The following is a 55,259-nucleotide window of genomic DNA, read 5'->3' as shown; positions in this document are numbered from 1 at the left end:
CGCTCGCGTTCCCGGTTCTGGCCATCGCGGTCGGCATCTGGCTGTATTTCAAGAGCCCGGCGCGCTACGTCGGCTTCATGTGGTGGGTGTGGTTCCTGAGCCCGGAAGTGCGGCGGCTTGCCGACTGGTCGAAGGGCGCGTTCACGCCGACGAGCCTGATCCAGGTCGCGCCGCTCGCGGTGACGATGATCGCCGGCTTCGGGCTGATTCGGCATTACCGCGTGCTCGCGCAGCGGCGCGGGATTCCCGTGCTGCTGATGCTGTTCGGGCTCGCATATGCGTATCTCGTCGGGATCGTGTCGAGCGGCGTGATGGCCGCGACCTATGACCTGGCGAACTGGGTGTACCCGGTGCTGATCGGCTTCCACATCATGGTCAACGCACGCGACTATCCCGAGTACCGCGACGTGCTGCTTTCCACGTTCATGTGGGGCATGCTCGTGATGGGCCTGTACGGCGTCGTGCAGTACTTCGTGATGCCGCAGTGGGACGTGCTGTGGATGATCGGGTCCGACATGGGTTCGCAGGGCGAGCCGGTGCCGTACGGCGTGCGCGTGTTCAGCACGATGAACTCGTCCGGGCCGTTCGCGTTCGCGATCATGGGCGCGCTGGTATTCGTATTCGCCGCGCCGCAGAAGATCCGCTGGTTCGCGGGGGCGGCCGGCTTCGTGTCGTTCGCGCTGTGTCTCGTGCGCTCGACGTGGGGCGGCTGGGTGATCGCGCTCGCGATCCAGCTCGCGCAGTCGAACAACCGCTTGCGGATGCGGATCCTGATCAGCGGCGTCGTGCTGGTCGGGCTCTGCGTGCCGCTCCTGACCGTCGGGCCGGTGGCCGACCGTCTCGGCGCGCGCCTGCAGTCGATCACGAACCTGAAGGACGACCGCAGCTACGACGACCGCAACAAGTTCTACGCCACCTTCGCGCAGACGGCGTTTACCGACGTCGCCGGCGAAGGGATGGGTGCGACGGGCGCGTCCACGAAGCTGTCGAGCGACAGCGGCGAGCTCGGCAAGTACGGCAGCTTCGACAGCGGCGTGATGAACGTGCCGTTCGTGCTCGGCTGGCCCGGCACGCTGCTGTACCTCGCCGGCGTCGTGATGCTGTTCGGCCGCACGCTGCGCGCGGCATTCAAGCTGCGCAAGGACAAGTTCGTCGGCGCGTGCCTGAGCCTGTGCCTGTCGACCTTCGCGATGCTCGTGTTCACGAACTCGCTGATCGGCACGGGCGGCCTGCTGATGTTCACAGCCATTTTTTCGATACTTGCCGCGGCGCACTGGCAAAAGGCACAACGCCTGCTGGCCGCCGCGCGTTCACGGGGAGGCGACCATTGAGAATCGCGATCGTCACGCACGTCGTGCGACATAACGACGGGCAGGGCCGCGTCAATTACGAAATCGCGCGCGCGGCGCTGGCCGAGAACTACGAGGTCACGCTGGTCGCGTCGCATGTCGCGCCCGAGCTGCTGGCCGACCCGCGCGTGCGCTGGGTGCCCGTGAAGGTCGGCGGCTTCTGGCCGTCGAATCTCGTCAAGCAGCAGGTGTTCGCGCTGAAGAGCGCGGCCTGGCTGCGCGCGCACCGCAGCGAATACGACGTGCTGCACGTGAACGGCTTCATCTCGTGGATCAAGGCCGACGTGAATACCGCGCACTTCGTGCACGGCGGCTGGTTCAAGAGTCCGTACTATCCGTTCGGGCCGACGAAGGGCATCTGGTCGGCTTACCAGTACGTTTATACGCGCGTGAACACCACGCTCGAGCGCTGGGCGTACAAGCGCTCGCGCGCGATCACCGCCGTGTCGCAGAAGGTGGCCGACGAGATCGCCGGGCTCGGCATCGACAGCAGCAAGATCAGTGTGATCTACAACGGCGTCGACGGCAGCGCGTTCGCCGGTGCGCAGGCCGACCGTGCGGCGTTCAAGCTGCCGGACGACGCATTCCTGCTGCTGTTCGTCGGCGACCTGCGCACGCCGCGCAAGAACCTCGGCACCGTGCTGAAGGCGCTGACGAAACTGCCGTCGAACGTGCACCTGGCGGTGGCCGGCTATCTGCCGGGCAGCCCGTATCCGGAAGAGGCGCGTGCGCTCGGCATCGATTCGCGCGTGCATTTCCTCGGTCTCGTGAAAAACATGCCGACGCTGATGCGCTCGGTCGACGCCTACGTCTTTCCGTCGCGCTACGAAGCGATGAGCCTGTCGCTGCTGGAAGCGATGGCGGCCGGTTTGCCGGTCGTTACCGCGCGCACGGCGGGCGGCGCGGAAATCATCACGCGCGAATGCGGGATCGTGCTGGAGGACCCGGACGATCCGGTCGCGCTCGCGCAGGCGATCGGCTCGCTCGCGGTGTCGCGCGACACCTGTCGCGCGATGGGCGACGCGGCCCGCGAACTGATGACCCGTTTCGGCTGGGCGCACATGGGTGCCCAGTATGTCGCGCTTTACCGGCGCATCGGCCAACCCACGCAGCCGTCCGCCTTCGAGCGGGTCGAGCATGCAGTCACGCAGGAGCAATCGTGATGTCCCAAACTTCCCGGCCGATCAAATCGTTGCAGATCGGCATGCACTGGTTCCCCGAACGCGCGGGCGGCCTCGACCGGATGTACTACTCGCTCGTCGGCGCGCTGCCGGGCGCGGGCGTCGAGGTGCGCGGGCTCGTCGCCGGCTCGCCGAAGGTCGCCGACGACACGGGCGGCGCGATCCAGGGCTTCGGTCCCGCCACGGAGACGCTCGCGCGCCGGATGCTCGCCGCGCGCCGCGCGCTGCGCGACGAGATCCGCACCGAACGGCCGGACGTGATCTCGTCGCACTTCGCGCTGTACACGTTTCCGGGGCTCGACGTCACGCGCGGGATTCCGCAGGTGTCGCACTTCCAGGGCCCGTGGGCCGACGAAAGCCAGGTCGAGGGCGCTGCGACGCTCGGGCAGCGCGCGAAGCGCTATCTCGAACAGGCCGTCTATACGCGCTCGTCGCGGCTGATCGTGCTGTCGCAGGCATTCGGCCAGATCCTGACGAATCGCTACGGCATCGATCCGTCACGCGTGCGCGTGATTCCCGGTTGCGTCGATACCGCGCAGTTCGATACGCCGCTCACGCCCGCCGAGGCACGGCACAAGCTGCAACTGCCGCAGGACCGGCCGATCGTGCTGGCCGTGCGCCGGCTCGTGCGGCGCATGGGGCTGGAGGACCTGATCGACGCGATCGGCCTCGTCAAGCACCGTCACCCGGACGTGCTGCTGCTGATCGCCGGCAAGGGCAAGATCGGCGAGGAACTGCAGCAGCGCATCGACGATGCCGGGCTGCAGGACAACGTGAAGCTGCTCGGCTTCGTGCCCGACAACCATCTCGCGGCGCTGTACCGCGCGGCGACGGTCAGCGTCGTGCCGACGGTCGCGCTCGAGGGCTTCGGGCTGATCACCGTCGAATCGCTCGCGTCCGGCACGCCCGTGCTGGTGACGCCGGTCGGCGGGCTGCCGGAGGCGGTCGCCGGGCTGTCGAACGATCTCGTGCTGCCGTCGACGGGCGCGGCTGCGATCGCGGAAGGGCTCGGCGGCGCACTGTCGGGTGCGATCGCGCTGCCCGACGAGGTCGCATGCAAGCGCTACGCGCGTGATCATTTCGACAACGCGGTGATCGCGCGACGCGTCGCCGGCGTGTACGAAGAGGCGATCCGGGCGGCAGGCTGAACGCCGCGGCGCGCCACCTGCGCGCCGAACCCGAAACCGGACCGGCGCATGCACATGGCCGGTCCGCGAGCCGGCCGCCCGACGAGGGTGGGCCGGCTTTTTTCGTTCGACTCCGATCGCCGGCGCGCATCACGCGCGCCTGAGCGTCGCGGCCCATACGCCGAGCGCGGCCACGCTGACGACGGCCCCAAGCGCGCAGACGCCCGTCCATCCGGCGCGCGCATACATCATCGTCGACGCGATCGCGCCGAGCCCGCTGCCGGCCGAGTAGAACAGCATGTAGCAGCCGACGAGGCGCGCGTGCGCATCGGGCCGCGCGCCGAGAATCATGCTCTGGTTGACGACGTGGACGGCCTGCCCGCCGACGTCGAGCAGCACGATGCCGACGATCAGCCATGCAATCGACGTGTCGCCGAACGCGAGCGGCAGCCATGAGCATGCGAGCAGCGCGAGCGCGGCGCCGGTCGTCGCTTCGCCGCGCCCGCGATCGGCGAGCCGGCCGGCGCGTGCGGCGGCCGCGGCCCCCAGCGCGCCGACGAGGCCGAATGCGCCGATCTGCGTATGCGACATCGCGTGCGGCGGCGCGCTCAGCGGCAGCACGAGCGCGCTCCAGAAGATGCTGAATGCCGCGAACATCAGCAGCGCGATCGCACCGCGCACGCGCAGCACGCGTTCATCGCGCAACAGCGACACCATCGACCGCAGCAGCGCCACGTAGCCGATGCGCTCGCGCGGCCCGTTCGTGTCGGGCAGCAGCCGCGACAATGCGACGAGCATCGCGATCGCGAGCGCGCCCGACACGAGGTAGACGGCCCGCCAGCCCGCGAAGTCGGTGACGACACCGGCCAGCGAGCGCGCGGCCAGCAGCCCGACCACCACGCCGCCTTGTGCGGCGCCCACCACGCGCCCGCGTTCGCCTGCGACCGAGAGCGCTGCCGAGCATGCGATCAGCCCTTGCGTCATCGCGGTGCCGAGCAGGCCGACCGCGACCATCCCCGCCAGCAGCGCGATGCGTGTCGACGACAAGGCGACGCCGATGCAGGCTGCCGTCAGCAGCAGAAGCTGCACGGCGATCAGGCGCTTGCGGTTGAGCAGGTCGCCGAGCGGCACGACGAACAGCAGCGCGAGCGCACAGCCGAGTTGCGTCGCGGTGATGACGCCGCCGACGGCGGCCTGCGGCACGCCGAAATCGCGCGCGATCGAATCGAGCAGCGGCTGGGCGTAGTAGACGTTCGCGACGCTCGCCGCACAGCAGACGGCCAGCAGCGCGATGCGCGCCGACGACAGGCCGCCGCCCTCGGCCGGATGCGTCGCGGATGTCGGCACGTTCGATGCAACGGTGCCGGAATGACACGAAGACTCCATGGGGTCCCTCACGCAGACTAGTTGCAAATTGAAACTAGTGTGAGTGTAGGAAAAGTAGTTTTAAAATGCAACTTGTTGTGCGGCGGGCGACGGGCTCGCGCACGGATGCGCCGATGCCGCTGCGCGGGCGGCCGGCACGATTGCGGAGAGGAACATGGCCAGGCAGAAAAGTCTTGCGGATTCCCCGTGCCCGGTGGCGCGGGCGACCGATATCGTCGGCGATCGCTGGGCGTTGCTGATCGTGCGCGATGCGTTCGATGGCGTGCGCCGCTTCGGCGATTTCCGCGCGAGCCTCGGCGTCGCGAGCAACATCCTGTCCGACCGGCTGAAGATGCTGGTGGATGCCGGCGTGTTCGACGTCGTGCCGGCGTCGGACGGCACCGCGTATCAGGAGTACGCGCTGACGAAGAAAGGCGAGGGGCTGTTTCCGGTGATCGTGATGCTGCGGCAGTGGGGCGAGGCGAACCTGTTCGCACGCGGCGAGCCGCATTCGGTGCTGGTCGACCGCAGCACGGGGCGCGCGATCCGCAAGCTCGCGCTGCGGCACGACGACGGCCGGCCGGTGAAGGCGGCCGACACGGTCGTGAAGAAGATCGACGACGAGGCGGGTGTGGCGCGGCGGTGAGCGCGATGCGCGGCGGCCGGTCGGCTGGACTGCCGAGATCGTCGTTGACCGGAGCCGCATCGCCATGACCCATCCGCTGGATTCCGCCGATCATCGGCGGCTGCTCGACCTGCGGCGCCGGATCCACGGCCCCGGCGACGCTCAATCGTGCGCCGGCATCGGCTGATGCGAACGCGGTGCGCCGTGATGCGCATCGCCCCGCACGCGGGTCGCGAGCAGCGCGGCCGCGAGCAGCAGCGCGACCGACACGGCCGTTTCGATCCGCAATCCGTTGACGACCTGCGATGCACCGCCGCCGCCGGCAAGTGCGCCGAACGCCGCGACGCCCATCGCGCCGCCGGCCTGTCGCGCGGTATTCAGCACTGCCGACGCGATGCCGGCTCGCTCGGGCGCGACCGACGCGAGCACGGCCGTCGTCATCGCGGGCACCGCGAACCCCATGCCCGTCGGAATCAGCAGGAACGGCACGAGCAGCACGGCGAGCGGCGTCGATGCGTCGACGAAATGCAGCGATCCGTAGCCGAGCGCGGCGACCAGCGCGCCGGCCAGCATCGGCACGCGCGGGCCGTGACGCGCGACGACGCGGCCGCTCGCGAGATTCGACAGCAGGAAGCCGCCCGTCAGCGGCAGGAACGCGAGGCCGGCCTGCCACGCCGATTCGCCGCGTGCACGCTGCAGGTACAGCGCCAGCACGAACACGGTGCCGTAGTACGTGAGGTTCACGCAGATCCCGAACAGTACGGTCGCGCTGAAGGTGCGATGGCGGAACAGCGACAGCCGCAGCATCGGCGTGGCCGTGCGCGATTCGACCGCGACGAAGGCGAGCGCGGCCAGCGCCGCGAACGCGAAGTCGCCGGCCACGACCGGATGCGCGAAGCCGAGCGGCCGCCATTCGATCACGGCGCCGGTCAGCGCGGTCAGCATCGCGATCGCGACGAGCTGGCCGCGCAGGTCGAGCGAGCGGGTGGAGCGGGATGGTGCGCTCTGTTCGCGGCGCGCAGGCACCCACGCGAACGCGGCCGCGAGTCCCGCCGCACACAGTGGCAGGTTCACGAGGAAGATGCCGCGCCAGCCCCACGCGGCGATCAGCAGGCCGCCGACCACCGGGCCGGCCGCGATCGAGATCGACCCGGCCGCCGTCCACCCGCCGACCGCGCGGGCACGCAGGTGCGGGTCGTGGCGGCACGCGCCGTTGAGCAGCGCGAGCGAATTGGGCAGCATCGCCGCGGCGCCGACGCCTTGCAGCGCGCGGGCCGCGATCAGCATCGCGGGCGTGACGGCGCCGCCGCAGGCCAGCGACGCGAGCGCGAACAGCACGAGGCCTGCGATGTACAGGCGGCGCGCGCCGAAGCGGTCGCCGAGCGCGCCGCCCGACAGCATCAGCACCGCGAACGCGAGCGTGTATGCATCGACGACCCATTGCAGGCCGGCGACCGGCAGATGCAGGTCGGCTGCGAGATGCGCGAGCGCGATGTTGACGATCGTCACGTCGAGCTGCGTGACGACGAAACCGATGCTGACGGCCGCGACGACGCGTGCCAGCGCGGGCGGGAAAGCGGGAGGCGGTGTGGTCGTATCCATGCATCCATCGTAGGATGCGACGGACCGGCGATGTTTCAGCGGGAGGTGAAGCGTCGATACACGGCCGGTGCATGGCGATTAACATGGCAATGCGGCTGATCATGCATGCCACGGCACACATCGACTTTCGACAGGCCCATCCGGATGACTCCCTCGAACCTGACGACGCGCGACGCGCAGATTGCCGATCACGCCGACATTGCAAGGCTGATGCAACAGCTCGGCTACGATGCGACACCCGCGATGATCCGCGCCAAGCTGGCGACACTGCTGCCGAGTGCGGTCGACCGTATCCTGGTCGCGACGATCGCGCACAGCGTGGTCGGCTGCATCAGCCTGCATGCGCTTGCGCTGTTTCATGCACCCGGAAATCTCGGGCGCATCACCAGTCTGGTCGTCGACGAGCGCTGTCGCGGGCAGGGTGTCGGCGGTGTGCTGATCGCTGCGGCGCAGGTGTGGTTCGAGACAGCAGGGTGCGTGAAACTGGAAGTGACGAGCGGCGACCATCGGCTCGATGCGCACCGCTTTTACGCGCGGTACGGTTTCACGCGGGACGGACAGCGGCTGTCGAAGCTTGTCCTGTCGTGACGCCACGGCGCGAGCGAGCGCCTCATCCGCTATCGTGGGAAAACCGGTACCGCTTGGCCGCTCAATGCCGTTCGCCGCGCCAGCGTCCGGGCGCGACGCCGAAGCGTTTCGTGAACGCATGCGTGAACGTGCTCTGGTCAGCGAAGCCGACCGTGCCCGCGATGTCGACGAGCGGATGCCGGCCGTCGGCGAGCAGCACGACCGCTGCGTCGAGCCGCAGCCGCTGCAGGTAGCGATGCGGTGTTTCGCCGAATGCATCGACGAACAGTTGATGAAACCGGCGCATCCCGTAGCCGCAGTGCGCGGCGAGATCGGCGATGCGCAGCGGCTCCGCGAGCCGCGCGCGCAGCCAGCGGTCGATGCGCGCGAAATCGAGGCCCGACGCGGGCGCGGCGATGCCGGCGTCGTCGAGCAATGCGTCGCACAGGCGTGCGGCGGCCTGCCACTGGAACCGGTGCGCGGCTGCGTGCCGTGCGTCGCCGGCCGGCGCATCGTGTTGCGCGGCGGCCGCTGCAACCTGCGCGACCAGCGACGTCAGCGCCGGGTCGATCGACACGGCGCGCGCATGGTCGAACAGCCGCTGCGGCACCGCGAGCGATGCCGCGGGCAGGTCGATCACGAGCTGGCGATTGTCGCCGAGGCCCGCGTAGTCATGGCGCGCGCCGGCCGGAATCAGCCAGGCGGCGTGCCGGTCGATGCGCTGGCCGATCCCGTCCACCGCCATCACCATCGCGCCATCGACGCCGAGCACGACCTGGTGGAAGTCGTGCACGTCCGACGCTTCGCACGTGTCGTAGCGGCGCAGCGCGATGGCGGGGGAGGCAATGCGTGCCATCGGAAGGAAGCGGCCGGGTGCGCGATCAGACGTCGAGCAGTTCGACTTCGAACACGAGCGTCGCGTTCGGCGGAATCACGCCGCCTGCGCCGCGCGGGCCGTAGCCGAGTTGCGGCGGGATCGTCAGGCGACGCACGCCGCCGACCTTCATGCCCTGCACGCCTTCGTCCCAGCCCTTGATGACCATGCCGCCGCCGAGCACGAATGCGAACGGGTCGTTGCGGTCCTTGCTCGAATCGAATTTCTGACCGTCGGTCAGCCAGCCCGTGTAGTGGACGCTGACGGTCTTGCCGGCTTGCGCTTCCGCGCCGGTGCCTTCGGTCAGGTCTTCGTATTTGAGGCCCGATTCGGTCGTGATGACAGACATGACTTCTCCTGAAAGAGCGTTACGTAAAACCGCTATTGTAGGCGAGCGCGCAGCGGGTCGGCGCGCGTGGTTCTTGTGCCGCTGCGTGCGGATCGGCAGCGTCGACCGACCGCCTTGCCTGCGGTCGCCCGAAACACGATTGGAACGCGCGTTTGAATTTTTCGCGAGCCATGCGATCGCCGTTGCACCAGGCGAGTGCGCCGCACGTATGAATCGGTGTTGCCGGGGCCGCCGGCCGTATCGCGTCCGGCCGGCGCCGGATACCGCGAAATGCCCGTCCCACGGGGCTTTCAGGTAGCCGACAGGGCATGCGGCCGGGCGTCGTGCATCACGTGCCGCCCAGCCCGCGCGTTCGAATCGCGGCCGGTCCCGGCGCCGTTCGAGCGCCGTTTTTTCCGCCTTTTCGACCGTGCCCCGTTTGGAAGCGCGCATCTACCGCGCGGCTTGCACGCGCTGGCGCGGGCGGCCTATCTTTACATCTGTCGATGTCAGGATTTTGGCGGTGCGCGACGCGCCGCCCGGGCGTGCGCCGGCCGCGTCGGATGATGCGCCGGGCCGCCTCGGAACCAGGAGAACCATGAACATGAAGTCAGCCGCTTCCGCCACCGCAGCCGGGATCATGCCGGTGCGCCGCGACCTGCGCTTCGACCTGCCGGTCGAACGCGCGAAGGACTGGCATGGCCTCGGGTCGCACGTGACCCATTTCTTCAACGCGCTGTCGCTGCTGTTTCCGGCCGGCGAGCGCTTCTTCATGGATTCGGTGCGCAACTACCGCGACCGGATCGACGATCCCGTATTGAAGCAGCAGGTGCTCGGCTTCATCGGCCAGGAGGCGATGCATACGCGCGAGCACATCGAATACAACGAGCTGATGCAGGCGAACCGCCTGCCCGCGCGCAAGCTCGACAAGCGCGTGTGGACGGTGCTCGCCTTCATGAAGCGCAAGCTGCCGCATTCGGTACAGCTCGCGCATACGGTCGCGGCCGAACACTACACGGCGATGCTCGCCGACTGGCTGCTGCGCGACCCGACGCGCCTCGACGGTTCGGTCGAAGGCTACCGCCAGATGTGGATCTGGCACGCGCTCGAGGAAACCGAGCACAAGGCCGTGTCGTTCGACGTGTGGAATGCCGCGATGAAGCCGGGGCTGCGCCGCTACCTGATCCGCATCGGCGTGTATCTGCTGACGACGCTGACCTTCTGGCCGACCGTGTTCCTGATGCACGCGACGCTGCTGTGGCGCGATCGCGGCGCCGGCCATCACGTGCGCGGCATGCTGCGGATGATCGCGTTCCTGTACGGGCCGCGCCGCGGCCTGTTCCCGCGCATCGCGGGCGAATGGCTGAGCTTTTTCCGGCCGGGCTTCCATCCGTGGGATCACGACAACCATCACCATCTTGCGCGCGTCGACGCGCTCGCCGCCACCTACGGCGAAAAGGGCGGCGCACCTGCCGGACGCGGCCGCGCGAATGCGCCGGCATCGCTCGCGTCGGGCCGCTGACACGACGCGCCGCGCGGCGATGCGCGGCGCATGTTGCGTTCCCGCATCAGCGGGCTTCCTGTGACGATTGGCGGAAGTCGACCGGAAACGATTGCACGCCCGCCGGCGTGCGCGGCCGACGGGGCGCGTGCACCCGCGCCGGCGTCCCGATCCTGCGTAGCCGCATCACATGCAAACGCCGCGCGCCAGCACCGGCGCGGGTTTGCGCGCGGTGCGCCGTCCCGCTCCGGGTTCTTGCCGCACGCGCCACAGGGATAACACCCATCTAGTCGCCCGCCGGCCGCATCGATATACCGTTCATGACAGCGTCCCCTTCGCGCGCGATTCGTGCGCAGGGGGATTTTATTCGGACGGAAATGCGGCCAATATGTCGGTTCAATCGTGGTCCGTCGGATATGGCGGCGAGCCGGCGCACGATACCAACGCCAAGCGGGGAACAACGATGGTTGCAAGGTCACCCGACGCAAACGGGCAGGCGGCGCCCGAGATGACGGATGTATCCGTCACCGCTCCCGAGGCTGGACGCAAGCTGTTCGTGATCATGCGGACGCCCGACGAGCCGTTGCTGGCGCAACTGCGCGGGCTCGGCTGGGAGATCGCGGTCGCGAAGACGGCCGGCGCCGCGCAGAACATGACCTCCGGCGTGAGCGTCGCGGCCGGGCTGGTCGATTTCACGGGGTTCACGTCGCGCGACTATCCCGCGCTGAAGGCGTGCCTGAGCCAGCCGGCGATCGGCTGGATTTCCATCGCGCAGGCCGGCATTACGATCAGTCCTGCCGTGCGCGAGTTGATCCGCAGCTATTGTTTCGACTATGTGACGCTGCCGCTGCCCTACGAATGGATTTCGCATGTGCTCGGTCATGCGCGCGGGATGGCCGCGCTCGATCGCGTCGACGGCGCGGCCTACGCGGCGTCGATAGGCGAACACGGGATGATCGGCAACTGCGAAGCGATGCAGCAGTTGTTCAGCACGATCCGCAAGGTCGCGAAGACCGATGCGAGCGTGTTCATCTCGGGCGAGTCGGGTACCGGCAAGGAACTGACCGCGCTCGCGATTCACGAGCGTTCCGGGCGCGGCAAGGGGCCGTTCATCGCGATCAATTGCGGGGCGATTCCGCATCACCTGCTGCAGTCGGAACTGTTCGGCTACGAGCGCGGCGCATTCACCGGCGCGAACCAGCGGCGCGCGGGCCGGATCGAGTCGGCGAACGGCGGCACGCTGTTTCTCGACGAGATCGGCGATATGCCGGTCGAGAGCCAGGCGAGCCTGCTGCGCTTCCTGCAGGAAGGGAAGATCGAGCGGCTCGGCGGGCAGGAATCGATCGCGGTCGACGTGCGGATCATCTCGGCCACGCACGTGGATCTCGACGGCGCGGTCGAGGCCGGGCGCTTCCGCGCGGACCTCTATCACCGGCTGTGCGTGCTGCGCATCCACGAGCCGCCGCTGCGCGCGCGCGGCAAGGACATCGATATCCTCGCGCACTACGTGCTGCAGAAATTCAAGTCCGACAGCGGTCGCAAGATCAGCGGCTTCACGTCGGCCGCGCTCGATGCGATGCGCCGCTACGAATGGCCCGGCAACGTGCGCGAGCTGATCAACCGCGTGCGGCGCGCGATCGTGATGGCCGAGAGCCGGCTGCTGACGCCGCACGATCTCGGGCTCGAGACGCCCGGCGAAACCGAACCCGTGACGCTCGAACAGGCGAGGGCGCTCGCCGAGCGCACCGCAATCGAGAACGCGCTGCTGCGCAACGATCACCGGATCAACAAGGCCGCCGCCGAACTCGGCATCTCGCGCGTGACGCTCTACCGGATGATGATCGAGCACGGGCTGAACGATCACGACAACAACGGCGGAAACGGCGACAACGGCGGGCACGACGGCGCGCCGTCCGGCGACGCCGGGCATCAGCGGGTCGGCTGAGCAGGAACCGGTGCGGCACGACCGTGCCGGTTGCACCGTGCAGCCGGGCGATCGCCCGGCCCGGCACGTGTCGATCCGTCGCGCCGGCGGGCATGTAAAGCGCATGAAACATTTCGCGTCGGCAGCCGGGCGAATTCTCGCGGCAAACCGCGCCGAACGGCCCGGCACCTATCGGTAAAAACGCCGCGCTCCATTGTTCAGCCTTATCCCGCAAGGCTCTGCCGTCGCCCGTCCGGCGCGTGCCGCGTGCCGCATGTTTCAGATTCGCAACTTCCGCCAATCCGCCCCCGTTCCGGCTGCCTGCGGGCACTGCCAACCCCTTGTCTGGACAGGCTTACGCGTGGCTGGCCCGCTCCTTGCGAAGCTTGTCATGCGAAAGTGGACGACGCGAGGTCCGGCCGGTTCCAGCGGCCAGGACGCACTCCGCGGGGATGCGGCGGCGGAGCGCGGCGCAGTTGCCGCGTTCCGGCGGGCAACGGACGTCGTCGCCTGATCGTCGGGGCACCGGCATCGTCCGGTTGCCGGAACAAACATCACACAGCAAACGGGGTAGAAAATGAACGATCGCCACACGCCGCGGCCGGCAGGCCGCGATCGCAGTGACTCGGGGCATCGCCGGTCGAACGTCGCACTCGCAGCCGGCCGGCATGCATCGACAGGCCATCTCTCCGCGCCCGGTGCGAGGCGGATCCGGCTGGTTGCCGGTCATCCGCGCCGGGTCGGCACTTTCCTGCACGCCAACCCGGTTCGCATGGGCATGTGCGCACGGGCGCCGGTACCGCGGCGCCCGATCTTCGCCTATTGACCCCGAGCAGCAGGCCGGCCGTTCGCGTTGCCGGTCGTTCCCTGGGCAATTGATCTGCAATCCGAACGATAGTCGAGGCGCCGTGTCATGCACGCGACGCAAGACAAGAGCATTCGATGCAACGGCGAACCGCGCGGTGCCGTTGCCATCCGGTTGAAGGGGAGGTGCGGTCGGACGCGCGCGACGGGAGTGGCACCCGTACGCGCGCGACGCCGTTTCAGCTGCCGTAGATGTCGAAGTCGAAGTACTTCGACGCGAGCCGCTTGTAGGTGCCGTCCTTGACCATGTCGAGGATCGCGCGATCGATCTTCGCCTTCAGGTCGGCGTCTTCCTTGCGCAGCCCGATGCCGGCGCCGATGCCGAGCATCTTCTCGTCGACGAGTTCGGGCCCGACGAACGTGTAGTTCGCGCCGCGCGGCGATTTCAGGAACCCGATCGCGGCCTGCACTTCATCCTGGAGCGCTGCATCGAGGCGGCCCGACGTCAGGTCCGCGTACACGCCGTCCTGGTTCTGGTACGACACGACGTTCGCGCCTTGCTTGCCCCAGTACGCCTTCGCGTACGTTTCCTGCGTCGTGCCCTGCTCGACGCCGATCGACTTGCCCTTCAGCGATTCGGCCGTCGGCAGCAGCGGCGAGCCCTTCTTCACGACGAGCCGCGTCGGCTGGTTGTAGATCTTCGTCGTGAAGCCGATCTGCTCCGCGCGTTGCGGCGTGATCGACATCGACGACAGCACCGCGTCGAACTTCTTCGCCTTCAGCGCCGGAATCATCCCGTCGAAATCGTTCTCCAGCCACACGCACTTGGCCTTCAGGCGCGCGCAGATCTCGTTGCCGAGGTCGATGTCGAAGCCGACGAGCTTGCCGTCGGGCGCCTTCGACTCGAACGGCGCGTAGCTGGCATCGGTGCCGAAGCGGATCGTGGTCCAGTCCTTCGCGGCGGCGGGGCCTGCGGATACCGCGAGCAGGGCGATCGAAACAGCGGCAATCAGTCTCTTCATGGTGCGTTCCTTGGCGGGTGCTTCCGGGTTCTGTGCGACACGGTTTCACGGATACGAGCCGCGTCTTGGCGCGGTGTCCGCACGGTCATTAACGCAGAAAATAAAATCCGAGTCCAGAATGGACAAAAAATATCGTTCCGTCGGAAGCAATGGCCGATCGACGGGTGTCGACCCTTGCAAAAATACGAAAATGGACTAATCTTGTTAGTAAATTCGTTTCGAGACTAACGATCATGTCACAGCCCGCCTACGATTCGCATTCCGCCCCGCCGCAGGCCTCGGTCGCCCAGATGTCGGCGGCCGGCCTGCGTGCGTTTTTCAACATCGCGCGCGACTGGGAACTGACGATCGACGAGCAGATCGTGCTGCTCGGGTCGCCCGGCCGTTCGACGTTCTTCAAGTGGAAGGCCACGCCGGAATCGGCGCGGCTGCCGCGCGATACGCTCGAGCGGCTGTCGCTGCTGCTCGGCATCTACAAGGCGCTGCAGATCCTGCTGCCGCAGCCGGCCGCGGCCGACGCGTGGGTCAAGCGGCCCAACGACGCGGCGCCGTTCGGCGGCCGGCGCGCACTCGACCGGATGCTCGCCGGCAACGTCGGCGATCTGGTCGCCGTCCGGCAATATCTCGACGCGATGCGGGGTGGCTGGGCGTGACGATGCCGATCGAAACACAACAATGGCCCACGACCACGGTCGACTGGGCACCTGCCTATCGTGTGATTCCCACCCGTTTTCCGGCAATCAACCTGTTCGACCGCGTCGCCTCGGCGGACGATTTCGACGCGCTGTATGCGCTCGAATCGCTGACCAACGACCGCATCCGCAACGAAATCGGCGCGCTTGACCTCGTGCCGCCTGCCGAGCGCCGCTACGGGCTGGGCTGGGGGCCGATCATGGCTGCGTTTACGCACCTGAATCCGCAGGGCAGCCGCTTTTCCGACGGCAGCTACGGCGTGTTCTATTGCACCCGCTCGCGCGATACGGCGATCGCCGAAACGCGCTATCACAGCGCGCTGTTCCTGGCCGCGACGAAGGAGCCGCCGATGCGCCAGCAGATGCGGCTCTACACCGTGTTCGCGCAGGGCAGCGTGGTCGACGTGCGCACCTGGCCGCAGCGCGATCCCGCGTTGCTGCATCCGCTCGACTACGGCGCCGGGCAGGCGCTCGGCCGGGCGGTGCGCAACGCGGGCGGCGCGGGGATCGTCTATCCGTCGGTGCGCGACCCGCGCGGCGAGTGTCTGGCGGCGTTCCGCACCGCGCTGCTGCGCGATTGCCATCACGCGGCCTATCTCGAATACAACTGGAACGGCACCGGTGTCGATGCGGTGTTCGAGCTGAACCAGGTCGGCTAGCACGCACCGGCTCGCGCGCCGTGGCCGGCGACGGTGCAGGGGCGCGAGCGCGTTACGGCAGCGGCCAGTCGCCCGCGTGGCGCTCGCGCGCCTCGGCCTGCGTCATCGACCACGTGCTGCCGGTACGCGGCTCGACGAGCGTGAGCCTCCCGGCCGGCGCGAACGCGCCCGTGTCGATGAACCATTGCGCACCGATCCGCTGCGGCGCGCGCACGGGCGTATGCCCGGTGCAGGTCAGCGACAGCCCGGCCTGCCGCGCCGGATCGGCGAGCCCCTGGACGAGATCGCGACCCCAGATCAGCCGCTCGCGCACGTCGTGCGCATAGCTGCCCGTGTCGAGATCGGCGTCCGAGCCGAAGAATTCCGCATGCAGCACGTTGAAGCGGCCGGGGCCGTCGCCGATCACGCGCACCAGCGGCAGCGCGTCGACGCGCGCCGCATGGGCGTGCAGCCGTTCCGGCGGCAGGTCGGCGCCCCAGTCGCCGCCGATCCCGCGCCACGCGTCGGGCGACAGCTTGCCGCGCGACACGAGGCTCAGCACTTCCTCGTGGTTGCCGCGCACGACGTGGCACCACGGACGGTCGAGCAGGTCGAGCGCGGTTTCGGAGGCAGGGCCGCGGTCGACCAGGTCGCCGACCGAGAACAGGCGGTCGCGGGCCGGATCGAAGCGGATGTCGCGCAGCAGCGCGCGCAGCACGTCCACGCACCCGTGCAGGTCGCCGACGACGAAGTCGCGGCCGGCGGTGTTCGCGGGGTGGCGGCAGAGGGGGGCGGTGGCAGTCATCCCCTTATCTTAGGCGCTCGCGCCCATCGCCACGTCACGATGGAATGGCGATAATCGGGCGCGGTATCCTACGGCGCGGCGCAGCGGGCCGCCCCGTGCGCCGTTCGAACCCTTTCCATCCGCTTTCGGAATCACACGATGACGCTTTATCCGCAGGTATTACGCAACCGGCCGCGCATGGTCGTGGCGTTCGTCGCAGGCTTGCTGTGCGCGGTGCTGCTGCCGTTTCCGCTGCGTCCGGCCGTGCGGGCGCTGATCGGCTGGGATTGCACGGTCTGGCTGTATCTCGTGCTGATGTGGGTGCGCATGGTTACCGCGCATCATCACAAGGTGCGCGAAGTCGCGATCCGTGAAGACGAAAACGCGACGACCGTGCTGACCGTCGTGTGCTTCGCGACCGTCGCGAGCGTCGCTGCGATCGCGATCGAACTCGCAACCGTCAAGAGCGTGGGCTTCAGCGCGGGGCTCAGCCACTACGCGATCACGGCCGCGACGCTGTTCGGTGCGTGGTTCCTGATCCCGACGATCTTCACGCTGAACTATGCGCGGCTCTATTACGGCTCGCCGTCCAGCGACCGCGCGCTGCGCTTCCCCGACCGCAACCCCGAGCCCGATTACTGGGACTTCCTGTATTTCGCGTTCACGATCGCGGTCGCGTCGCAGACGGCCGACGTGTCGCTCGCGAACCGCTCCGCGCGACGCTCGGTGCTCGCGCAGTCGATCCTGTCGTTCTACTTCAACATGGCCGTGCTCGGGCTGTCGATCAACGTCGCGGCCGGCCTGCTGAGCTGACGCCGGTCACGCGAGCAGGCCGTACGGGCCGCCGCGTTCCAGCGCCCGCTGGTACGCGGGCCGCGCATGGATCGCGTCGAGAAAGCGCGCGATCGCCGGATAGCGGCTGCCGCCGCCGCGCGCGGTCGCCGCTTCGAGCGGGAAGCTCATCTGGATGTCGGCCGCGCTGAAGCCGTCGCCGACGAACCAGCCGGTGCGGCCCAGCGCGCCGTCGATATGGCCGAGATGCAGCGCGATCTGCGGATCGACGAAGCCCGACTGCAGCGTGGCGGCGATCTTGCGCGCGATCGGCCGCGCGAAGAACGGCATCGGCGCATGCGCGATCCGCAGCGCGACGAGCTTGAGCAGCAGCGGCGGCATCGCCGATCCTTCCGCGTAGTGCAGCCAGTACGTGTACTCGTGCCGCCCGGGCGTGCCGGGCGGCGGCGCGAGGCGCCCGTTGCCGTAGCGTTCGACCAGGTACTCGATGATCGCGCCCGATTCGGCGAACGTGCGGCCTTCGTCGGTGACGACCGGCGACTTGCCGAGCGGATGGATCGCGCGCAGTTCGGGCGGCGCGAGCATCGTTTTCGGATCGCGTTCGTAGCGGACGATCTCGTACGGCACCTCCAGTTCTTCGAGCAGCCAGAGCACGCGCTGCGAGCGCGAGTTGTTCAGGTGATGGACGGTGAGCATGTCGTGGCCGGAAAGGGGCGGGAACGACATCATACCCAGCGCGCGTGGCATGCACGCGAATCCCGTCCGGCGCAGTGCCGAACCGCTATGCGCGCCGCACCGCGACCCACGCGCCCCAGAACAGGCTCGCGAAAAAGCGCAGCGGCGCATCGAAGCCAGCGTCGCGCAGCAGGTCGAACATGGCGTCCTCGGAGGCGGGCGGATCGGCGCCCTGCAGGATCTTCGCGAGTTGCGCGCGTACGGCGTCGGGCGTGGCGCCCTTCATGCGCCAGCGCTGCTGCCACGCGTCGAGCAGGCGAGGGTGGTCCGCATAGCGGCGATGGTTGCCGGCGAGCACGAGCGGTGCGCCGGGCTTCAGGCGCCGCGCGATCGCATGCAGCAGCGCGGCCTTCGCGTCGTCGCCCGGCACGTGATGCAGCACGCCGATCAGCGTTGCGCCGTCGAACGCGGCGGCATCGGGCAGCGCGTCGACGCCGTCCTCGACGAACGTCGTGCGCGACCCGAAGCCTGCGGCCTCGACGTTCGAGCGCGCGAGCGCAAGCATCGGCGCGGACGGGTCCACCGCCGTGAATTGCCAGCCCGGTTCGAGCGCGGCCGCCACGCAGATTTCCTGCCCCGTGCCGCCTGCGCCCGCGACGAGGATTTGCGCATCGGTCGCGCCGATCGCCGACGCGAGCATGCACGCGGTGAGTTCGTGACATGCATCGTAGCCGGCGAGCGCGATGCGCGATTGCGCGGCGTATTCCTGCGCGCGTGACGGATCGAATTTCGCGGCGCTGGCGGGAAGCGACATGGCGGTTTCCTTGGGTTTGTGGCGGACGACATGTCCGCGAGCCTGACGCAGAGCGTACGGGTGCACGGCCCGCGCAACAAGGCGAGCAGACATTCCGGTATGCCGACTACCCGATTCGCCGGCCCGTGCCGGCAAGCCCGTTTTCCCAGGGGTCGGTTCGCATTTAAAAATGTCTGACCAGCCTGCATCGCGGTGGCGAATCCGGCGCATACTCGGTTCTCTCCCCCCGCCTGGCCTTCGCATGCCGGGCCCCGATGCGCCGCGCCACGGGCGCGGCCATGCCGCTCGGTACGCACGAGGAGCGCATGATGTCCGATTGTCCGCACGATCCGTACGCGCAGCACTACATCCATTGTTTGCCGTTTGGCGCGCAGCCCTGTGGCGCGCTCGGCACGTCGCCGCGCACGCATTTCCGCGTGTGGGCGCCGGGCAGTACGCAGGTTCAGCTCGAACTCGATTCCGGCTCCGACCCGACGCTCGTTCCGATGACGGCCGCCGGCCCGAACTGGTTCGAAGTCTTCGCCGACTGCGGCGCGGGCACCCGTTACCGCTATCGCCTCGACGATGCCGTGTCGATTCCCGATCCCGCGTCGCGCTCGCAACCCGACGGGCTCAACGGCCCGAGCGAAGTCGTCGATCCGCGTGCATTCACGTGGCGCAACACGTTCTGGCACGGGCGTGCGTGGGAAGACATGGCGCTTTACGCGATCCGGCCGCACGCGGTGGGCGGCTTCGACGGCGTGCGCCGCCGCCTGCCGCAGCTCGCGCGGCTCGGCGTGACCGCGCTGGAACTGCTCGCGTCGCCGCACGACAGCCTGCCGTTCGCGCCGCTTGCGGCCGAGGGCGGCCCCGACGCGCTGAAGGCGCTGATCGACGAAGCGCACGGCTACGGTTTCGCGGTGCTGCTGGAGCTCGACTACGCGCGCTTCGGCAGCGGCACCGACGCGCTGCGCCACTACGCGGCGCCGTTCTTCCATACGCGCGACGATCCGCTGCAGGCCGCGCCGCTGGCGCTCGATCACCCGGAAGTCTGCGATTTCTTCTGCGACAACGCGCTGTACTGGATCGACGAATACCGTTGCGACGGGCTGCGCCTGCGTGAAGCCGACCGGATCGGCGTGTCGTGGCTGCGCGAGATCGCGGACCGCGTGCGCGCGGCCGTGCCGGCCGACCGGCTCATTCATCTCGTGCTCGGCAGCGAGCGGCATCCCGCGCATCTCGCCGATACGCATTTCGACGCGCAGTGGAACGGGTGCGGCGAACGCGCGCTGCACCGGCTGACGGGGCGCGATACGTCGGCCCACGAAGGCATTTCCACGCACCAGTCGATCCACACGCTCGCGCGTGCATTGACCGCGGCCGGTGCGGCATTCCAGCCGGCCGCATCGGCAGAGGGCATGACGGCCGACGGCGGGCTGGCGCTGACGTCGCTCGTGCTGTCCGACGGCGCATGGCGCGACAGCGGCCAGAGCGACCACGCGCAGGAGGCCGGCCTGGCTGCGCTCGCGCTGTCGCTGCTCACGCCGCAGATCCCGCTGATCTTCGACGAAACCGCGCGCGACGCCGATCGTGCGCACTTCGTGCAGTCGGCGCTCGCGGTGCGCGCGAAGCTGATCGCGCCGCGGCTGTCCGATTGCCGGCCGCAGGACGCGCATGCGCTGAAGGCGGACGGCGACGGCGATGCCGACGCGCTGCTCGCGTCATGGCGGCTCGCCGACGACGAGACGCTGACGATCGCGCTGAACCTGTCGCCCGATGCGCTGCGGTTCGACGCGCCGAAAGGGCGCGTCGTGTTCGAGACGCCGGCGCGTGCGCGCGACCGCGTCGATGAAGGGGAATTGCCGCCGTATTCGCTCGTCGCGTGGCTGACGGGCGACGTCAACCACTATGCGCTGACGCACGACGTGCGGCGCATCGATGACGGTTCGTGGCGCGGCATGCGTGCGAACCTGAACGCCTGAGCCGACGACGGCGTGATGGCTGGAAGGCCGGGCGCATGCGTGCCCGGCTGCACGGCAGGAAATCCCGGACTTACCAGAACCCGCGAATGCCCGCGATGCCGTACGCGCCGTGGCGGCGCGCATCGTCGAGATCCGCACGCGTCATCCCGCCGAGCGCGAAGACGGGCATCGCGGCCTGCGCGGCCAGCGCTGCGAACTGCGCCCAGCCGAGCGCCGGCGCACCGGGGTGGCTGAGCGTCGGCAACACCGGCGACAGCGTGACGAAATCCGCGCCGGCGCGCGCGGCCAGCAGCAGGTCGTCGTGCGTGTGACACGCGGCGGACACCCATCGTCCGGCCGGCAACGGCCGCTGCGCGGCGGCGCGCAACGCGGTGCCGTCGAGATGCCAGCCGGCGCCGTCGAGCCGCGTCACGCCGGCTGCATCGATCGGGCCATTGAGCATCAGGTGGGCGCCGGCCGCGTCGCAGCGCGCGAGCGCCGCGGCGGCGAGCGACGCGAACGCGGCTGCGTCGAGCGATTTCACGCGCAGTTGCACGAGCGTTTCGCCGCGTGCGAGCACGGCCGACAGCCGGTCGAGGAACGCCGCGCGATCGGCCGCCGCTGCGGACGCCGGTTCCGGCGTGATCACGCAGCAGCGCGGCAGCGGCGCGGCGACCGGGTTCATCGCGTGCGGCGCCGCGGGGCCGTCATTCGTCGGCCTCTTTCGCGACTTTCGGATAGACGCGCACGAGCACGATGCGCGGCCCGTTCATCTTCTTCACGACGACGTCGAAGCGGTCGAACGACACGCGCTGCCCTTCGGTCGGCAGGTCGCTGAGCGCCTGGATCACGAGGCCGCCGACCGACTCTGCGCGGCCTTCGTCGATGTCGATGCCGAGCGCCTGCTCGAGCGACACGACGGGCAGGCTGCCCTTGCCCATCAGCGTGCCGTCGTCGAGGCGGCTCCAGTCGGCATCGCCCTGGCGGAACTCGTCGTGGATCTGGCCGACCAGTGCGCCGAGCAGGTTGTCGAGCGTCAGGAAGCCGATCGGCTTCTCGCCCTTGTTGCCGACCAGCGCGAAGTGCGGCGCGCCCTTGCGGAAGCGGCGGAACAGGTCGAGCGCCGGCGTGTCGGGCCGCACGTACTGCACGGGGCGCACGTAGTCGGACAGGTCTTCGAGCGCCGCGCCGGCATGACGTGCGAGCAGCAGGTCCTTCAGGTGGATCAGCCCGCTCACCTGTTCGCGCGACGCGTCCTCGAACAGCGGATAGCGGCTGAAGCGGTGCCGCGCGACGATCTCCATGTTGTCGGGCAGCGGCAGGTCGCGCCGCAGGCCGATCATTTCATGGGCCGGCCGCATCAGGTCCGACACGGTCATCGACGAGAAGTCGAGCGAATGCGCGAGCGTGTTCCATTCGTCGTTGGTGTACGTGCCGCGCGCCGGCTGGGCGGTATTGCCGGCCGTACTGCGGCGGCTGCGCAGGATCAGCTTCAGTTCGTCGGTCGAGTAGTGCGCGTCGCCGCCGTGGTCGGCCGACAGCCCCGCGAGCCGCAGCACTGCGTTGGCGCTGTTGTTGAGCACCCAGATCGCCGGATACATCGCCCAGTAGAACGCATACAGCGGCAGCGCGACCCACAGGCCGACCTTCTCGGGCTGGCGGATCGCCATCGATTTCGGCGCCAGTTCGCCGACGACGATGTGCAGGAACGAGATCAGCGAGAACGCGAACGCGAGCGAGATCAGGTGCACGACGCGTTCGGACTCCACGCCGATCAGGTCGAGCAGCGGGCCGAGCAGTTGCGCGAAGGCCGGTTCGCCGACCCAGCCGAGGCCGAGCGACGCGAGCGTGATGCCGAGCTGGCACGCGGAAAGATACGCGTCGAGGCGGCCGTGCACGATGCCGAGGATGCGGCCGCGCAGGCCGTGCTTGCGGGCCAGTGTCTTGACGCGCGTGGCGCGCAGTTTGACGAGGCCGAATTCGGCCGCGACGAAGAACCCGTTGAGGGCCACCAGGAACAACGCGCCGATGAGCGCGAAGATCTGTAACAAAGAATCGCTCCGGTTATGACAGGCCCGTCAGTATAGAGCCAGAAAGGAATTTGTAATGAATAGGGCGGCCGAATACTTACACCGGCGCCTCGCAGGGGACGGAGAAGGTGAGGGTGGTCACTGCGCCGTCGGCGAACGCGGTATGCGAGAACGCGCCGCCGTGCGCGAGCGCGACGCGCAGGCACAGCGCGAGCGTCCATGCGACCCGCTTCGCGTCGCGCTCGCGCAGCATCTCGCGCCGGGCGAACGCTTCGAACGCGTGCGGCTGCGCGGGATCGGCGAGCGCGTCGGCATTTACGGTGCAGGTGGCGCGTGCGGTGAACTGCGCGCCGTCGCGCGTGCATTCGAACGTCACGCGAGTGCCGGCGGCGCTGGCTTCGGCGGCGGTCGTCAGCATCGTCCACAGCGCCTGCGCGATGCGCTCGCGGTCGACGGTCAGCGACGGCTCGCCGTCCGGCAGCGTCGCGTCGAGCGCGACCTGCCGTGCGTCGGCGAGCGTCGCGCGCACGAGCGCGATCGTGTCGTCGAGCAGCGGGCGCAGCGCGAACGGCTGTGGCTTGAGTGCGAGCGTGCGGGTTTCCGCGCGTGGCGCGTCGAGCACGTCGTCGATCAGCGCAACCTGCTGGTCGATGCCCGTGCGGATGCCCGCGAGTGCGCGCTGCAGGTTCGGATCGGCATTGGCGAGCTGGCGCTCGAGCACGTATGCCCAGCTGTGCATCGCGTTCAGCGGGCTGCGCAGGTCGTGCGACGCGGTGGAGAGCGCCTGGTCGCGCAGGAACAGCGCGGCTTGGGCGGCGTAATGCGCTGCGCGCTCGCGCAGCAGGTCGGCGGCGGGATCGACGGTAGTGGACGTCACGGAGCTGGCCTGTCGGAAACGGTTGGCGTGGAAGTCACGCGAACCGTCATTATAGGGACCGTGCGCGTCACGCCGGCAGTGCGTCCTCGTCCTTTTTCCGGGCGTCGCCGTTCGGCAGCAACTGGCACGCGAGCAGGCCGGCCAGCATCAGCGCGCAGCCGACGAGCGCGCGCAGCGTCAGCGTTTCGCCGAGCGCGGCCCAGCCGGCGACCGCCGCGAACACGCCTTCCATGCTGAAGATCACGGCCGCGTGCGCGGGCGCCGCGTCGCGCTGCGCGACGACCTGCAGCGTATAGCCGACGCCCACCGACAGCAGCCCGCCGTACAGCAGCGTCGGCAGTGCGCCGCGCAGCATCGCGACGCTGACCGGCTCGACGGCGAGGCCGACCGTGAGGCACGCAATGCCGCACACGAGGAACTGCAGGAACGCGAGCACGAGCGGATCGTGGCGCTTCGCGAGATGGCCGACGGCCATCACGTGCGCGGCGATGATGACGGCGCCCGCGAGCTGGAACCAGTCGCCGTAGAGCACCGAGAAATGCTCGTCGATGCTGAGGAAATACAGGCCGATCGCCGCGAGCAGCGCGCCGAACCACGTGCCCGCGCCGATCCGGTGGCGCGCGAACACGCCCATCAGCGGCACGATCACGACGTACAGCGAACTGATGAAGCCCGCGTTGGCCACCCGCGTGAACTGCAGGCCGACCTGCTGCAGCGAGATCGATACCGCGAGCAGCCCGCCGAGCGCGAGGCCCGGCAGCAACAGCGCCGGGTCGCGGCGGATGGCCGCGAGCTGCGCGCGCGACGCGGCGTTGAGCATCAGCAGCGGCACCAGCACGAGCGCGCCGAGCAGGAAGCGCAGCCCGGTGAACAGGAACGGCCCGATCACGTCGAGGCTCAGGCGTTGCGCGACGAAAGCCGAGCCCCAGATCGCGGCGGCGGCGAGCATCAGCAGGTTGGCGTGGAGGTGCTTGCGGGCTTCGGGCTTCATCGGAATTCTTCTGGAGATTACAGGCGGCGACCCGCTAGTTTACGCCGAGATTGCAAGGCTGTCGGCAAACCGGCGCAGCGCCGCCGCCGCCCGGGCGTCGCGTACCCGCGAATACAGCACGACCTGCGATTGCGGCAGCGGCGGCAGCCCGAATTTCGCGCCGACGTCGGCCAGCGTGCGCGGGGCGACGCGCCGCGCGAGCGGGCAGACGGCGAGCCCTGCTGCGGCGGCGGCCGTGACCGCCGCGACGCCGCCGCCGATGAAGCGCTCGCGCCACGGCCGCGCTGCACGATCGAGCGCGCGCAGCGCGGCCGCCCGCACGCCGCACGGGCCGGCCAGCACCGCGAGCGGCAGCGGCTCGCCTGCGCGCGGCACCCAGTCGGGCGCGGCGAGCCAGGCCAGCGGCTCGGTGAACAGCAGCGTGCCGTCTTCGCGCGGCGAATCCTCGCCTGGCTCGTGCCGCACGATCACCGCGTCGAGCCGGCGTTCGTCGTATTGCGCGAGCAGGTTCGTCGACGTCCCGAGATGCATTTCCAGCGACAGCCCCGGATCCTGCCGATGCAGGCTCGTGAGCACGGCCGGCAGGTCGGGCACCGCGACGTGCTCGCTGACGCCGAGCGACAGGCGGACCGTGCCGGCCGAGATCGCGCCGAGCGCGTGCTCGTGCGCATCGAGCAGCGCGCGGGCGGCCGGCAGGAAATTCTCGCCGTCGGCCGCCAGCTTGACGACACGCGGCGTGCGCGCGAGCAGCGGCGTGCCGAGATGGGCCTCCAGCCGCTTCAGCTTCAGGCTGACGGCCGATTGCGTGGTGCCGAGCGCATCGGCGGCGCGCGTGAAGCTGGCGAGATCGGCAACCAGCACGAACGCGCGCACGGCATCGAGATCGAGTACTTTCATTTTGAATGTAAATGAATGAAATATTCGTCAATGACTGTTCATTATAGTTATGCGCGCCTAACCTGATCCTGTGTTTCCGTTCTTCAACGTCAACTTCACCGACAGGAGCAGGACCATGCCACTTACCCGTATCGCCGTACGCGAAGGCAAACCGGCCGCCTACCGCGCGGCAATCGTCGACGGCGTGCAGCGCGCGCTGGTGCGCACGTTCAACGTGCCCGAGGACGACATCTTCATGGTCGTCACCGAACATGCGGCCGAGAACTTCGTGTATGGCCGCCATTACCTCGACATCGAGCGCAGCGACGATCTCGTGATCATCCAGATCACCGCGAACAACACGCGCACGCTCGAGCAGAAGCGGGCGCTGTACCGAGCGATCGCCGACAACCTCGCGGAGCAGCCCGGCGTGCGGCAGCAGGACGTATTCATCAGTCTTGTCGAAGTGCTGAAGGAGAACTGGTCGTTCGGCAATGGTCTCGCGCAATACGCCGTTTGACCTGGGACACGACGACAGGGCCAGATCGTCGCCAGCACGATTGTGCGACGTGTACTATGGAAGCTGCTTCACGGACGACGCCGGCGTGGTCGATACGCCGGCGATTCTTCTTGTGCAGGAGCCTTCATGTCGCGTGCGTTGGAAATCGTGTTGTCGCTGTCGCTGGAAGGTTGGCCGGTCAAGGCTGCGAGCCGCACCCGCGGCACGCAGCGCGACTTCGGCGCCGAGCTGGTGCGGGCGTGGCGGATCTGCCCGCAGGTGCGGATGCGGCGCGGCCATGAACGCGTGACGATCGAGCCGTGCCAGATCGAGGAGGCCGAGGCGAGCCCCGGCGCAAGCTGGTGGACCTGGGTCGAATCGAACGCGCATGGCAGGCGCGTCGTCGCGTCGCGCACGAAGGCGTTCGCGCCCGGCGTCACCGAGCGCGAACTGTTCGATGCGGAGCATGCCGGCATCGTCGTCGCGATGCCGTTACCCGTACCCGTGGCGACGGCCTCATCCGATGCCGGCGCACCGGCGGACGAAGTCGATGGCGTCGCGCGTGACGCAGCGCCACCGGATGCGGGTGCGCGGCCCGACACGTCGGCGCTGCGCCTCGTCAGCGAACGGCGGCGCGGGCGGTGGGCCGACGACAGCGGCGTCGTGGTCGAGTTGACGCTCGACGACATCACGCTGTCCGGCGGCGGCGAGCCGCCGCGCCGCTACGTCGAGTTGCGGCTTGCGGCACCCGACTGGGAAACCGTGCCCGCGCGCACGGCCGCGCTGCATGCGCTGTTCGCCGCGGCGCGCGAACTGAGCGGCGCGTGGCCCGCGTTCGTGCAACTGACGAGCGTGATCGACCGCGCCTGCGCGGGCGCGCCGGTGGCCGCCGGGCTGGTCAAGGCGCAGCTCGTCGACCTGACCGGCATCCGCACGCAACGTGCCGCGCTGTTCGCGCTGTCGGGCGACATCACCGCGCAGTGGCTCGGCAACGAAGGCGGCGTGCTCGAGCGCGACGATCCCGAATTCGTTCACCAGATGCGCGTCGCGCTGCGCCGCCTGCGCACGCTGATGCGTTTTTTCCCGCGCTTTGCCGACCGCCAGTGGCGCGACACGCTCGGCGTCGACCTGCGCTGGCTCGCCGGTCTGCTCGGCACAGTGCGCGACTGGGACGTCTTTTCGACCGAGAGCCTGCCCGCGCTGATCGCGGCCGACGGCGGCGACGGCGACTGGGACGGCACGCTCGACGCGGCCCGCGCGCAGGCGATGGCCGCACGCGTCGAGCTGCGGCAGGCGCTGCATTCCGCCCGCTATGCGCGGCTGACGCTCGGCTGGCTCGAATGGCTGGGCACGCTCGCGCTGCCGGCGACCGAAGGCGGCGACGCACCGTCGCTGCGGCGGCACGCGACGAAGCGCGTGCGCCGGCTGTTCGGCCATCTCTACGCATCGCCGTCGCTCACGTCGCTCGATTCGGCTGCGCGCCACCAGGTGCGGATCGACGCAAAGCGGCTGCGCTATGCGCTCGAATTCTTCGCGTCGCTGGCGTCGCGCCGCACGCGCAACGAGACGGTCAAGACGCTCTCGCGCGTGCAGAGCGTGCTCGGCGAAGCGAACGACACGATCGTCGCGCTGCATCACCTCGAGCAGCTGGACGCGCCGCCATACCAGATCGGTTTCGTGCGCGGCTACGGCGCGGCGCTCGAACAGCGCGCGGCGCGCGACGCCGAAACGCTGCTGGCCAGCCTGCGCCCGCCGAAGCTCGACGGCAAGCCGGGCTGAGTGGCGCGCTGACTATAATGGCCGCCCGTTTCCCGCACGCATTCCGATGACCGACGCACCGCATTCCTCCTCGTCCGCCGAACCGCTCGAACTGGGCGGCGAGCTGTGGCTGCGCGCCGGCGAGCAGACGCTCGGCGGCGCGACGCGCATCGCGCTGCTCGAGGCGATCGGCGACACCGGCTCGATCACGCGTGCGGCGAAGGCCGTCGGCCTCAGCTACAAGGCCGCGTGGGACGCCGTCGACACGATGAACAATCTCGCCGGCGAACCGCTCGTCGCGCGGTCGACGGGCGGCAAGGGCGGCGGCGGCACGACGCTGACGCCGCGTGCGACGTCGCTGATCGCCGCGTTCCGCACGATCGAGCGCGAGCATCGCCGCTTCATCGAGGCCGCGAGCGCGGCCGTCGCCGGCTTCGACGTCGATTGGGCGCTGATCGGCCGGATCGGGATGAAGACGAGCGCGCGCAACCAGTTGTTCGGCAAGGTCGCGTCGATCGTGCGCGGCACCGTCAACGACGAGGTGACGCTCACGCTGCCCGGCGGGCAGCCGGTCGTTGCCGTGCTCACGCACGAAAGCGCCGAGGCGCTCGGCCTGCGGGAAGGCGCGGATGCCTGCGCGCTGGTGAAGGCGTCGTGGGTCGTGCTCGCGGTGGACGATGGCGGGTCGGACCTGAAGGTGTCTGCGCGCAACCAGTTGAGAGGCAGTGTGGAAGCCGTCGCGAGGGGCGCGGTGAACAGCGAGGTGACGCTGGCGCTCGACGGTGGCGGGACGCTGACGGCCGTCGTCACCAACGACAGCGTCGAGGCGCTGCAACTCGACGCCGGTCGACCGGCGATCGCGCTGTTCAAGGCGTCGAGCGTGATTCTCGCCGTGACGGGCTGACGAAGCAGCCCGGGCGGCGCGCGTCGAAGATCGTGTGACGGACGGGGCGAAGCCGGCATCGCACCGCACGTGCGCGATACCGGCTTCGTTTCCGCTTTCAGCCTATGCCGCTACGCGCGGCTTCTCTCAGGCTCCAACCTGCCTGCCACGACCACGGCCGCGCGCGCTCAGGTGACGCGCGTCGGCCACTCGGCGTGCGGCGGGTTCGCCTGCACGCGTCCTTCGCTCAACTGCACGACCTGGTCGCCGAATGCGGCGACGTCGTCGGGGTCGTGCGAGATCAGCACCATCGGGATATCGAGCCGCGCCTGCAGCTCGGCGAGCTCGTGGCGCATGCGCTGGCGCATCGCGCCGTCGAGCGCCGCGAACGGTTCGTCGAGCAGCAGGATCCGCGGCTGCGCGACCAGCGCGCGCGCCAGCGCGACACGCTGCTTCTGCCCGCCCGACAGTTGCGACGGATACTGCCCCGCGAGCGTTTCCAGGTCGAACGCGCGCAGCCAGTATGCGACCTCGGGCGGCACCGCCTTCGCGCGCGGATTGCGCAGCCCCGACGTGAGCCCGAACGCGATGTTCTGGCGCACGTTCAGGTGCGGAAACAGCGCGTAGTCCTGGAACAGGTACGCGACGCGGCGGTCGCGGGTCGGCACGTCGATGCGGCGCGCGGCGTCGAACAGCGCTTCGCCGTTCAGCGTGATCGAGCCTTCGTCGGGCGACAGCAGCCCGGCGATCGCCTGCAGCGTCATGCTCTTGCCCGCGCCGGACGGCCCGAACAGCACGACGCGCTGCGTCGTCGCGGTGAACGACAGGTCGAGCGTGAAGCGCCGCTCGGCGTTCGCGTAGGTCTTGCGGATGTCGACGACGAGGCTCATGCGCGCTTCCACCGAAGCAATCGGGTCCCGGAACGATACGGACGGGGCACGCGCGTCATGTCAGCTGGCTCCGCCGGGCGCGCGACGGCACGAGCCAGCCGGTCGCGAGCAGCACGAGCACGCAGGTGATCGACGTCACCAGCACGAGGAAGTTGGCCGTGTTGTCGTCGCCGGCCTGCACGGCCGCGTAGATCGCGACCGACAGCGTCTGCGTGCGGCCGGGCAGGTTGCCCGCGATCATCAGCGTCGCGCCGAACTCGCCGAGTGCGCGGGCGAACGCGAGCAGCGCGCCCGCGAGAATGCCGCGCGTGGCGAGCGGCAGCGTCACGCGGAAGAACACCGCGACTTCGCCGAGCCCGAGCGTGCGCGCCGCGCGTTCGAGATGCGGATCGACGCCTTCGAACGCGGCGCGTGCCGACTTCAGGATCAGCGGAAACGCGACGACCATCGATGCGATCACCGCACCCTGCCACGTGAAGACCAGCTCGATGCCGAGGCTGTCGAGCCATGCGCCGAACACGCCGCGCCGGCCGAGCAGCACGAGCAGGTAATAGCCGAGCACCGTCGGCGGCAGCACGAGCGGCAGCGTCAGGATGGAATCGACGACATCGCGCAGCGGCGAGCGCCAGCGCGCGAGCACGAACGCGGCCGCGACGCCGAGCACGAGGTCGAGCGCGGTTGCCCAGCCGGCAACTTTCAGCGACAGCAGCAGCGGTACCCAGGCGTCTTGCATCGCGATACGCTCACTTGCCCGCGGGCTTGAAGCCGAACGTCGACAGCACGGCCTGGCCCTGCGGCGACGCGACGAAGTCGATGAACGACTGCGCCTGCGCGGCGCGGCGGCTGTCCTTGACCACGGCGATCGGGTAGGTGATGGCCGTCCTGGTCGGCACCGTGAGCGCGACCTTCACGCGCCCCGGCATGATCGCGGCGTCGGTACCGAACACGAAGCCCGCATCGACCTCGCCGCGCGCGACGTAGTCGAGGCTCTGGCGCACGTTCGCGGCCAGCACGCCCTTCGCGCTGACGGCATCCCACACGCCGGCCGCGCGCAGCGCGCCTTCGGTGTAGCGACCGACCGGCACCGATGCCGGGTCGCCGTACGCGATGCGCTTCACGCCGGGCGCCGTCAGGTCGTTCAGCGACGTCGGCGCTGCCGCGTGGCTGTCCGCCGGCACGATCAGCACGAGCGAGTTCGCCGCGAAATCGCGGCGCGTGCCGGGCACGATCACCTTCTCGTCGACTGCGCGATCCATCGCCTTCTGGTCGGCCGACGCAAACACGTCGGCCGGCGCGCCCTTGGCGATCTGCTGCATCAGCACGTCCGACGCGCCGAAGTTGAACAGCACCTTGGTGTCCGGATGCTGCTTCTGGTAAGCATCGCCGACGGCCTTGAACGCGTTCGTCAGGCTGGCGGCGGCCGACACGACCAGTTCGTCGGCGGCGGAAGCGGGCGCGCTGAACGCGATGCCGGCGGCGGCAAGCGCGGCCATCGGCAGCAGGCGGAGCAGGGTGCGGCGAAGCGGACGGACGGTCGAGCGCATGGCGGATTCGTTTCGAATGGGTGGAAACCGTAATCGTAATATAGGGCGGGTTATAACGCTCGACATACCGTTCATACGACGGTGCGCATGAAATGGTCAGACCTGCAAAAGGGCGGCCGGACGGCCCGTCACATGCGGAACGTGTGCTGCGTCGACGATTCGGTGCGCTGCAGCGACGACGGCTGCGACGCGGGACGGTAGTTCGGGTTGGCCTTCCAGCGCGCGCGGACGAACGGGCGCTCGTGGCCGGACAGTTCCAGCGCGACCTTGGTGACCCAGCGATGCGACGGCACCGTGATGCCGTGCAGCGCGACGGTGACGATCGCGAGGCTCGCGACGACCGCCGGCACCGACCAGCGGTGCGGCACCGCATGCCACGAGCCGGCGATGAACGCGAGTGCGGCGATCGCGCCGACGATGCAGCCGGTGATCGATTCGGATGGCGAATGCGCATCGAGCGCGACGCGCGACACGCCGACCGCGACGCCGGCCGCGAGCCCGAGTGCGATCCCGGCGAGCCGCGCCGGCGTGCGCGTGCGGATCAGCGCAAGGAAGATCGCGACCGGATACACCGACGTCGACAGCATCGCATGACCGCTGAACCCCGTGAAATCCCACGCGCGGATGCCGATGCCCCAGCCGAGGAACGCGATCTTCGTGAGCGCCACCACGCCGATCGCGGCCGCGAGCACGCCGAGCCACGCGGCCGCGCGCCGCCACGAGTAGCCGAGCGCGAGCCAGACGGCGATCGTGATCGCGAGCGGCAAGGTCAGGCCCGCGCCGCCGAACGCGGTGATCATGATCCACAGGTGAGACGACAGGTCGAACATCGGGAAGGGGACGAACGAAGGCGGGGAGAATGCTTAAATCAACGCGCGAGCCGGGAAGAACGACTACAACGGATACAAGCGGCGAAACTCCAGTATAGCGCCGCATATGCATGAGGCCCGATTTTTGCGCCGCCGGGAACTATCCGCATGCAGGAAAAATCCCAGAAACAATGTTATGGTGCATTGCACAAAGTCGAACGATGCACCCGTTGCGGTGCCTTCATGGCGCCCCTATTTTTTCCTGACTGCGAGCCCGATCGATGACCAAAAGTCTGACCAAGGTGTGGCTGGGCGGCATGAAACGCATGCTGTCTCCGGCCGCCAAGCGCGCGGCGCGCGATGCGCAGCGCATCACTCGTGACGCACTCGAAGCTGCCGCCGCTCCGGCCGCATCCGATCTGTCCCCGCCACGCGAATCGCGCGTGCGTCCGCGCGCTGCCGCATGGGCGGCGGGGGAATGGACGCGCGGCGAACATCCGATGGCCCCCGCACTGGGGCGCCTCGTCCAGAATCTCGCCTACGGCCTGTACGTGCCGCCCGGCCGCCGGCGCGGCGCGATGCCGCTCGTCGTGATGCTGCACGGCTGCCAGCAGTCCGTCGACGAATTCGCGCAGGGCACGCGGATGAACCTGCTGGCCGACCAGCACGGTTTCGCGGTGCTGTATCCGGAGCAGTCGCTGCGCGCACACGCGCATGGCTGCTGGCACTGGTATGAAGATACCGACCGCGCCGGGCGCGGCGAGGCGAACACGGTGGCGTCGCTGGTCGACGCGCTCGTCGACGAACATGGTTTCGATGCGTCGCGTGTCTACGTGGCGGGGCTGTCGGCCGGCGCGGGTCTCGCGTCGCTTCTTGCACTGCACCATCCGGACCGTTTCGCGGCGGTGGCGCTGCATTCGGGTCCCGCGCTCGGCGAGGCGAATTCCGGCATCACCGCGATGGACGTGATGCGGCGCGGCCTGCGGCAGAACCCGGCCGCGCAGGTCGATGCGCTGGCCGATGCGGCTGCGTATCCCGGCATGCCGGCGCTGATCGTCCACGGTGACGCCGACCACGTAGTCGCGCCGAAGAATGCCGACCAACTGACGGTGCAGTTCATGCGCCTGAACGGGCTGGCCGATGCGCGCGGCGCACTGCGCGGCGGCGAACGTGTCGAGACGCGCGAGGCAGGCGCGCAGATCACCGACGTCTGCCGCGACGGCGAGCCGGTCGTGCGGCTTTGCCATGTGAAAGGGCTCGCTCATGCGTGGGCCGGCGGCGACGAAGCCGTGCCGTTTCATGCGGCGGCCGGCCCCGATGCGAGTGCGATGATCTGGGCCTTTTTCGAAGCGAATCAACGCACTGTGGCGACGGAACGACGCACCGTCTGATCAACGCTGGCCAAAGCCTAGGGTTTTCCCTATAATTCGGGAAAACCCTAGTCAAAGAACCTTTGGATTGCGAGATCGAACATGTACCTGCTGAGCCACCTCTTCCTGATGCTGACCAAGAACGCTGAAAAGGCCTCGAAAGAGCGCGCCGACGCGTACCTGGCCGATGCCACCGACATCTACGATCTCGAATTCCGCATGCGCAAGATCGATCGCGAAGCGGCGATGAACCGCCCGTATTCGTTCGGCTCGCGCTAAGCAGCGAAGGCGGGCACGCTGGCCCGCCGCTTCGACGAATCGCGCAAAAGGGCGCGTGCGGCACCATGCCGCACGCGCCCTTTTTGTATTGGCGGTCCAGCGTCGCGTCAGACGACCGTCAGGCGCACCGGCACGTTGTTGCGAGTGGCGTTCGAATACGGGCACACGTGGTGGGCCTTTTCGACCAGCGCTTGCGCGTCGGCCTTGTCGAGCCCCGGCAGCGACACGCGCAGCTCGATGTCGAGCCCGAAGCCGCCTGCGTCGTTCGGGCCGATGCCCACTTCCGCCGTGACCTGCGTATCGGCCGGCAGCGCCTGCTTGTTCTGGCCGGCGACGAATTTCATCGCGCTCAGGAAACAGGCCGAGTAACCTGCGGCAAACAGCTGCTCCGGATTCGTGCCTTCCGCGCCCGTGCCGCCGAGTTCACGCGGTGCGGCCAGCTTCACTTCCAGCTTGCCGTCGGCGGAAACTGCGCGGCCGTCGCGGCCGCCCGTGCTCGTGGCGCTGGTCTTGTACAGAATGTTCATCGTGCAGCTCCTGTCGGGAAAAGGGGAAAAGCGGTCCGGTCAAACGGGATGTCGCCGGCCACGTAGAAAATATAGAACACAAATGATTAGCGTGCAAATGAAATTTGCAAGAAAAAGCCCGGCAGCACCGGGCTGGTCGATCGGCGCGCGCGTCAGCGTTCGTTGGCCGCCGACAGCGCGTCGCGCAACTGCTGGAGATCGGCACGCAGCCTGATCAGGAAGTCGGGTGTCTGCTGCATCGCGCAGAAGAGATCGGCGGGCACCGAGCGCGCGCGATCCTTCAGCGCGCGGCCTTCCGGCGTGACGAGCACGTTCACGACGCGTTCATCGGCCGCGCTGCGCACGCGTTCGACGTAACCGAGCGCTTCCAGCCGCTTGAGCAGCGGCGTGACGGTGGCCGGGTCGAGATCGAGCCGCGCGGCGATGTCCTTCACCGCGATGTCGTCGCGTTCCCACAGCACGAGCATCGCGAGATATTGGGGATAGGTCAGCGACAGCTTGTCGAGCAGCGGCTTGTACGCCTTCGTCATCGCGTGCGAAGTCGAATAGAGCGCGAAGCACAGTTGCTCGTCGAGCGTCTGGGGCAGTGCGGGTGGGCGGTCCATGATTCGGGTGGCGCGGCGGACGCGCGAACAATTTGTACGCAAATTATTTTGCGCGCAAAAGATCGGGTTGAACAGGGGCACCCGGCGCGGGTTGCCGGCGGTCGATGCGGGAAAGGGGGGCAGAAGCGCGCCGGGAGGCAACCCGGCGCGGTGAGCGGCGTGACGGCCGGCGGTGCGCGCCGGCCGGGGAAGCTTCAGCGGCCCGACGTGGCCGTCGGTGCGCCCGGTTCCTGGACGCCGAAGCAGCCGCGATAGGTCGCGTAGAACGAGCAGTACAGCATCGTGACGATGATGATCGTCACCGGCATCATGATCGTCAGCGCATACGCGCCGGCGCCGAGCGCCTGCAGCAGCAGCGACAGCGCGAGCGACGTGCCGAGCGCGACGGCGAACCACAGCACGCCGTACACGACGAACGCGCCGCGATTGCGCCAGCAGCTGACGACGCTGAAGAACAGCGCCTTCGCGGGCGGCACGTCATGCCATGCGACCAGCACCGGCGCGAACCAGAACAGCATCGCGATCGGCAGATAGAGCAGCGTCGCGAAGAACAGTGCGCCGAGCGTGCCCTGCGCGGCCAGCGCTTCCGGCGTCGTGCTCGCTTCGTCGGCCGCGCCCATCATCGCGTGGAACAGCGCGCCGCCGTCGACGAACGACGAAGCGGCGAACACCAGCACCATCGCCGCGACGTAGATCACGCCGAGCACCAGCAGCCGCTGGGTCGCGACGGTGCCGTAAGAGCGGAAGCCGTCGACGAGGATCGTCGGCATCACGGGCTTGCCGGCCACCGTGTCGCGGCACGCGGCCATGAAGCCGACCGCGACGCCGGGAATGAACACCAGCGGCAGCGCCGAGCCGATCACGGGCACCATCGACACCAGCGTGATCGCCAGCAGGTACGTGAAGAACAGCGTGATGAACGCGAGCGGATTCCGGCGGAACAGCCAGACGCCTTGACGGAACCAGACATAGCCCGTTTTGGCGGGCACTTCGATCAGTTGCATGCGGTTTGGATCTCGGGAAGCGCGGGCGCATGCGCGATACGCTCGCGCAGGATGCGTTCGAAATGGCCGGGGTCGTGCGGCTTGAGCATCTCGGCCGCACGCGGCAGGTAGAAGTCGTACAGGCGCGACACCCAGAAGCGGTACGCGCCCGCGCGCAGCATGTCGCTCCAGTGACGGCGCTCCTCGGCCGTGAACGGGCGAACCGTCTGGTACGCGCGCAGCAGCGCATCGGCGCGCGCGACGTCGAGCACGCCGGTCGCGAGGTCGACGCACCAGTCGTTGACCGTCACCGCGACGTCGAACAGCCACTTGTCGCAGCCCGCGAAATAGAAGTCGAAGAAACCGCCCAGCCGCACGTCGTGGCCGGTGCCGGGCGCCGCGTGCGCGAACAGCACGTTGTCGCGGAACAGGTCGCAATGGCACGGCCCGGCCGGCAGCGCCGCGTAGTCGTCCGACGCGAAGAAGGCCGCCTGGTGCGCGAGTTCGCCTTCGAGCAGCGCGCGTTGCGCGTCGGTGATGAACGGCACGATCGCCGGCACGTTCTCCTGCCACCACGGCAGGCTGCGCAGGTTCGGCTGGTTGCGCGGATAGTCGCGCCCCGCGAGGTGCAGGCGCGCGAGCATCTGCCCGACCTCGATGCAGTGTTCGACCCCCGGCGCGAGTTCGGCCGCGCCGTCGAGCTTCGTGACGATCGCGGCCGGCTTGCCGTGCAGCTCGCCGAACAGCGCGCCGTCGTCACGCGGGACCGGATCCGGCACCGGCACGCCGTGGCCGGCCAGATGACGCATCAGGTCGAGGTAGAACGGCAGCTGCTGCGCCGAGAGCTTTTCGAAGATCGTGAGGACGTACTCGCCGCGCGTCGTCGTCAGGAAGAAATTGCTGTTTTCGATACCGGACGGAATGCCGCGGAACGCAAGCACGTCGCCCAGTTCGTAGTGGCGCATCCATTGCGCGAGATCGGAGTCGGAAACAGCAGTGAAAACGGCCATGCGGGATGCGTCAGGTCAGGGTGTCGGCACGCGGGCGGCGTGCGTCGCGACAGCAGGTGAAGGGAGGCGGCGCGCCGCGAACGATGCGGCGCGCCACGGAATCAGTAGCGCAGGTTCAGCGACGGCAGCCGCGTGATCGGGATGCCCGCGTCGTGCGGCTTCGGCGACGTGTCCGGCGTCGAGCTCATCTGGTAGCGCGTGCCGAAGTTCGACTTCACGTCGATCTCGACCGGCTTGCCGCGGTCGCGGTACTCGGTGACCTCGGTGCCGTTCTTGCTCTTTTCGTGGAAGCTCGGCGTGCGGCGGATGTCCGCGAAGTCCACTTTCGACGTGACTTCGGCGCCCGGCCGGTTGATCTTGCGGAGATCGGGCAGGCCGGCGGCCTCGTTGGCCTCGGCCCGGGCCTGCGCGTCGGCGTCAGGCGTGCCGCCGGCGGCGTAAGCGGCGCTGGCGGCGGCAAACGCGGCGGCAGCGACGACGAGAATGAGCGGCTTCATGATGAGTCTCCAGTGAACCTACCGATTTTAGCAAATACTGCGCGCCATCCGGCCCTGACGTGCGCAGGGGCGGCCATAAGCGTGACCGGGTTCCGTGGTAATGTCGTCCGATCAGACGAGGTGATGAAAATGAAGAACGATTTGAGCCGCCGGCACCGTGTGCTGACGCCCGAAAGCCCGTCCGTCGAGGCTTTCGACGATCCGATCGCCGCCGTCGCGCGGCTGTCCGCCATTTACGACACGAATGCGGGTTTCCTGCGCGACGCGTTTGCGCGCTATCGCCGCCACGAACCGATCACCGAGCACGTGCGCGCGTGCTATCCGTTCGTGCGGATCCGCACCGACGTCAACACGCACGTCGATTCGCGCCGCTCGTACGGTTTCGTCGCCGGCCCCGGCGTGTTCGAGACGACGGTCACGCGCCCCGATCTCTTCGCGAACTACTATCGCGAGCAGTTGCGCCTGCTGTCGAAGAACCACCATGTCAAGATCGAGATCGGCGTGTCGTCGCAGCCGATTCCGATTCATTTCGCGTTTCCGGAAGGCATCCATCTCGAGGGCGAGCTCGACCGCGACCGCCTGCTCGCGATGCGCGACATCTTCGACACGCCCGACCTGTCGTATCTCGACGACCGCATCGTCAACGGCACGTTCGAGCCGGCGGCGGGCGAGCCGCATCCGCTCGCGCTGTTCACGGCCGCGCGCGTCGACTTCTCGCTACACCGGCTGCGCCACTACACGGCGACGTCGCCCACGCATTTCCAGAACTACGTGCTCTACACGAACTACCAGTTCTACATCGACGAATTCGTGAAGCTCGGCCGCACGGTGATGACGGAGAGCGACGATCCCGAGGTGCGCGCCTACCGCAGCCAGTACAGTTCGTTCGTCGAACCGGGCGATGTCGTCACGTACAACGCCAACCTCGGCAGCGAGCCGTCCGAGGGCGCCGCGCCGCCGCGCCTGCCGCAGATGCCCGCATATCACCTGAAGCGCGCGGACGGCAGCGGGATCACGATGGTCAACATCGGCGTCGGCCCGTCGAACGCGAAGACGATCACCGATCACATCGCCGTGCTGCGCCCGCACGCGTGGGTGATGCTCGGCCACTGCGCGGGGCTGCGCAACACGCAGCGTCTCGGCGACTACGTGCTTGCGCACGGTTACGTGCGCGAGGATCACGTGCTCGACGACGACCTGCCACTGTGGGTGCCGATCCCGGCGCTGGCAGAAGTACAGCTCGCGCTCGAGCGCGCGGTGGCCGACGTCACGCGCCTGGAGGGCGCGGAGCTGAAGCGCGTGATGCGTACGGGCACGGTCGCGAGCGTCGACAACCGCAACTGGGAACTGCGCGATCATCGCGAGCCCGTGCAGCGGCTGTCGCAGAGCCGCGCGATTGCACTCGACATGGAAAGCGCGACGATCGCCGCGAACGGTTTCCGCTTCCGCGTGCCGTACGGCACGCTGCTGTGCGTGTCGGACAAGCCGCTGCACGGCGAGCTGAAACTGCCCGGCATGGCCGACACGTTCTATCGCGGGCAGGTCGACCAGCATCTGCAGATCGGCGTGAGGGCGATGGAGATCCTGCGCACGAACGGGCTCGACAAGCTGCATAGCCGCAAGCTGCGGAGCTTTGCGGAAGTGGCGTTCCAGTAACGGCGCCGCGTAGCGGCGCCCGTAACGACAAAGGCCTCGCGCGAACCTGCGTTCGCGCGAGGCCTTCGTCTTTCCGCTTCAGCGCCAGGGCCCGACGGCCCGGCAGTCAAGTGCTCAGCACTCACCCTTCTTCGCGTGTCCCGGCGGGCAGTGATAGCCGCCATGACCGTGATGACGCTCGTGATCTTCCCACTCGCGGCGTTCCCAGTAGCGGCGGCCGTCCCAGTAGCGGTCGCCGTGCCAGCCGACGATGACGGCCGGCGCGGGGGCGACCACGACGGGCGCAGGCGCGACGATGACCGGTGCGGGTGTGCCGATGTTGACGTCGACGTTGACGGCATGAGCGAGGCCGGACAGCGAGAGGCCGAGGCCGGCGAAAGCGAGGGCGATCAGCGAGCGTTGCATGTTCTTTTCCGTGATGTCGTTGTATGAGGCCGGCACGACGCGATGGAAGCGAGGGGGACCGTTCCACCGGGGGAACGCCGCGCCGACACGATGGAGTGTGCGGGCACGTGACGGAAAAGGCTAGGCAGGTTTATTACGGAGGGTTGCCGGCCGGCCAATGCAGGAAGCCGGTACGGGCCCGCGCCATTTGACAATGGCGGGCCGCGGGGGCCGATAGTGACTCCGCCTCATGCAGCGCGGGCTGTGCGCATTTGACATTCGACGGTGCGTGGCCGCGAAGCGGGATTAACGGTGCGTTACAAAGTCATGTGCGGCAGGCTGCAGCAGTCGCACCGGCTGCCGCACATCAAGCAGCACGCCGGCCGTCGGGCCGGCGGCTGCCACGGATGCGTTACAGATAGAACATCCGGTCTTCTTCAGGCCGCGGCGGATGATCGTCGTCGTCCGAACCTTCTTCTTCGCCGCTGTCCTCGTAGAACGCGAGCACGGCGTCGAGCACCTGGTCGGGATCGTCGATCACCTGCATCAGATCCATGTCGTCCGGATTGATCAGGCCCATCGGGATCAGCTGGTCGCGGAACCACTGCAGCAGCCCCTGCCAGAATTCGCTGCCGACGAGAATGATCGGCACGAGGCGCGACTTCTTCGTCTGGATCAGCGTGAGGACTTCGGACAGCTCGTCGAGCGTGCCGAAGCCGCCCGGCATCACGATCACCGCATCCGAGTTCTTCACGAACGTGACCTTGCGCGTGAAGAAATGGCGGAAGCGCAGCGAGATGTCCTGGTAGTGGTTGCCGGCCTGCTCGTGCGGCAGCTCGATGTTCAGGCCGACCGACGGCGCCTTGCCGGCGTGCGCGCCCTTGTTCGCGGCTTCCATGATGCCGGGGCCGCCGCCGGAGATCACGGCGAAGCCGGCGTCGGACAGCTTGCGCGCGATCTGCACGGCGAGCTTGTAGTGCGGCGTGTCGGGTTTGAGGCGGGCAGAACCGTAGATGCTGACAGCCGGGCGGATCTCCGACAGGTACTCGGTCGCCTCGATAAACTCTGCCATAATCGTGAACATCTGCCACGATGCGCGCGCCTTCTTGGCCGTCGCGCGTTCTTGATCTGCGAGCGAACGCAGACTCGGAATCACTTTTCTCTTGTTCATAATGCCTGAAGAACGAAATCTGGAAGGTAAGACCCTGCTATTGGTTGACGGTTCGAGCTATCTCTATCGGGCTTACCATGCGATGCCTGATTTGCGTGGCCCTGGCGGGGAGCCGACCGGAGCGCTCTACGGAATCATCAACATGCTGCGCCGTATGCGCAAGGAAGTCAGTGCAGAGTATAGCGCTTGCGTGTTTGATGCAAAGGGCAAGACGTTCCGTGACGACCTTTATGCCGACTATAAGGCAAACCGTCCGTCGATGCCGCCTGATCTCGCATTGCAGGTCGAACCGATCCACGGCGCCGTGCGCGCGCTCGGCTGGCCGCTGCTGATGGTCGAAGGCGTCGAGGCCGACGACGTGATCGGCACGCTCGCGCGCGAAGCCGAACGGCACGGGATGAACGTGATCGTGTCGACCGGCGACAAGGATCTCGCGCAGCTCGTGACCGACCACGTCATGCTCGTCAACACGATGACCAACGAGACGCTCGACCGCGACGGCGTGATCGCGAAGTTCGGCGTGCCGCCCGAGCGCATCATCGATTACCTCGCGCTGATCGGCGATACCGTCGACAACGTGCCGGGCGTCGAGAAATGCGGGCCGAAGACAGCCGTGAAATGGCTCGCGCAATACGACAGCCTCGACGGCGTGATCGAACACGCGGGCGAGATCAAGGGTGTGGTCGGCGACAACCTGCGCCGCGCACTCGACTTCCTGCCGCTCGGCCGCCAGCTCGTGACCGTCGACACGGCATGCGATCTCGCACCGCATCTCGAATCGATCGAGGCGTCGCTGAAGAGCGACGGCGAGGCGCGCGACCTGCTGCGCGACATCTTCGCGCGGTACGGCTTCAAGACGTGGCTGCGCGAAGTCGAGAGCGCACCGGCCGAAGGCAACGGCGCCGATGCGCCGGAAGGCGAGCCGGCCCCGGTGATCGCGACCGACGTCGTGCGCGAATACGACACGATCCAGACCTGGGAACAGTTTGACGCATGGTTCGCGAAGATCGATGCGGCCGCACTGACCGCGTTCGACACCGAAACCACCGCGCTCGACCCGATGCTCGCACGGCTCGTCGGCCTGTCGTTCTCGGTCGAGCCGGGCAAGGCGGCGTACCTGCCGGTCGCGCACCGCGGCCCCGACATGCCCGAGCAGCTGCCGATCGACGAAGTGCTCGCCCGCCTGAAGCCGTGGCTCGAATCGGCCGATCGCAAGAAGGTCGGCCAGCACCTGAAGTACGACGCGCAGGTGCTCGCGAACTACGACATCGCGCTGAACGGCATCGAGCACGACACGCTGCTCGAATCGTACGTGGTCGAATCGCACCGCACGCACGACATGGACAGCCTCGCGCTGCGTCATCTGGGCGTCAAGACGATCAAGTACGAAGACGTCGCGGGCAAGGGCGCGAAGCAGATCGGTTTCGACGAAGTGGCGCTCGCGCAGGCCGCCGAATACGCGGCCGAAGACGCGGACATCACGTTGCAGCTTCATCACGCGCTGTATCCACAGGTCGCGCGCGAGCCGGGCCTCGAGCGCGTGTACCGTGAGATCGAGATGCCGGTGTCGCTCGTGCTGCGCAAGATGGAGCGTACGGGCGTGCTGATCGACGATGCGCGCCTGCAGGCGCAAAGCACCGAGATCGCGACGCGCCTGATCGAGCTCGAAGCGCAGGCGTACGAACTGGCGGGCGGCGAATTCAATCTCGGCTCGCCGAAGCAGATCGGGCAGATCTTCTTCGAGAAGCTGCAGTTGCCCGTCGTGAAGAAGACGCCGAGCGGCGCGCCGTCGACCGACGAAGAGGTGCTGCAGAAGCTGGCGGAGGACTACCCGCTGCCGAAGCTGCTGCTCGAGCATCGCGGGCTGTCAAAGCTGAAGTCGACCTATACCGACAAGCTGCCGCGCATGGTGAACCCGTCGACGGGCCGCGTGCACACGAACTATGCGCAGGCCGTCGCGGTGACGGGCCGCCTCGCATCGAACGACCCGAATCTTCAGAATATTCCGGTGCGCACGGCCGAAGGCCGGCGTATCCGCGAGGCGTTCATCGCGTCGCCGGGCCACCGGATCGTGTCGGCCGACTATTCGCAGATCGAACTGCGGATCATGGCGCACATCTCGGGCGACGCGTCGCTGCTGCGCGCGTTCTCGCAGGGCGAGGACATTCACCGCGCGACGGCCGCCGAAGTGTTCGGCGTGACGCCGCTGGAGGTCAATTCCGACCAGCGCCGGATCGCGAAGGTGATCAACTTCGGGCTCATCTACGGGATGAGCGCGTTCGGCCTCGCGTCGAACCTCGGCATCACGCGCGATGCGGCGAAGCTCTATATCGACCGCTATTTCGCCCGCTACCCGGGCGTCGCGCAGTACATGGAAGACACGCGCTCGCTGGCGAAGGAGAAGGGCTACGTCGAAACCGTTTTCGGCCGCCGCCTGTGGCTGCCGGAGATCAACGGCGGCAACGGCCCGCGCCGCCAGGCGGCCGAGCGCGCGGCCATCAATGCGCCGATGCAGGGCACGGCGGCCGACCTGATCAAGCTGTCGATGATCGCGGTGGACGACTGGCTCACGCGCGACAAGCTCGCGTCGCGGATGATCATGCAGGTGCACGATGAACTGGTACTCGAGGTGCCCGACGACGAGCTGTCGCTGGTGCGCGAGAAACTGCCGGAAATGATGTGCGGCGTCGCGAAGCTGAAAGTGCCGCTCGTCGCCGAAGTGGGGGCCGGCGCGAACTGGGAAGAGGCACACTGACGCACCCCCGTGCGGTTCGCGTTCCCCGCGGCATATTGTTGCAGGGATGCTGAATATCGAGATGGTTTGCTTGTGGTCAACGCGCAAGCTCCCGGACAATGCATGTCAGTCATGTCATTGACGTGGGGCGGCGCGCCCCGCGTTCCGGGGCCGGCGCATCGAAGTGTTTCGAACTGCACAACGATGATGTCCGAACCGGTTAATCCACCGGGCGGCGCGAACGGATCGCGTTTGCTTCGTCCGGCGGCAGCAGTATCGAATCGCAAAGGGGGAATCAGATGCATCGGATCATCATCGTAGGCGGAGGCGCGGGCGGCCTGGAACTGGCGACGCGGCTCGGCGACCGTTACGGCGCGCGCGGCAATCGTCCCGCGCGTGCACTCGTCACGCTCGTCGACCGCAATCCGACCCACATCTGGAAACCGCTGCTGCACGAAGTCGCGGCCGGCAGCATGGACCCGTTCACGCAGGAGCTCGAATATGCGGCGCAGGCGCGCTGGCACGGCTTCGAGTTCCAGCAGGGCGGCCTGAGCGGGCTCGACCGCACCGGGAAACGCATCACGATCGCGCCGGTCAACGACAGCGACGGCGAGGAACTGCTGCCGGCGCGCGAACTGGAATACGACACGCTCGTGATCGCGATCGGCAGCACGACCCACTTCTTCGGCGTGCAGGGCGCAGCGGAAAACGCGATCGCGCTCGATACGGTCGGTGAGGCCGAGCGTTTCCGCAAACGGCTGATCGCCGCGTGCATGCGTGCCGAGCACCAGAGCCCGGCGCCGGCTGTATCGGGCGCACCGGGCGAAGCGGCAGAGCCGCGCATCCAGGTTGCGATCGTCGGCGGCGGCGCCACCGGCGTCGAGCTGTCCGCCGAGCTGCGCAACACCGCGCAAGTGTTGTCGGTCTACGGGCTGCACAAGCTCGATCCGCGGCACGACGTCGGCATCGTGCTGATCGAATCGGGGCCGCGGATCCTCCCGGCGTTGCCGGAGCGCGTGTCGTCGGCGACGGCCGAACTGCTCGAAAAGATCGGCGTGCGGCTGATGCTCTCCGAGCGCGTGACGGAGGTGGCGCCCGGGGCCGTCCACACGGCGAGCGGCAAGACGATACGTGCCGACCTGACGGTCTGGGCTGCCGGCATCAAGGCGCCGTCCGTGCTCGCGAATCTCGATGGACTCCAGGTCAACAAGCTTGGCCAGCTCGACGTGCGCCGCACGCTGCAGACTTTCACCGACGACAACATCTTCGCGCTCGGCGATTGCGCGGCATGCGCGTGGCCCGGCAACGAGCGCAACGTGCCGCCGCGCGCGCAGGCCGCGCACCAGCAGGCGAGCTTCCTGCTGAAGGCGATCGGCTGCCGGCTCGAAGGGCGTCCGCTGCCGGAATTCACGTATCGCGACCTGGGCTCGCTCGTGTCGCTCGGCCATTTCAGCGCGGTGGGCAACCTGATGGGCGGGCTGATCGGCGGCAACATGCTGATCGAAGGACTGTTCGCACGCTTCATGTACATGTCGCTGTACCGGATGCACATCGCCGCGCTGCACGGCTATCCGCGGATGATGCTCGATACGGTCGCGCACTGGCTGCGGCGTACGACGCTGCCGCGTGTCAAGCTGCACTGATTGCGCGTTCGCGGGCAAGGCGGGCGGGGAGTGCGCAGGTCGCGCGTATTCTCCGCCCGTCGTTGTTTGCAGATAGAGACCATTTTGCCTGCGCGTTTTTCGTTTCAGTCCGCGAGCATCAGGCCGAGTCGCGGCGATCGACGGGGTCGGCGCAACGCGCCGTAATCGAGTCTTACATATCTGACAGTTGACGCGACAACGGATAATTGGGCATCGTGTCCGGGTTTCCGTTTGCGGCAGGGTGCCAACCGCCGCGACATCCGCGCCGCGTGCCGGCGCGATGCCCCGTCATACGCATCCAGAATCGTGGCGGCGGCGCTCAATCGAGGAGTGCATTCATGTTGAAACCCGAAGTCGACAGCCTGGTTCCCCACGTGCCGTTCTCGCGCCGCAAGTTCATGCAGGCCGCGCTGGGCGGCACTTTCGCGGCGGCCGTGCTGCCCGTTTCGGCGCAGACGGTCACGACCGACAGCGCCGGGCTGGACGTCGACACCATCGAGATCCGCTCGGGCGACGCGAGCGTGCCGGCCTATCGTGCGCAGCCGGCCGGCAAGACGAACCTGCCGGTCGTCATCGTGATTCACGAGATCTTTGGCGTGCACGCGCATATCGCCGACGTCTGCCGCCGCTTCGCGAAGCTCGGCTATCTCGCGATTGCGCCCGACCTGTTCGCGCGGCAGGGCAATGCGGCCAAGTATCCGACGATCCAGGCGCTCGTCGAAAACATCGTCAGCAAGGTGCCGGACCGACAGGTCACCGAGGATCTCGATGCAACGGTCGCATGGGCCGGCAAGAACGGCGGCGACCTGTCTCGCCTCGGCGTGACGGGGTTCTGCTGGGGTGGCCGCCAGGCGTGGCTGTATGCGGAACACAACCCGCATGTGCGGGCGGCCGTGGCCTGGTACGGGTTCGTCGAAGGCAAGACCGACGAGATGACGCCGTTCAATCCGGTCGATCATGCGTCGTCGCTGAAGGTGCCCGTGCTCGGGCTGTACGGCGAGAAGGATCAGAACATCACGCAGGCGTCGCTCGCGGACATGCGCAAGGCGATCCAGGCGAGCGATTCGAAGCTCGCGCGCGAATCGGAGATCGTCGTGTATCCGGATGCCGGTCACGCATTCTTCGCCGACTACCGGCCGAGCTATGTGAAGGCCGATGCCGAGGACGGCTGGAAGCGCGCGATCGAGTGGTTCCACAAGTTCGGCGTGATGTAAACGACAAGCGGCGGCCCATGCCGCCGCTTCGTCACTGCTGCGCGGTGCCGGCGCTTACGGCGTCGGGCCGGTTGCGATCGGCCGCGACGGATCGGCGCTCCATTCGCTCCACGAGCCCGGGTACAGCGATGCGCCGTGCAGGCCCGCCACTTCCATCGCCAGCGCGTTGTGGCACGCGGTCACGCCGGAGCCGCATTGCAGGATCACGCGGTTCGGCTCGGTGCCGGCCAGCACGGTCGAGAACGCCTCACGCAGTTCGTGGCCGGTCTTGAAGCGGCCGTCGGCGTTCAGGTTGTCCTTGAAGAAACGGTTGCGTGCGCCGGGGATGTGGCCGCCGACACGATCGATCGTTTCGTTTTCGCCGCGGTAGCGATCCGGTGCGCGTGCATCGATCACGACGCGCGTGGGCGACGTCACGTTCGCGAGCACGGCCGCCGCGTCGACCGTCGACTCGAGCGGCGCGGCCGCACGGAAATCGCCGGCGGCCGGTTGCGGCACGTCGGCCGTCAGCGGCTGGCCGGCCGCTTCCCAGGCCTGCAGGCCGCCGTCGAGCACGGCGACCGAATCATGGCCGAGCCAGCGCAGCAGCCACCACAGGCGCGCCGCATACGCGCCGCCTTGCGCGTCGTATGCCACGACTTGCTGGCCCTGCTTGAGGCCGCGGCTGGCGAGCAGCGTCGCGAATGCGTCGCGGGTCGGCAGCGGATGGCGGCCGTTGGTGCCGGTCTTGCGGCCCGACAGGTCGCGGTCGAGATGAAGGTACTGTGCGCCGGGGAGATGGCGGGCCGCATAGGCCGCTTCCCCGGCGCCGGGATCGGCGAGATCGAAGCGGCAGTCGAACAGGACGACGCTGCCGGGCGCCGCGGCCAGGCGCTCGGCGAGATTGGCGGCGGAGATGAGCGTGGTGTAATGAGTGTGTGGCATGACGACTCCCTGGAGTGCAATGGGCCTGACACTCCAAGTCTAAACAAAAAAAGACGGGCCGAAGCCCGTCTTTTCGTATGCGCTATGCCGCACGGCGTCAAAGCGCCGCACCGGGTGTCAGAGGTCGCCGAGGTGGCGGCGCAGGAACTCGTGGAAGTGCTGCATGCCGTCTTCCATCGGGCTCTGGTACGGGCCGACCTGCGACTCGCCGCGGGCCATCAGTGCACGGCGGCCTGCGTCCATCCGCATCGCGATCTCGTCGTCCTCGACGGCCGTTTCCATATAGGCGGCGCGCTCGGCCTCGACGAATTCGCGTTCGAACAGCGCGATTTCCTCGGGGTAATAGAACTCGACGATGTTGGTCGTCTTCTGCGGGCCGCGCGGGATCAGCCACGACACGACGAGCACGTGCGGATACCACTCGATCATCAGGCCCGGGTAGTAGACCATCCAGATCGCGCCGAACTCCGGCGGTACGCCGTTGCGGAACTTCAGCACCTGCTCGTGCCATTTCTGGTAAGTCGCGCTGCCCGGCTTCGCGAGGGCGTTGTGCACGCCGACCGTCTGCACGCTGTACCAGTCGCCGAACTCCCACTTGAGGTCGTCGCATGACACGAAGCTGCCGAGGCCCGGATGGAACGGGACGACGTGGTAATCCTCGAGGTAGACCTCGATGAACGTCTTCCAGTTGTAGTCGCACTCGTGCACTTCGACGTGATCGAAGTGGTACTCGGAGAAGTCGAAGTGATGCTTCGTGCCGAGGTTGGCGAGATCGCGCGCGACATGGCGGCCTTCAGCCTCGAACAGCAGCCCCTGCCAGTTCTGCAGCGGGCTCTTGCCGAGGTTCAGGCACGGCTTGTCGGGGAAGTGCGGCGCGCCGAGCAACTCGCCTTCCAGGTCGTACGTCCAGCGGTGCAGCGGGCACACGATATTCTGTGTGTGGCCGCGCCCGTTGAGCATGATTGCCTGCCGGTGACGGCAGACGTTCGACAGCAGTTCGATCTGGTTCGTCTGGTTGCGGACCAGCACGCGGCCTTCCTTCTCGGACGGCAGCGCAAAATAATCCCCCGCCTCGGGCACCATCAACTCGTGCCCGACGTAACGAGGTCCTTTCTTGAAGAGGGTTTCGATCTCGCGCTCGAGTAGCGCCTCATCGAAATATGCAGTGACTGGAAGCTGGCTGTGAGCCGACTTCAACTGAAGCGCGTCGCTCAGATTGGACATTCCCACTCCCGGTGTTAGCGTGAAAGCAGTGAACAACCCAACCATCGAAAAATCGATTTAGGGAAACGGAGAATTATACCCGGTTCGCCTCGCAAGGCTAGGATTAAGTGCCTGATTTGTGTCAATTTTTTGTCCGCGAGCCATCGAAAGGCGCACACTGTGCATGGGAGATGGGGCCGGAATTGTGTTCGGGTGCCCACGACGGCAGGTCGGAAAATTCTCTTTTGCCGTAGAATGTCCGACTTGTTTTGAAATTTGACACCCTCGTCCATGGCGAAAACCGCATCCCCAGGCGCCACGCCGCCCGGCAATGGCACCGAACCGTTGCCGGACAATTACGAGACGGCGCTCGCGGAACTCGAGACGCTGGTTGCCCGGATGGAAGGCGGCGCGTTGAGCCTCGAGGATTCGCTGGCGGCGTATCGCCGCGGTGCGACCCTCGTTGCGTTTTGCCAACAGCAGCTTGAGAAAGTGGAGCAGCAGGTCCGCGTGCTCGACGGCGCGACGCTGAAGCCGCTTTCGTCCGGAACGGCCGCCACGGACGGCGAAGACGACGATCTATGACATTCGAACAATGGATGCGGTCTGTGCTTGACCGTGTCGAAGACGCACTCGGCCACTATCTGCCCGCTGAAACCGCGATGCCCGCGAAGCTACACGAGGCGATGCGCTACGCGGTCCTCGGCGGCGGCAAGCGTGTTCGCCCGCTGCTGTGCCATGCAGCCGGCGAACTGACCGGCGCGACGGAAGCGGCACGCAACGCGGCAGCGGCGGCGCTGGAGATGATCCACGTCTACTCGCTCGTGCACGACGACATGCCGTGCATGGACGACGACGCATTGCGCCGCGGCAAGCCGACCGTGCACGTGCAGTACGACGAGCCGACGGCACTGCTGGTCGGCGATGCGCTGCAGTCGCAGGCATTCGTTGCGCTGACCGACGCCGATGCGCTGTCGCCAGTGCAGCAGGCTGCGCTCGTGCGCGAACTGGCGCTCGCGAGCGGCTCGATCGGCATGGCCGGCGGGCAGGCGATCGACCTGGCGAGCGTCGGCCTCAAGCTGACGCGCGAACAGCTCGAGACGATGCACCGGATGAAGACCGGTGCACTGCTGCGCGCGGCCGTCCGGATGGGTGCGCTGGCCGGCGAGACGCCTTCGGCGGAAACGATGGCGGCGCTCGACGTCTATGCGGGGGCCGTGGGTCTGGCCTTCCAGGTCGTCGACGACATTCTCGACGTCACGACCGATTCGGCGACGCTCGGCAAGACGGCCGGCAAGGATGCGGCGAACGACAAGCCGACCTACGTATCGATCCTCGGCCTCGAGGCGTCGCGCGAGCTGGCCGCGCAGTTGCGCGCCGAAGCGCACGACGCGCTGAAACCGTTCGGCGCACGCGCACAGCGTCTCGCCGAACTTGCCGACCTGGTAGTGAACCGGGTCAGCTGACGCGAAAGCCCGCCGCCGCGCACACGCTACGGTGCGTGCAACAGAATGCGGGCGCGTTTGATTTCCTACAATGGAACGACGATGTACGACTTGCTGAAAACCATCGACGACCCGGCGGATTTGCGCCGCCTCGATCGTCGCCAACTGCAACCGCTCGCGGATGAACTGCGCGCGTTCGTGCTCGACAGCGTGTCGAAGACGGGCGGCCATTTGTCGTCCAACCTCGGGACGGTCGAGCTGACGATCGCGTTGCACTACGTGTTCAACACGCCGAACGATCGCATCGTCTGGGACGTGGGCCACCAGACCTACCCGCACAAGATCCTGACGGGCCGCCGCGACCAGATGCATTCGCTGCGTCAGCAGGACGGCATCTCGGGCTTCCCGCGCCGCAGCGAGTCCGAATACGACACGTTCGGCACCGCGCACTCGAGCACGTCGATCTCGGCCGCGCTCGGCATGGCGATCGGCAGCCAGCTGAACGGCGACGACCGCTTCTCGATCGCCGTGATCGGCGACGGCGCGATGACGGCCGGCATGGCGTTCGAGGCGATGAACAACGCGGGCGTGTCGGAAGACGCGAAGGTGCTCGTGATCCTGAACGACAACGACATGTCGATCTCGCCGCCGGTCGGCGCGCTGAATCGCCATCTCGCCCGCCTGATGTCGGGCCGCTTCTATGCGGCTGCGCGTGCAGGTGTCGAGCGCGTGCTGAGCGTGGCGCCGCCGGTGCTCGAACTCGCGCGCAAGCTCGAGGAGCACGCGAAGGGCATGGTCGTGCCCGCCACGCTGTTCGAGGAGTTCGGCTTCAACTACATCGGCCCGATCGACGGTCACGATCTCGATTCGCTGATCCCGACGCTGCAGAACATCCGCGAACTGCGCGGTCCGCAGTTCCTGCACGTGGTGACGAAGAAAGGCCAGGGCTACAAGCTCGCCGAAGCCGATCCCGTGCTCTATCACGGCCCCGGCAAGTTCAATCCGGCCGAGGGCATCAAGCCGTCGACCACGCCCGCGAAGAAGACGTACACGCAGGTGTTCGGCGAGTGGCTGTGCGATGAAGCCGAGCGCGATACGCGCGTCGTCGGCATCACGCCCGCCATGCGCGAAGGCTCGGGCATGGTCGAGTTCGAGAAGCGCTTCAAGGATCGCTACTACGACGTAGGCATCGCCGAGCAGCACGCGGTGACGTTCGCGGGCGGCCTCGCGACCGAAGGGCTGAAGCCCGTCGTCGCGATCTACTCGACGTTCCTGCAGCGTGCATACGACCAGCTGATCCACGACGTCGCGCTGCAGAACCTGCCGGTCGTGTTCGCGATCGACCGCGCGGGCCTCGTCGGCGCGGACGGCGCGACGCACGCCGGTGCATACGATCTCGCGTTCATGCGCTGCATCCCGAACATGACGATCATGGCCGCATCCGACGAGAACGAATGCCGTCAGATGCTGCACACGGCGCTGCAGCAGCCGAACCCGACCGCGGTGCGCTATCCGCGCGGCGCGGGCACGGGCGTGGCGACGGTGAAGGAATTCACCGAGATCCCGCTCGGCAAGGGTGAAGTGCGCCGCCGGACGTCGCAGCCGGAAGGCAAGCGCGTCGCGATCCTCGCATTCGGCACGATGGTCGCACCGTCGCTGGCTGCGGGCGAGGAACTCGACGCAACGGTCGCGAACATGCGCTTCGTGAAGCCGGTCGACGCCGCGCTCGTGCGCGAACTCGCCGAAACGCACGACTACCTCGTCACCGTCGAGGAAGGCTGCGTGATGGGCGGCGCGGGCTCGGCCTGCGTGGAAGCCCTGATGGAGAGTGGGGTTATCCGACCCGTACTACAATTGGGCCTCCCTGACCTGTTCATCGATCACGGCGATCCCGCGAAGCTGCTGTCGCAATGCGGCCTCGACGGCGCGGGCATCGCGAAATCGATTCGCGAACGCTTTCTGAACCCGGCGGCCGATGTCGCCGGTCAGGCGAAGCGCGTCGCATAAGCTGGCGCCGCCTGCGGGCGGTGCCGGTGCGACTGGCGCAACCGGTCTTCATTGATGCGGAAAACATGGGCCTGCGGGCCCATGTTGCTTTTCCGGCTGCCGCGTGACGCGGCGTGCGCGTCGTCGAACGCGCGGCTTACAAGGATTGAACAAAGATGAACCAGATGAATCCCGCCTTCGTGATGCCCGACGTGCAGAGCACGGTGGATACCCGTCAGATCCCGATTCAGCGTGTGGGCGTGAAGGCGGTCCGGCATCCGTTGACGGTGTGCACCGAAAGCGGCGACGTGCAGCCGAGCGTCGGTGTCTGGAACCTCGACGTCCGTCTGCCTGCCGACCAGAAGGGTACGCACATGTCGCGCTTCGTCGCGCTGCTCGAGGAGAATCGCGCACCGCTGACGGTCGAGCGCTTCCGCGCGATGCTCGCGTCGATGCTCGAGAAGCTCGAAGCCGAGGCCGGCCGCATCGAGGTCACGTTCCCGTATTTCGTGAACAAGACGGCGCCGGTGTCGGGCGTGCAGAGCCTGCTCGACTATGAAGTGACGCTCGCGGGCGAAAGCCGCAACGGCGACACGCGCCTGTTCCTGAAGGTGCTCGTGCCGGTGACGAGCCTGTGCCCGTGCTCGAAGAAGATCTCGCAGTACGGCGCGCACAATCAGCGCTCGCACGTGACGATCGATGCCGAGCTCGCGGCCGACCTGCCGGTCGAGGCGCTGATCCGCATCGCGGAAGAGGAAGCGTCGTGCGAACTGTGGGGCCTGCTGAAGCGCCCGGACGAGAAGTTCGTCACCGAGCGTGCGTACGAGAATCCGAAGTTCGTCGAGGATCTCGTGCGCGACGTCGCACAGCGTCTCGATGCGGACGAGCGCGTGGTTGCCTACGTGCTCGAAGCCGAGAACTTCGAGTCGATCCACAATCACAGCGCGTATGCGCTGATCGAGCGCGACAAGCGCCTCGCTGCATGACACTGCTTTTTTCGCCGCGCCCATGAAGAAGGCCGCTCGAACCGAGCGGCCTTTTTGTTTTCCCGCTTGCGGTGTTGCGCTGCGCGGTTCAGCGTGCGAGCGACGCGAGATCCCAGCGCGGCTTCACCGTGAACGCGTAGTCGGCATTGGCCTGCTCGGGCCAGCGGCCGAGCCGCAGTGCGCCTGCGAGCGCGATCATTGCGCCGTTGTCGGTGCAGAGCGCGAGATCGGGGTAGTGCACGTCGAAGCCGCGCTTGGCGGCGGCGGCCGACAGTGCCGCGCGCAACTGACGGTTCGCACCGACGCCGCCCGCGACCACGAGGCGCTTGAGCCTGGTCTTCTTCAGCGCGGCGAGCGATTTCGCGACGAGCACGTCGACGGCCGCGTCGACGAAGCCGCGCGCGAGGTCGGCTTTCGCGCGGTCGAGCGCTTCGCCTTCCAGCTTCGCCGCTTCGAACTTCTTCATCTGCGTGAGCACGGCCGTCTTGAGGCCGCTGAAGCTGAAGTCGAGATCGCCCGAGTGCAGCATGGGGCGCGGCAGCACGACTGCACCCGGCGTGCCCGTCTCGGCGAGCTTCGACACTTCCGGGCCGCCCGGATAGCCGAGGCCGATCAGTTTCGCCGTCTTGTCGAACGCTTCACCGGCTGCGTCGTCGAGCGTTTCGCCGAGCGTCTCGTACACGCCGACGTCGGTCACGCGCATCAGTTGCGTATGGCCGCCGGACACCAGCAGCGCGATGAACGGAAACGGCGGCGGCTCGTCGACGAGCAGCGGCGACAGCAGGTGGCCTTCGAGGTGATGGATGCCGACGGTCGGCTTGTTCCATGCGAGGGCGAGCGCATTGGCGATGCTCGCGCCGACCAGCAGCGCGCCGGCCAGGCCGGGGCCCTGCGTAAAGGCGATCGCGTCGATGTCGTCGCGGCGCGTGCCGCTTTGGGCCATCACTTCCTCGAGCAGCGGCAGCGCGCGGCGGATGTGGTCGCGCGACGCGAGCTCGGGCACGACGCCGCCGTAGTCGCGGTGCATGGCGATCTGCGAATGGAGCGCGTGCGCGAGCAGGCCGCGCTGCGTGTCGTAGAGCGCGAGGCCGGTTTCGTCGCAGGAGCTTTCGATGCCGAGAACGAGCATGGGTGCGGGCAGGGCGCGCCGTGTCGGGCGCACCGCGGGAAGGTCAACGTAACCGGAAATTATAGCAGGCGAGGGCTGGCCGCCGCTGGCGGCGGCCCGGGCTCGATGCCGGGCAGGTACAATCCGCGCCATGGAAACTTATGACATCGCCGTGATCGGCGCGGGCGCCGCCGGGATGATGAGCGCCGCGGTCGCCGGGCAGCTCGGCCGCCGCGTCGTGCTGATCGATCACGCGCCGCGGCTCGCCGAGAAGATCCGCATCTCGGGCGGCGGCCGCTGCAACTTCACGAACCTGTACGCGGGCCCCGACAACTATCTGTCGTCGAATCCGCATTTCGCACGCTCGGCACTGGCGCGCTATACGCCGCGCGACTTCCTCGGGCTGCTCAAGCGCCATCACGTGACCTGGCACGAAAAGCACAAGGGTCAGCTTTTTTGCGACCACGGCAGCGACGCGATCATCGACGTGCTGAAGCACGAGTGCGACGCGGGCGGCATCGCGTGGCGCCGGCCCGTCGTCGTCGACGCGGTGCGCCACGCGCCGGCCGACGGCTTCGTGCTCGACACGCAGCAGGCGGGGGCGATCGGTGCGCGCGCACTGATCATCGCGACGGGCGGCCTGTCGATCCCGAAGATCGGCGCGACCGACTTCGGCTACCGGCTGGCGAAGCAGTTCGGCCACAAGCTCGTCGATACGCGGCCCGCGCTCGTGCCGCTGACGTTCGCGCAGCAGGACTGGGAGCCGTTCGCGGCGCTGTCGGGCGTGTCGCTGGAGGTGCGCGTGTCGACAGGCGACAGGAAGCGCGGCGGCGAATTCGTCGAGGACCTGCTGCTGACCCATCGCGGCCTGTCCGGGCCCGGCATCCTGCAGATCTCGAGCTACTGGCAGCCCGGCGACCCGATCCGCGTCGACCTGCTGCCGCAGCGCGACACGGTGGCCGACCTGCTCGACGCGAAGCGTACGTCGAAGCGCCAGATCGGTTCGCTGCTCGCCGACTGGGTGCCGTCGCGCCTCGCCCATGCGTGGCTCGACACGCATCGCGTCGCGGTCGACGCGCGGCTTGCGGACCTGCCCGACAAGACGCTGCGCCAGATCGGCGAGGCGCTGTCCGGCTGGACGCTGACGCCGAACGGCACCGAGGGCTACAAGAAGGCCGAAGTGACGAAGGGCGGGGTCGATACGCGGGAGCTGTCGTCGGCGACGATGATGAGCGCGCGCGTGCCGGGGCTGTTCTTCGTCGGCGAGGCGGTGGACGTGACGGGCTGGCTCGGCGGCTACAACTTCCAGTGGGCGTGGGCGTCCGGCACGGCGGCCGGGCAGGCCGCGGCGGAGTATTCGCGGGGCGCCTGACGGCCCGGCCCGTTTAAGCGGACCCGGCCCCCGCGCCTTTGGACAATCCAATCGCTCTGCTATACTCGGTAGTCTTTCCCTGCAAACCTTTATTCGTGTCGGATCATGACGATCATTCGCGTTAAAGAGAACGAGCCGTTCGAAGTTGCAATGCGTCGCTTCAAGCGCACGATCGAGAAGAACGGTCTGCTGACCGAACTTCGCGCGCGCGAGTTTTACGAGAAGCCGACCGCGGAGCGCAAGCGCAAGAAGGCCGCTGCAGTGAAGCGTCATTACAAGCGGATTCGCAGCCAGACGTTGCCGAAGAAGCTGTACTGAACGATTGGGCGCCGCGCGGTTCGCTGAGCGGCGCACCGGCGACTCCGCGCGATCGGGTACGATCGCGCAGCCGATCAGGCGGC

General features: G+C 68.0%; 53 protein-coding genes (1 of these 53 only partly in view). 26 read left to right on the top strand and 27 right to left on the bottom strand.

Annotated features, from left to right (window positions below; all coding sequences use genetic code 11):
- The 3 genes in view from U5798_RS07210 to U5798_RS07200 are tightly spaced (each overlapping or abutting the next) and all read left to right on the top strand, a layout consistent with a single transcriptional unit that may run on beyond the window.
- On the top strand, nucleotides 1–1,331 hold the 3' portion of the coding sequence (locus tag U5798_RS07210; protein ID WP_124446417.1) for an O-antigen ligase family protein. The gene continues 136 nt to the left of window position 1, outside the view; 1,331 of the gene's 1,467 nt are visible here — the last part of the coding sequence; its start codon lies beyond the left edge, outside the window; the stop codon is at nucleotides 1,329–1,331.
- Nucleotides 1,328–2,512 carry a glycosyltransferase family 4 protein gene (locus U5798_RS07205; RefSeq protein ID WP_322081655.1) on the top strand — a complete coding sequence of 395 codons (1,185 nt, stop codon included), beginning with the start codon at nucleotides 1,328–1,330 and terminating at the stop codon, nucleotides 2,510–2,512. The genes U5798_RS07210 and U5798_RS07205 overlap by 4 nt, the downstream gene beginning before the upstream one ends.
- Nucleotides 2,512–3,678, top strand: coding sequence for a glycosyltransferase family 4 protein (locus U5798_RS07200; protein WP_322081654.1), 1,167 nt, complete (start codon nucleotides 2,512–2,514; stop codon nucleotides 3,676–3,678). The genes U5798_RS07205 and U5798_RS07200 overlap by 1 nt, the downstream gene beginning before the upstream one ends.
- 129 nt (nucleotides 3,679–3,807) lie before the next feature.
- Here the strand turns inward: U5798_RS07200 and U5798_RS07195 are convergent, their stop codons facing one another.
- Nucleotides 3,808–5,043, bottom strand: a complete 1,236-nt coding sequence (locus U5798_RS07195) for an MFS transporter (RefSeq protein ID WP_322081653.1) — start codon at nucleotides 5,041–5,043, stop codon at nucleotides 3,808–3,810.
- Between the two features lie 154 nt (nucleotides 5,044–5,197).
- Between U5798_RS07195 and U5798_RS07190 the strand changes: the two genes are divergently transcribed.
- Nucleotides 5,198–5,668 (top strand): helix-turn-helix domain-containing protein, encoded by a 471-nt coding sequence (locus U5798_RS07190; RefSeq protein ID WP_322081652.1) that lies wholly within the window; start codon nucleotides 5,198–5,200, stop codon nucleotides 5,666–5,668.
- A 141-nt stretch (nucleotides 5,669–5,809) separates the two neighbouring features.
- Here the strand turns inward: U5798_RS07190 and U5798_RS07185 are convergent, their stop codons facing one another.
- Nucleotides 5,810–7,249 (bottom strand): MFS transporter, encoded by a 1,440-nt coding sequence (locus U5798_RS07185; RefSeq protein WP_322081651.1) that lies wholly within the window; start codon nucleotides 7,247–7,249, stop codon nucleotides 5,810–5,812.
- A gap of 144 nt (nucleotides 7,250–7,393) precedes the next feature.
- Here U5798_RS07185 and U5798_RS07180 point away from each other — a divergent pair, with 144 nt between their 5' ends.
- Nucleotides 7,394–7,837: a GNAT family N-acetyltransferase gene (locus tag U5798_RS07180; RefSeq protein WP_322081650.1), complete on the top strand. Its 444-nt coding sequence runs from the start codon at nucleotides 7,394–7,396 to the stop codon at nucleotides 7,835–7,837.
- Between the two features lie 61 nt (nucleotides 7,838–7,898).
- On the opposite strand, the gene U5798_RS07175 is transcribed toward U5798_RS07180, so the two are convergent.
- Both U5798_RS07175 and U5798_RS07170 read right to left on the bottom strand, forming a co-directional pair.
- Nucleotides 7,899–8,672 (bottom strand): AraC family transcriptional regulator, encoded by a 774-nt coding sequence (locus tag U5798_RS07175; protein ID WP_322081649.1) that lies wholly within the window; start codon nucleotides 8,670–8,672, stop codon nucleotides 7,899–7,901.
- A 25-nt stretch (nucleotides 8,673–8,697) separates the two neighbouring features.
- The gene (locus tag U5798_RS07170) at nucleotides 8,698–9,039 is read right to left on the bottom strand and encodes an FKBP-type peptidyl-prolyl cis-trans isomerase (protein ID WP_006479474.1); all 342 of its coding nucleotides are present in this window, start codon (nucleotides 9,037–9,039) and stop codon (nucleotides 8,698–8,700) included.
- A gap of 583 nt (nucleotides 9,040–9,622) precedes the next feature.
- On the opposite strand from U5798_RS07170, the gene U5798_RS07165 reads away from it, so the two are divergent.
- Entirely contained in the window at nucleotides 9,623–10,540 is a 918-nt protein-coding gene (locus U5798_RS07165; protein WP_124447255.1) for a metal-dependent hydrolase, read from the top strand.
- A 442-nt stretch (nucleotides 10,541–10,982) separates the two neighbouring features.
- A complete protein-coding gene (locus U5798_RS07160; RefSeq protein WP_124446433.1) occupies nucleotides 10,983–12,464 on the top strand; it encodes a sigma-54 dependent transcriptional regulator in 1,482 nt (493 codons plus the stop codon).
- 1,022 nt (nucleotides 12,465–13,486) lie between these two features.
- Here U5798_RS07160 and U5798_RS07155 read toward each other — a convergent pair.
- Complete coding sequence (locus U5798_RS07155) at nucleotides 13,487–14,269, bottom strand: ABC transporter substrate-binding protein (RefSeq protein WP_124446437.1); 783 nt, start codon at nucleotides 14,267–14,269, stop codon at nucleotides 13,487–13,489.
- Nucleotides 14,270–14,502: 233 nt separating this feature from the next.
- On the opposite strand from U5798_RS07155, the gene U5798_RS07150 reads away from it, so the two are divergent.
- Together U5798_RS07150 and U5798_RS07145 are read left to right on the top strand one after the other, a co-directional pair.
- A complete protein-coding gene (locus U5798_RS07150; RefSeq protein WP_124446438.1) occupies nucleotides 14,503–14,922 on the top strand; it encodes an MbcA/ParS/Xre antitoxin family protein in 420 nt (139 codons plus the stop codon).
- Between the two features lie 2 nt (nucleotides 14,923–14,924).
- Entirely contained in the window at nucleotides 14,925–15,620 is a 696-nt protein-coding gene (locus U5798_RS07145; RefSeq protein ID WP_124446440.1) for an RES family NAD+ phosphorylase, read from the top strand.
- A gap of 52 nt (nucleotides 15,621–15,672) precedes the next feature.
- Here U5798_RS07145 and U5798_RS07140 read toward each other — a convergent pair whose 3' ends face one another.
- Entirely contained in the window at nucleotides 15,673–16,404 is a 732-nt protein-coding gene (locus U5798_RS07140; RefSeq protein ID WP_322081648.1) for a metallophosphoesterase, read from the bottom strand.
- Nucleotides 16,405–16,542: 138 nt separating this feature from the next.
- Between U5798_RS07140 and U5798_RS07135 the strand changes: the two genes are divergently transcribed.
- A complete protein-coding gene (locus U5798_RS07135) occupies nucleotides 16,543–17,196 on the top strand; it encodes a DUF1345 domain-containing protein (RefSeq protein WP_124446444.1) in 654 nt (217 codons plus the stop codon).
- Nucleotides 17,197–17,202: 6 nt separating this feature from the next.
- Here the strand turns inward: U5798_RS07135 and U5798_RS07130 are convergent, their stop codons facing one another.
- Together U5798_RS07130 and U5798_RS07125 are read right to left on the bottom strand one after the other, a co-directional pair.
- Nucleotides 17,203–17,871 (bottom strand): glutathione S-transferase, encoded by a 669-nt coding sequence (locus tag U5798_RS07130; RefSeq protein ID WP_124447257.1) that lies wholly within the window; start codon nucleotides 17,869–17,871, stop codon nucleotides 17,203–17,205.
- Between the two features lie 85 nt (nucleotides 17,872–17,956).
- Nucleotides 17,957–18,664 (bottom strand): class I SAM-dependent methyltransferase, encoded by a 708-nt coding sequence (locus U5798_RS07125; protein WP_322081647.1) that lies wholly within the window; start codon nucleotides 18,662–18,664, stop codon nucleotides 17,957–17,959.
- A 308-nt stretch (nucleotides 18,665–18,972) separates the two neighbouring features.
- On the opposite strand from U5798_RS07125, the gene U5798_RS07120 reads away from it, so the two are divergent.
- A complete protein-coding gene (locus tag U5798_RS07120) occupies nucleotides 18,973–20,625 on the top strand; it encodes a DUF3459 domain-containing protein (protein ID WP_322081694.1) in 1,653 nt (550 codons plus the stop codon).
- Nucleotides 20,626–20,695: 70 nt separating this feature from the next.
- Here the strand turns inward: U5798_RS07120 and U5798_RS07115 are convergent, their stop codons facing one another.
- The 5 genes from U5798_RS07115 to U5798_RS07095 form a co-directional block, all read right to left on the bottom strand.
- Nucleotides 20,696–21,289 (bottom strand): thiamine phosphate synthase, encoded by a 594-nt coding sequence (locus U5798_RS07115; protein WP_322081646.1) that lies wholly within the window; start codon nucleotides 21,287–21,289, stop codon nucleotides 20,696–20,698.
- 22 nt (nucleotides 21,290–21,311) lie between these two features.
- Entirely contained in the window at nucleotides 21,312–22,655 is a 1,344-nt protein-coding gene (locus U5798_RS07110; protein WP_124446452.1) for a hemolysin family protein, read from the bottom strand.
- A 76-nt stretch (nucleotides 22,656–22,731) separates the two neighbouring features.
- Nucleotides 22,732–23,511, bottom strand: a complete 780-nt coding sequence (locus U5798_RS07105; protein ID WP_322081645.1) for a HAMP domain-containing sensor histidine kinase — start codon at nucleotides 23,509–23,511, stop codon at nucleotides 22,732–22,734.
- Nucleotides 23,512–23,578: 67 nt separating this feature from the next.
- A complete protein-coding gene (locus tag U5798_RS07100; RefSeq protein ID WP_124446456.1) occupies nucleotides 23,579–24,502 on the bottom strand; it encodes a DMT family transporter in 924 nt (307 codons plus the stop codon).
- A gap of 39 nt (nucleotides 24,503–24,541) precedes the next feature.
- Nucleotides 24,542–25,399 (bottom strand): LysR family transcriptional regulator, encoded by an 858-nt coding sequence (locus U5798_RS07095; protein ID WP_124446458.1) that lies wholly within the window; start codon nucleotides 25,397–25,399, stop codon nucleotides 24,542–24,544.
- 115 nt (nucleotides 25,400–25,514) lie between these two features.
- Here U5798_RS07095 and U5798_RS07090 point away from each other — a divergent pair, with 115 nt between their 5' ends.
- From U5798_RS07090 to U5798_RS07080, 3 genes are all read left to right on the top strand, one after another.
- A complete protein-coding gene (locus U5798_RS07090) occupies nucleotides 25,515–25,898 on the top strand; it encodes a tautomerase family protein (protein WP_124446460.1) in 384 nt (127 codons plus the stop codon).
- A 126-nt stretch (nucleotides 25,899–26,024) separates the two neighbouring features.
- Nucleotides 26,025–27,656 carry a CHAD domain-containing protein gene (locus U5798_RS07085; RefSeq protein WP_322081644.1) on the top strand — a complete coding sequence of 544 codons (1,632 nt, stop codon included), beginning with the start codon at nucleotides 26,025–26,027 and terminating at the stop codon, nucleotides 27,654–27,656.
- Between the two features lie 46 nt (nucleotides 27,657–27,702).
- Nucleotides 27,703–28,539: a TOBE domain-containing protein gene (locus U5798_RS07080; protein ID WP_322081643.1), complete on the top strand. Its 837-nt coding sequence runs from the start codon at nucleotides 27,703–27,705 to the stop codon at nucleotides 28,537–28,539.
- A gap of 167 nt (nucleotides 28,540–28,706) precedes the next feature.
- Here the strand turns inward: U5798_RS07080 and U5798_RS07075 are convergent, their stop codons facing one another.
- The 4 genes from U5798_RS07075 to U5798_RS07060 all read right to left on the bottom strand — a co-directional run bounded on the left by U5798_RS07075 (nucleotide 28,707) and on the right by U5798_RS07060 (nucleotide 31,782).
- Nucleotides 28,707–29,408, bottom strand: coding sequence for a sulfate/molybdate ABC transporter ATP-binding protein (locus U5798_RS07075; protein ID WP_322081642.1), 702 nt, complete (start codon nucleotides 29,406–29,408; stop codon nucleotides 28,707–28,709).
- A 55-nt stretch (nucleotides 29,409–29,463) separates the two neighbouring features.
- Nucleotides 29,464–30,141 (bottom strand): molybdate ABC transporter permease subunit, encoded by a 678-nt coding sequence (gene modB, locus U5798_RS07070; RefSeq protein WP_124446468.1) that lies wholly within the window; start codon nucleotides 30,139–30,141, stop codon nucleotides 29,464–29,466.
- Nucleotides 30,142–30,151: 10 nt separating this feature from the next.
- Nucleotides 30,152–30,952 (bottom strand): molybdate ABC transporter substrate-binding protein, encoded by an 801-nt coding sequence (modA, locus tag U5798_RS07065; RefSeq protein WP_124446470.1) that lies wholly within the window; start codon nucleotides 30,950–30,952, stop codon nucleotides 30,152–30,154.
- Between the two features lie 128 nt (nucleotides 30,953–31,080).
- Nucleotides 31,081–31,782, bottom strand: coding sequence for a phosphatase PAP2 family protein (locus U5798_RS07060; RefSeq protein ID WP_322081641.1), 702 nt, complete (start codon nucleotides 31,780–31,782; stop codon nucleotides 31,081–31,083).
- A gap of 260 nt (nucleotides 31,783–32,042) precedes the next feature.
- Here U5798_RS07060 and U5798_RS07055 point away from each other — a divergent pair, with 260 nt between their 5' ends.
- Together U5798_RS07055 and U5798_RS07050 are read left to right on the top strand one after the other, a co-directional pair.
- Entirely contained in the window at nucleotides 32,043–33,152 is a 1,110-nt protein-coding gene (locus U5798_RS07055; RefSeq protein WP_322081640.1) for a PHB depolymerase family esterase, read from the top strand.
- A gap of 81 nt (nucleotides 33,153–33,233) precedes the next feature.
- Complete coding sequence (locus U5798_RS07050) at nucleotides 33,234–33,410, top strand: DUF3563 family protein (protein WP_124446476.1); 177 nt, start codon at nucleotides 33,234–33,236, stop codon at nucleotides 33,408–33,410.
- 107 nt (nucleotides 33,411–33,517) lie between these two features.
- Here U5798_RS07050 and U5798_RS07045 read toward each other — a convergent pair whose 3' ends face one another.
- The 5 genes from U5798_RS07045 to U5798_RS07025 form a co-directional block, all read right to left on the bottom strand.
- Complete coding sequence (locus U5798_RS07045) at nucleotides 33,518–33,937, bottom strand: organic hydroperoxide resistance protein (RefSeq protein WP_124446478.1); 420 nt, start codon at nucleotides 33,935–33,937, stop codon at nucleotides 33,518–33,520.
- 152 nt (nucleotides 33,938–34,089) lie between these two features.
- Nucleotides 34,090–34,542, bottom strand: a complete 453-nt coding sequence (locus tag U5798_RS07040) for a MarR family winged helix-turn-helix transcriptional regulator (protein WP_124446480.1) — start codon at nucleotides 34,540–34,542, stop codon at nucleotides 34,090–34,092.
- A 194-nt stretch (nucleotides 34,543–34,736) separates the two neighbouring features.
- Nucleotides 34,737–35,546, bottom strand: coding sequence for a BPSS1780 family membrane protein (locus U5798_RS07035; RefSeq protein ID WP_124446482.1), 810 nt, complete (start codon nucleotides 35,544–35,546; stop codon nucleotides 34,737–34,739).
- A complete protein-coding gene (locus U5798_RS07030) occupies nucleotides 35,537–36,535 on the bottom strand; it encodes a homoserine kinase (protein WP_124446484.1) in 999 nt (332 codons plus the stop codon). The genes U5798_RS07035 and U5798_RS07030 overlap by 10 nt, the downstream gene beginning before the upstream one ends.
- Before the next feature lie 101 nt (nucleotides 36,536–36,636).
- Nucleotides 36,637–37,032 carry a hypothetical protein gene (locus U5798_RS07025; RefSeq protein WP_021160838.1) on the bottom strand — a complete coding sequence of 132 codons (396 nt, stop codon included), beginning with the start codon at nucleotides 37,030–37,032 and terminating at the stop codon, nucleotides 36,637–36,639.
- A 129-nt stretch (nucleotides 37,033–37,161) separates the two neighbouring features.
- Here U5798_RS07025 and U5798_RS07020 point away from each other — a divergent pair, with 129 nt between their 5' ends.
- Nucleotides 37,162–38,688: an AMP nucleosidase gene (locus U5798_RS07020; protein WP_124446486.1), complete on the top strand. Its 1,527-nt coding sequence runs from the start codon at nucleotides 37,162–37,164 to the stop codon at nucleotides 38,686–38,688.
- Between the two features lie 114 nt (nucleotides 38,689–38,802).
- On the opposite strand, the gene U5798_RS07015 is transcribed toward U5798_RS07020, so the two are convergent.
- Complete coding sequence (locus U5798_RS07015; RefSeq protein WP_124446488.1) at nucleotides 38,803–39,093, bottom strand: hypothetical protein; 291 nt, start codon at nucleotides 39,091–39,093, stop codon at nucleotides 38,803–38,805.
- A gap of 391 nt (nucleotides 39,094–39,484) precedes the next feature.
- A complete protein-coding gene (locus U5798_RS07010; RefSeq protein WP_124446490.1) occupies nucleotides 39,485–40,243 on the bottom strand; it encodes a TIGR00730 family Rossman fold protein in 759 nt (252 codons plus the stop codon).
- Nucleotide 40,244: 1 nt separating this feature from the next.
- On the opposite strand from U5798_RS07010, the gene polA reads away from it, so the two are divergent.
- The 3 genes from polA to U5798_RS06995 all read left to right on the top strand — a co-directional run bounded on the left by polA (nucleotide 40,245) and on the right by U5798_RS06995 (nucleotide 45,834).
- On the top strand, nucleotides 40,245–42,998 hold the full coding sequence (gene polA / locus U5798_RS07005) for a DNA polymerase I (protein WP_322081639.1): 2,754 nt from the start codon (nucleotides 40,245–40,247) through the stop codon (nucleotides 42,996–42,998).
- A 278-nt stretch (nucleotides 42,999–43,276) separates the two neighbouring features.
- On the top strand, nucleotides 43,277–44,620 hold the full coding sequence (locus U5798_RS07000; RefSeq protein ID WP_322081638.1) for an NAD(P)/FAD-dependent oxidoreductase: 1,344 nt from the start codon (nucleotides 43,277–43,279) through the stop codon (nucleotides 44,618–44,620).
- Between the two features lie 338 nt (nucleotides 44,621–44,958).
- On the top strand, nucleotides 44,959–45,834 hold the full coding sequence (locus U5798_RS06995) for a dienelactone hydrolase family protein (protein WP_322081637.1): 876 nt from the start codon (nucleotides 44,959–44,961) through the stop codon (nucleotides 45,832–45,834).
- A 54-nt stretch (nucleotides 45,835–45,888) separates the two neighbouring features.
- Here the strand turns inward: U5798_RS06995 and U5798_RS06990 are convergent, their stop codons facing one another.
- The gene (locus tag U5798_RS06990; RefSeq protein ID WP_322081636.1) at nucleotides 45,889–46,758 is read right to left on the bottom strand and encodes a sulfurtransferase; all 870 of its coding nucleotides are present in this window, start codon (nucleotides 46,756–46,758) and stop codon (nucleotides 45,889–45,891) included.
- Between the two features lie 117 nt (nucleotides 46,759–46,875).
- Entirely contained in the window at nucleotides 46,876–47,982 is a 1,107-nt protein-coding gene (locus tag U5798_RS06985; RefSeq protein ID WP_124446500.1) for an aromatic ring-hydroxylating oxygenase subunit alpha, read from the bottom strand.
- Nucleotides 47,983–48,252: 270 nt separating this feature from the next.
- Between U5798_RS06985 and U5798_RS06980 the strand changes: the two genes are divergently transcribed.
- The 4 genes from U5798_RS06980 to folE2 all read left to right on the top strand — a co-directional run bounded on the left by U5798_RS06980 (nucleotide 48,253) and on the right by folE2 (nucleotide 52,378).
- Nucleotides 48,253–48,546 carry an exodeoxyribonuclease VII small subunit gene (locus U5798_RS06980; protein WP_040139363.1) on the top strand — a complete coding sequence of 98 codons (294 nt, stop codon included), beginning with the start codon at nucleotides 48,253–48,255 and terminating at the stop codon, nucleotides 48,544–48,546.
- Nucleotides 48,543–49,427, top strand: a complete 885-nt coding sequence (locus U5798_RS06975; RefSeq protein ID WP_006479426.1) for a polyprenyl synthetase family protein — start codon at nucleotides 48,543–48,545, stop codon at nucleotides 49,425–49,427. The genes U5798_RS06980 and U5798_RS06975 overlap by 4 nt, the downstream gene beginning before the upstream one ends.
- An 81-nt stretch (nucleotides 49,428–49,508) precedes the next feature.
- Entirely contained in the window at nucleotides 49,509–51,413 is a 1,905-nt protein-coding gene (dxs, locus tag U5798_RS06970; protein ID WP_322081635.1) for a 1-deoxy-D-xylulose-5-phosphate synthase, read from the top strand.
- Nucleotides 51,414–51,568: 155 nt separating this feature from the next.
- A complete protein-coding gene (gene folE2 / locus U5798_RS06965; RefSeq protein WP_124446504.1) occupies nucleotides 51,569–52,378 on the top strand; it encodes a GTP cyclohydrolase FolE2 in 810 nt (269 codons plus the stop codon).
- A gap of 88 nt (nucleotides 52,379–52,466) precedes the next feature.
- Here folE2 and tsaD read toward each other — a convergent pair whose 3' ends face one another.
- On the bottom strand, nucleotides 52,467–53,507 hold the full coding sequence (gene tsaD, locus U5798_RS06960) for a tRNA (adenosine(37)-N6)-threonylcarbamoyltransferase complex transferase subunit TsaD (protein WP_124446506.1): 1,041 nt from the start codon (nucleotides 53,505–53,507) through the stop codon (nucleotides 52,467–52,469).
- A 130-nt stretch (nucleotides 53,508–53,637) separates the two neighbouring features.
- Between tsaD and U5798_RS06955 the strand changes: the two genes are divergently transcribed.
- On the top strand, nucleotides 53,638–54,858 hold the full coding sequence (locus U5798_RS06955) for an NAD(P)/FAD-dependent oxidoreductase (RefSeq protein ID WP_415859490.1): 1,221 nt from the start codon (nucleotides 53,638–53,640) through the stop codon (nucleotides 54,856–54,858).
- Nucleotides 54,859–54,963: 105 nt separating this feature from the next.
- Nucleotides 54,964–55,176, top strand: coding sequence for a 30S ribosomal protein S21 (gene rpsU, locus U5798_RS06950; protein ID WP_006479415.1), 213 nt, complete (start codon nucleotides 54,964–54,966; stop codon nucleotides 55,174–55,176).
- The last annotated feature ends 83 nt before the right edge of the window (nucleotides 55,177–55,259 follow it).

Source organism: Burkholderia sp. BCC1972 (assembly GCF_905339605.1).
Taxonomy (GTDB): Bacteria; Pseudomonadota; Gammaproteobacteria; order Burkholderiales; family Burkholderiaceae; genus Burkholderia.
Note: the sequence above shows the minus strand (reverse complement) of the source record. Positions and strands in the feature narration are given on the sequence as shown.

Excerpts from the sequence above, each read along its gene's own strand:
- tsaD (WP_124446506.1), bottom strand. The coding sequence starts at position 53,507 with ATGCTCGTTCTCGGCATCGAAAGCTCCTGCGACGAAACCGGCCTCGCG.
- U5798_RS07025 (WP_021160838.1), bottom strand. The coding sequence starts at position 37,032 with ATGAAGCCGCTCATTCTCGTCGTCGCTGCCGCCGCGTTTGCCGCCGCC.
- U5798_RS07180 (WP_322081650.1), top strand. The coding sequence starts at position 7,394 with ATGACTCCCTCGAACCTGACGACGCGCGACGCGCAGATTGCCGATCAC.
- U5798_RS07000 (WP_322081638.1), top strand. The coding sequence starts at position 43,277 with ATGCATCGGATCATCATCGTAGGCGGAGGCGCGGGCGGCCTGGAACTG.
- U5798_RS07085 (WP_322081644.1), top strand. The coding sequence starts at position 26,025 with ATGTCGCGTGCGTTGGAAATCGTGTTGTCGCTGTCGCTGGAAGGTTGG.
- U5798_RS07155 (WP_124446437.1), bottom strand. The coding sequence starts at position 14,269 with ATGAAGAGACTGATTGCCGCTGTTTCGATCGCCCTGCTCGCGGTATCC.
- U5798_RS07090 (WP_124446460.1), top strand. The coding sequence starts at position 25,515 with ATGCCACTTACCCGTATCGCCGTACGCGAAGGCAAACCGGCCGCCTAC.
- U5798_RS06990 (WP_322081636.1), bottom strand. The coding sequence starts at position 46,758 with ATGCCACACACTCATTACACCACGCTCATCTCCGCCGCCAATCTCGCC.
- U5798_RS07165 (WP_124447255.1), top strand. The coding sequence starts at position 9,623 with ATGAAGTCAGCCGCTTCCGCCACCGCAGCCGGGATCATGCCGGTGCGC.
- U5798_RS07190 (WP_322081652.1), top strand. The coding sequence starts at position 5,198 with ATGGCCAGGCAGAAAAGTCTTGCGGATTCCCCGTGCCCGGTGGCGCGG.
- U5798_RS07060 (WP_322081641.1), bottom strand. The coding sequence starts at position 31,782 with ATGTTCGACCTGTCGTCTCACCTGTGGATCATGATCACCGCGTTCGGC.
- U5798_RS06985 (WP_124446500.1), bottom strand. The coding sequence starts at position 47,982 with ATGTCCAATCTGAGCGACGCGCTTCAGTTGAAGTCGGCTCACAGCCAG.
- U5798_RS07080 (WP_322081643.1), top strand. The coding sequence starts at position 27,703 with ATGACCGACGCACCGCATTCCTCCTCGTCCGCCGAACCGCTCGAACTG.
- U5798_RS07095 (WP_124446458.1), bottom strand. The coding sequence starts at position 25,399 with ATGAAAGTACTCGATCTCGATGCCGTGCGCGCGTTCGTGCTGGTTGCC.
- U5798_RS06995 (WP_322081637.1), top strand. The coding sequence starts at position 44,959 with ATGTTGAAACCCGAAGTCGACAGCCTGGTTCCCCACGTGCCGTTCTCG.
- U5798_RS07075 (WP_322081642.1), bottom strand. The coding sequence starts at position 29,408 with ATGAGCCTCGTCGTCGACATCCGCAAGACCTACGCGAACGCCGAGCGG.
- U5798_RS07200 (WP_322081654.1), top strand. The coding sequence starts at position 2,512 with ATGTCCCAAACTTCCCGGCCGATCAAATCGTTGCAGATCGGCATGCAC.
- U5798_RS07030 (WP_124446484.1), bottom strand. The coding sequence starts at position 36,535 with ATGGCCGTTTTCACTGCTGTTTCCGACTCCGATCTCGCGCAATGGATG.
- rpsU (WP_006479415.1), top strand. The coding sequence starts at position 54,964 with ATGACGATCATTCGCGTTAAAGAGAACGAGCCGTTCGAAGTTGCAATG.
- U5798_RS07045 (WP_124446478.1), bottom strand. The coding sequence starts at position 33,937 with ATGAACATTCTGTACAAGACCAGCGCCACGAGCACGGGCGGCCGCGAC.
- U5798_RS07195 (WP_322081653.1), bottom strand. The coding sequence starts at position 5,043 with ATGGAGTCTTCGTGTCATTCCGGCACCGTTGCATCGAACGTGCCGACA.
- modA (WP_124446470.1), bottom strand. The coding sequence starts at position 30,952 with ATGCGCTCGACCGTCCGTCCGCTTCGCCGCACCCTGCTCCGCCTGCTG.
- folE2 (WP_124446504.1), top strand. The coding sequence starts at position 51,569 with ATGAACCAGATGAATCCCGCCTTCGTGATGCCCGACGTGCAGAGCACG.
- U5798_RS07015 (WP_124446488.1), bottom strand. The coding sequence starts at position 39,093 with ATGCAACGCTCGCTGATCGCCCTCGCTTTCGCCGGCCTCGGCCTCTCG.
- U5798_RS07160 (WP_124446433.1), top strand. The coding sequence starts at position 10,983 with ATGGTTGCAAGGTCACCCGACGCAAACGGGCAGGCGGCGCCCGAGATG.
- U5798_RS07185 (WP_322081651.1), bottom strand. The coding sequence starts at position 7,249 with ATGGATACGACCACACCGCCTCCCGCTTTCCCGCCCGCGCTGGCACGC.
- U5798_RS07055 (WP_322081640.1), top strand. The coding sequence starts at position 32,043 with ATGACCAAAAGTCTGACCAAGGTGTGGCTGGGCGGCATGAAACGCATG.
- U5798_RS07130 (WP_124447257.1), bottom strand. The coding sequence starts at position 17,871 with ATGCTCACCGTCCATCACCTGAACAACTCGCGCTCGCAGCGCGTGCTC.
- U5798_RS07100 (WP_124446456.1), bottom strand. The coding sequence starts at position 24,502 with ATGAAGCCCGAAGCCCGCAAGCACCTCCACGCCAACCTGCTGATGCTC.
- U5798_RS07170 (WP_006479474.1), bottom strand. The coding sequence starts at position 9,039 with ATGTCTGTCATCACGACCGAATCGGGCCTCAAATACGAAGACCTGACC.
- U5798_RS07140 (WP_322081648.1), bottom strand. The coding sequence starts at position 16,404 with ATGACTGCCACCGCCCCCCTCTGCCGCCACCCCGCGAACACCGCCGGC.
- U5798_RS07125 (WP_322081647.1), bottom strand. The coding sequence starts at position 18,664 with ATGTCGCTTCCCGCCAGCGCCGCGAAATTCGATCCGTCACGCGCGCAG.
- U5798_RS07010 (WP_124446490.1), bottom strand. The coding sequence starts at position 40,243 with ATGAACAAGAGAAAAGTGATTCCGAGTCTGCGTTCGCTCGCAGATCAA.
- modB (WP_124446468.1), bottom strand. The coding sequence starts at position 30,141 with ATGCAAGACGCCTGGGTACCGCTGCTGCTGTCGCTGAAAGTTGCCGGC.
- U5798_RS06980 (WP_040139363.1), top strand. The coding sequence starts at position 48,253 with ATGGCGAAAACCGCATCCCCAGGCGCCACGCCGCCCGGCAATGGCACC.
- U5798_RS07040 (WP_124446480.1), bottom strand. The coding sequence starts at position 34,542 with ATGGACCGCCCACCCGCACTGCCCCAGACGCTCGACGAGCAACTGTGC.
- U5798_RS07120 (WP_322081694.1), top strand. The coding sequence starts at position 18,973 with ATGTCCGATTGTCCGCACGATCCGTACGCGCAGCACTACATCCATTGT.
- dxs (WP_322081635.1), top strand. The coding sequence starts at position 49,509 with ATGTACGACTTGCTGAAAACCATCGACGACCCGGCGGATTTGCGCCGC.
- U5798_RS07020 (WP_124446486.1), top strand. The coding sequence starts at position 37,162 with ATGAAGAACGATTTGAGCCGCCGGCACCGTGTGCTGACGCCCGAAAGC.
- U5798_RS07135 (WP_124446444.1), top strand. The coding sequence starts at position 16,543 with ATGACGCTTTATCCGCAGGTATTACGCAACCGGCCGCGCATGGTCGTG.
- U5798_RS07050 (WP_124446476.1), top strand. The coding sequence starts at position 33,234 with ATGTACCTGCTGAGCCACCTCTTCCTGATGCTGACCAAGAACGCTGAA.
- U5798_RS07175 (WP_322081649.1), bottom strand. The coding sequence starts at position 8,672 with ATGGCACGCATTGCCTCCCCCGCCATCGCGCTGCGCCGCTACGACACG.
- polA (WP_322081639.1), top strand. The coding sequence starts at position 40,245 with ATGCCTGAAGAACGAAATCTGGAAGGTAAGACCCTGCTATTGGTTGAC.
- U5798_RS07035 (WP_124446482.1), bottom strand. The coding sequence starts at position 35,546 with ATGCAACTGATCGAAGTGCCCGCCAAAACGGGCTATGTCTGGTTCCGT.
- U5798_RS07150 (WP_124446438.1), top strand. The coding sequence starts at position 14,503 with ATGTCACAGCCCGCCTACGATTCGCATTCCGCCCCGCCGCAGGCCTCG.
- U5798_RS06975 (WP_006479426.1), top strand. The coding sequence starts at position 48,543 with ATGACATTCGAACAATGGATGCGGTCTGTGCTTGACCGTGTCGAAGAC.
- U5798_RS07115 (WP_322081646.1), bottom strand. The coding sequence starts at position 21,289 with ATGAACCCGGTCGCCGCGCCGCTGCCGCGCTGCTGCGTGATCACGCCG.
- U5798_RS07145 (WP_124446440.1), top strand. The coding sequence starts at position 14,925 with ATGCCGATCGAAACACAACAATGGCCCACGACCACGGTCGACTGGGCA.
- U5798_RS06955 (WP_415859490.1), top strand. The coding sequence starts at position 53,638 with ATGGAAACTTATGACATCGCCGTGATCGGCGCGGGCGCCGCCGGGATG.